Origin of the sequence: Streptomyces sp. NPDC015242, assembly GCF_043079125.1 — a bacterium.
Classification (GTDB): Bacteria; Actinomycetota; Actinomycetes; order Streptomycetales; family Streptomycetaceae; genus Streptomyces.
This window is the reverse complement of record NZ_JBIBUF010000002.1, coordinates 1,176,104-1,233,175: the sequence shown is the minus strand read 5'-3', so window position 1 is coordinate 1,233,175 and position 57,072 is coordinate 1,176,104. Positions and strand designations below refer to the sequence as shown.

General features: G+C 72.1%; 52 protein-coding genes (2 of these 52 only partly in view). 35 read left to right on the top strand and 17 right to left on the bottom strand.

Going from position 1 to position 57,072, the window contains the following annotated elements; all coding sequences use genetic code 11:
- From ACF07N_RS11110 to ACF07N_RS11095, 4 genes are all read right to left on the bottom strand, one after another.
- On the bottom strand, positions 1-130 hold the 5' end (the start) of the coding sequence (locus ACF07N_RS11110) for a hypothetical protein (protein ID WP_392110835.1). 542 nt of this gene lie to the left of the window's left edge; 130 of the gene's 672 nt are visible here — the first part of the coding sequence; it begins with the start codon at positions 128-130; the stop codon falls past the left edge of the window.
- A 134-nt stretch (positions 131-264) separates the two neighbouring features.
- The gene (locus ACF07N_RS11105; RefSeq protein ID WP_392110832.1) at positions 265-1,194 is read right to left on the bottom strand and encodes a hypothetical protein; all 930 of its coding nucleotides are present in this window, start codon (positions 1,192-1,194) and stop codon (positions 265-267) included.
- Positions 1,195-1,208: 14 nt separating this feature from the next.
- Positions 1,209-2,291, bottom strand: coding sequence for a hypothetical protein (locus ACF07N_RS11100; RefSeq protein WP_392110829.1), 1,083 nt, complete (start codon positions 2,289-2,291; stop codon positions 1,209-1,211).
- A gap of 80 nt (positions 2,292-2,371) precedes the next feature.
- Positions 2,372-4,435 carry a hypothetical protein gene (locus ACF07N_RS11095; RefSeq protein WP_392110826.1) on the bottom strand — a complete coding sequence of 688 codons (2,064 nt, stop codon included), beginning with the start codon at positions 4,433-4,435 and terminating at the stop codon, positions 2,372-2,374.
- Between the two features lie 517 nt (positions 4,436-4,952).
- On the opposite strand from ACF07N_RS11095, the gene ACF07N_RS11090 reads away from it, so the two are divergent.
- From ACF07N_RS11090 to ACF07N_RS11045, 10 genes are all read left to right on the top strand, one after another.
- Positions 4,953-5,678, top strand: a complete 726-nt coding sequence (locus ACF07N_RS11090) for a hypothetical protein (RefSeq protein WP_392110823.1) — start codon at positions 4,953-4,955, stop codon at positions 5,676-5,678.
- 17 nt (positions 5,679-5,695) lie between these two features.
- Complete coding sequence (locus ACF07N_RS11085) at positions 5,696-6,670, top strand: hypothetical protein (RefSeq protein ID WP_392110820.1); 975 nt, start codon at positions 5,696-5,698, stop codon at positions 6,668-6,670.
- Positions 6,667-7,974 carry a CpaF family protein gene (locus tag ACF07N_RS11080; RefSeq protein ID WP_094056716.1) on the top strand — a complete coding sequence of 436 codons (1,308 nt, stop codon included), beginning with the start codon at positions 6,667-6,669 and terminating at the stop codon, positions 7,972-7,974. Before ACF07N_RS11085 ends, ACF07N_RS11080 begins: the two co-directional genes overlap by 4 nt.
- Before the next feature lie 49 nt (positions 7,975-8,023).
- Positions 8,024-8,977 (top strand): type II secretion system F family protein, encoded by a 954-nt coding sequence (locus tag ACF07N_RS11075; protein ID WP_383337860.1) that lies wholly within the window; start codon positions 8,024-8,026, stop codon positions 8,975-8,977.
- Positions 8,974-9,897, top strand: a complete 924-nt coding sequence (locus ACF07N_RS11070; RefSeq protein WP_383583136.1) for a type II secretion system F family protein — start codon at positions 8,974-8,976, stop codon at positions 9,895-9,897. The genes ACF07N_RS11075 and ACF07N_RS11070 overlap by 4 nt, the downstream gene beginning before the upstream one ends.
- Positions 9,898-9,951: 54 nt before the next feature.
- Positions 9,952-10,203, top strand: a complete 252-nt coding sequence (locus ACF07N_RS11065) for a hypothetical protein (RefSeq protein WP_031107180.1) — start codon at positions 9,952-9,954, stop codon at positions 10,201-10,203.
- Positions 10,204-10,249: 46 nt separating this feature from the next.
- A complete protein-coding gene (locus ACF07N_RS11060) occupies positions 10,250-10,711 on the top strand; it encodes a TadE family protein (protein ID WP_383336792.1) in 462 nt (153 codons plus the stop codon).
- Positions 10,711-11,142, top strand: a complete 432-nt coding sequence (locus tag ACF07N_RS11055; RefSeq protein WP_392110815.1) for a TadE/TadG family type IV pilus assembly protein — start codon at positions 10,711-10,713, stop codon at positions 11,140-11,142. The genes ACF07N_RS11060 and ACF07N_RS11055 overlap by 1 nt, the downstream gene beginning before the upstream one ends.
- The gene (locus ACF07N_RS11050) at positions 11,139-11,609 is read left to right on the top strand and encodes a pilus assembly protein TadG-related protein (RefSeq protein ID WP_392110812.1); all 471 of its coding nucleotides are present in this window, start codon (positions 11,139-11,141) and stop codon (positions 11,607-11,609) included. Before ACF07N_RS11055 ends, ACF07N_RS11050 begins: the two co-directional genes overlap by 4 nt.
- A 308-nt stretch (positions 11,610-11,917) precedes the next feature.
- Complete coding sequence (locus ACF07N_RS11045) at positions 11,918-12,145, top strand: hypothetical protein (protein WP_392110809.1); 228 nt, start codon at positions 11,918-11,920, stop codon at positions 12,143-12,145.
- A 75-nt stretch (positions 12,146-12,220) separates the two neighbouring features.
- Here the strand turns inward: ACF07N_RS11045 and ACF07N_RS11040 are convergent, their stop codons facing one another.
- A complete protein-coding gene (locus ACF07N_RS11040; protein WP_392110806.1) occupies positions 12,221-12,547 on the bottom strand; it encodes a hypothetical protein in 327 nt (108 codons plus the stop codon).
- A gap of 180 nt (positions 12,548-12,727) precedes the next feature.
- On the opposite strand from ACF07N_RS11040, the gene ACF07N_RS11035 reads away from it, so the two are divergent.
- From ACF07N_RS11035 to ACF07N_RS11020, 4 genes are all read left to right on the top strand, one after another.
- Positions 12,728-15,742 (top strand): BTAD domain-containing putative transcriptional regulator, encoded by a 3,015-nt coding sequence (locus tag ACF07N_RS11035; RefSeq protein ID WP_392110803.1) that lies wholly within the window; start codon positions 12,728-12,730, stop codon positions 15,740-15,742.
- Positions 15,739-16,467 carry a prepilin peptidase gene (locus tag ACF07N_RS11030; protein ID WP_383336280.1) on the top strand — a complete coding sequence of 243 codons (729 nt, stop codon included), beginning with the start codon at positions 15,739-15,741 and terminating at the stop codon, positions 16,465-16,467. Before ACF07N_RS11035 ends, ACF07N_RS11030 begins: the two co-directional genes overlap by 4 nt.
- Positions 16,468-16,537: 70 nt before the next feature.
- The gene (gene mqnC, locus ACF07N_RS11025) at positions 16,538-17,737 is read left to right on the top strand and encodes a cyclic dehypoxanthinyl futalosine synthase (protein ID WP_383394691.1); all 1,200 of its coding nucleotides are present in this window, start codon (positions 16,538-16,540) and stop codon (positions 17,735-17,737) included.
- A gap of 17 nt (positions 17,738-17,754) precedes the next feature.
- Positions 17,755-18,417: a hypothetical protein gene (locus ACF07N_RS11020; RefSeq protein ID WP_392110799.1), complete on the top strand. Its 663-nt coding sequence runs from the start codon at positions 17,755-17,757 to the stop codon at positions 18,415-18,417.
- 10 nt (positions 18,418-18,427) lie between these two features.
- Here the strand turns inward: ACF07N_RS11020 and ACF07N_RS11015 are convergent, their stop codons facing one another.
- Positions 18,428-19,429 (bottom strand): chitinase, encoded by a 1,002-nt coding sequence (locus tag ACF07N_RS11015; RefSeq protein ID WP_392110796.1) that lies wholly within the window; start codon positions 19,427-19,429, stop codon positions 18,428-18,430.
- Positions 19,430-19,638: 209 nt separating this feature from the next.
- Here ACF07N_RS11015 and ACF07N_RS11010 point away from each other — a divergent pair, with 209 nt between their 5' ends.
- Genes ACF07N_RS11010 through ACF07N_RS10995 form a run of 4 tightly spaced genes read left to right on the top strand, consistent with a single transcriptional unit; the run spans position 19,639 to position 24,092 of the window.
- Positions 19,639-20,052, top strand: a complete 414-nt coding sequence (locus ACF07N_RS11010) for a hypothetical protein (protein WP_392110793.1) — start codon at positions 19,639-19,641, stop codon at positions 20,050-20,052.
- A gap of 13 nt (positions 20,053-20,065) precedes the next feature.
- Entirely contained in the window at positions 20,066-22,282 is a 2,217-nt protein-coding gene (locus tag ACF07N_RS11005) for a bifunctional polysaccharide deacetylase/glycosyltransferase family 2 protein (RefSeq protein ID WP_392110790.1), read from the top strand.
- A complete protein-coding gene (locus tag ACF07N_RS11000) occupies positions 22,282-23,373 on the top strand; it encodes an acyltransferase (RefSeq protein ID WP_392110788.1) in 1,092 nt (363 codons plus the stop codon). Before ACF07N_RS11005 ends, ACF07N_RS11000 begins: the two co-directional genes overlap by 1 nt.
- Positions 23,374-23,396: 23 nt before the next feature.
- Positions 23,397-24,092 carry a demethylmenaquinone methyltransferase gene (locus ACF07N_RS10995; protein WP_383334346.1) on the top strand — a complete coding sequence of 232 codons (696 nt, stop codon included), beginning with the start codon at positions 23,397-23,399 and terminating at the stop codon, positions 24,090-24,092.
- On the opposite strand, the gene ACF07N_RS10990 is transcribed toward ACF07N_RS10995, so the two are convergent.
- The gene (locus tag ACF07N_RS10990; RefSeq protein ID WP_392110785.1) at positions 24,079-24,417 is read right to left on the bottom strand and encodes a PASTA domain-containing protein; all 339 of its coding nucleotides are present in this window, start codon (positions 24,415-24,417) and stop codon (positions 24,079-24,081) included. The two genes, ACF07N_RS10995 and ACF07N_RS10990, sit on opposite strands and share 14 nt — an antisense overlap.
- A 237-nt stretch (positions 24,418-24,654) precedes the next feature.
- On the opposite strand from ACF07N_RS10990, the gene ACF07N_RS10985 reads away from it, so the two are divergent.
- Positions 24,655-25,938 (top strand): geranylgeranyl reductase family protein, encoded by a 1,284-nt coding sequence (locus ACF07N_RS10985; RefSeq protein ID WP_383334342.1) that lies wholly within the window; start codon positions 24,655-24,657, stop codon positions 25,936-25,938.
- 382 nt (positions 25,939-26,320) lie between these two features.
- On the opposite strand, the gene ACF07N_RS10980 is transcribed toward ACF07N_RS10985, so the two are convergent.
- Entirely contained in the window at positions 26,321-27,163 is an 843-nt protein-coding gene (locus ACF07N_RS10980) for a C40 family peptidase (RefSeq protein ID WP_383334340.1), read from the bottom strand.
- Between the two features lie 725 nt (positions 27,164-27,888).
- Here ACF07N_RS10980 and ACF07N_RS10975 point away from each other — a divergent pair.
- The 14 genes from ACF07N_RS10975 to nuoN are packed head-to-tail and all read left to right on the top strand — an operon-like array spanning position 27,889 to position 43,960.
- On the top strand, positions 27,889-28,248 hold the full coding sequence (locus tag ACF07N_RS10975) for an NADH-quinone oxidoreductase subunit A (protein ID WP_003992243.1): 360 nt from the start codon (positions 27,889-27,891) through the stop codon (positions 28,246-28,248).
- A gap of 13 nt (positions 28,249-28,261) precedes the next feature.
- Positions 28,262-28,816, top strand: coding sequence for an NADH-quinone oxidoreductase subunit B family protein (locus tag ACF07N_RS10970; protein WP_007383964.1), 555 nt, complete (start codon positions 28,262-28,264; stop codon positions 28,814-28,816).
- The gene (locus tag ACF07N_RS10965) at positions 28,813-29,565 is read left to right on the top strand and encodes an NADH-quinone oxidoreductase subunit C (RefSeq protein WP_392110781.1); all 753 of its coding nucleotides are present in this window, start codon (positions 28,813-28,815) and stop codon (positions 29,563-29,565) included. The genes ACF07N_RS10970 and ACF07N_RS10965 overlap by 4 nt, the downstream gene beginning before the upstream one ends.
- Positions 29,562-30,884, top strand: a complete 1,323-nt coding sequence (locus ACF07N_RS10960) for an NADH-quinone oxidoreductase subunit D (protein ID WP_094056668.1) — start codon at positions 29,562-29,564, stop codon at positions 30,882-30,884. The genes ACF07N_RS10965 and ACF07N_RS10960 overlap by 4 nt, the downstream gene beginning before the upstream one ends.
- Positions 30,881-31,741: an NADH-quinone oxidoreductase subunit NuoE gene (gene nuoE, locus ACF07N_RS10955; protein ID WP_383334335.1), complete on the top strand. Its 861-nt coding sequence runs from the start codon at positions 30,881-30,883 to the stop codon at positions 31,739-31,741. Before ACF07N_RS10960 ends, nuoE begins: the two co-directional genes overlap by 4 nt.
- Complete coding sequence (gene nuoF, locus ACF07N_RS10950; protein WP_383334333.1) at positions 31,738-33,087, top strand: NADH-quinone oxidoreductase subunit NuoF; 1,350 nt, start codon at positions 31,738-31,740, stop codon at positions 33,085-33,087. Before nuoE ends, nuoF begins: the two co-directional genes overlap by 4 nt.
- The gene (locus tag ACF07N_RS10945; protein ID WP_383334331.1) at positions 33,084-35,588 is read left to right on the top strand and encodes an NADH-quinone oxidoreductase subunit G; all 2,505 of its coding nucleotides are present in this window, start codon (positions 33,084-33,086) and stop codon (positions 35,586-35,588) included. Before nuoF ends, ACF07N_RS10945 begins: the two co-directional genes overlap by 4 nt.
- Positions 35,585-36,964, top strand: coding sequence for an NADH-quinone oxidoreductase subunit NuoH (nuoH, locus tag ACF07N_RS10940; RefSeq protein ID WP_383334329.1), 1,380 nt, complete (start codon positions 35,585-35,587; stop codon positions 36,962-36,964). Before ACF07N_RS10945 ends, nuoH begins: the two co-directional genes overlap by 4 nt.
- Positions 36,957-37,622: an NADH-quinone oxidoreductase subunit NuoI gene (gene nuoI, locus ACF07N_RS10935; protein ID WP_094056663.1), complete on the top strand. Its 666-nt coding sequence runs from the start codon at positions 36,957-36,959 to the stop codon at positions 37,620-37,622. Before nuoH ends, nuoI begins: the two co-directional genes overlap by 8 nt.
- Positions 37,619-38,461, top strand: a complete 843-nt coding sequence (locus tag ACF07N_RS10930; protein ID WP_392110775.1) for an NADH-quinone oxidoreductase subunit J — start codon at positions 37,619-37,621, stop codon at positions 38,459-38,461. Before nuoI ends, ACF07N_RS10930 begins: the two co-directional genes overlap by 4 nt.
- Positions 38,458-38,757: an NADH-quinone oxidoreductase subunit NuoK gene (gene nuoK / locus ACF07N_RS10925; protein WP_003992252.1), complete on the top strand. Its 300-nt coding sequence runs from the start codon at positions 38,458-38,460 to the stop codon at positions 38,755-38,757. The genes ACF07N_RS10930 and nuoK overlap by 4 nt, the downstream gene beginning before the upstream one ends.
- 15 nt (positions 38,758-38,772) lie before the next feature.
- Positions 38,773-40,737 (top strand): NADH-quinone oxidoreductase subunit L, encoded by a 1,965-nt coding sequence (gene nuoL / locus ACF07N_RS10920; protein WP_392110772.1) that lies wholly within the window; start codon positions 38,773-38,775, stop codon positions 40,735-40,737.
- 5 nt (positions 40,738-40,742) lie between these two features.
- Complete coding sequence (locus tag ACF07N_RS10915; protein WP_383334321.1) at positions 40,743-42,314, top strand: NADH-quinone oxidoreductase subunit M; 1,572 nt, start codon at positions 40,743-40,745, stop codon at positions 42,312-42,314.
- Entirely contained in the window at positions 42,311-43,960 is a 1,650-nt protein-coding gene (nuoN, locus tag ACF07N_RS10910) for an NADH-quinone oxidoreductase subunit NuoN (RefSeq protein WP_383580701.1), read from the top strand. The genes ACF07N_RS10915 and nuoN overlap by 4 nt, the downstream gene beginning before the upstream one ends.
- Before the next feature lie 61 nt (positions 43,961-44,021).
- On the opposite strand, the gene ACF07N_RS10905 is transcribed toward nuoN, so the two are convergent.
- Positions 44,022-44,627 carry a hypothetical protein gene (locus ACF07N_RS10905; RefSeq protein ID WP_392110769.1) on the bottom strand — a complete coding sequence of 202 codons (606 nt, stop codon included), beginning with the start codon at positions 44,625-44,627 and terminating at the stop codon, positions 44,022-44,024.
- 326 nt (positions 44,628-44,953) lie between these two features.
- Here ACF07N_RS10905 and recQ point away from each other — a divergent pair, with 326 nt between their 5' ends.
- Positions 44,954-47,065 (top strand): DNA helicase RecQ, encoded by a 2,112-nt coding sequence (gene recQ, locus ACF07N_RS10900; RefSeq protein ID WP_392110767.1) that lies wholly within the window; start codon positions 44,954-44,956, stop codon positions 47,063-47,065.
- Between the two features lie 82 nt (positions 47,066-47,147).
- Here the strand turns inward: recQ and ACF07N_RS10895 are convergent, their stop codons facing one another.
- The 8 genes from ACF07N_RS10895 to fahA form a co-directional block, all read right to left on the bottom strand.
- Positions 47,148-49,970, bottom strand: a complete 2,823-nt coding sequence (locus ACF07N_RS10895) for a fumarate reductase/succinate dehydrogenase flavoprotein subunit (protein WP_392110765.1) — start codon at positions 49,968-49,970, stop codon at positions 47,148-47,150.
- Positions 49,971-49,993: 23 nt separating this feature from the next.
- The gene (locus ACF07N_RS10890) at positions 49,994-50,794 is read right to left on the bottom strand and encodes an ABC transporter ATP-binding protein (protein WP_392110762.1); all 801 of its coding nucleotides are present in this window, start codon (positions 50,792-50,794) and stop codon (positions 49,994-49,996) included.
- On the bottom strand, positions 50,778-51,656 hold the full coding sequence (locus tag ACF07N_RS10885) for an ABC transporter permease (protein WP_392110759.1): 879 nt from the start codon (positions 51,654-51,656) through the stop codon (positions 50,778-50,780). Before ACF07N_RS10885 ends, ACF07N_RS10890 begins: the two co-directional genes overlap by 17 nt.
- Entirely contained in the window at positions 51,653-52,999 is a 1,347-nt protein-coding gene (locus ACF07N_RS10880; RefSeq protein ID WP_392111135.1) for an ABC transporter substrate-binding protein, read from the bottom strand. Before ACF07N_RS10880 ends, ACF07N_RS10885 begins: the two co-directional genes overlap by 4 nt.
- Before the next feature lie 54 nt (positions 53,000-53,053).
- On the bottom strand, positions 53,054-53,281 hold the full coding sequence (locus ACF07N_RS10875; protein WP_003992261.1) for a ferredoxin family protein: 228 nt from the start codon (positions 53,279-53,281) through the stop codon (positions 53,054-53,056).
- A 33-nt stretch (positions 53,282-53,314) separates the two neighbouring features.
- Entirely contained in the window at positions 53,315-54,103 is a 789-nt protein-coding gene (locus ACF07N_RS10870) for a GntR family transcriptional regulator (RefSeq protein WP_392110755.1), read from the bottom strand.
- A 142-nt stretch (positions 54,104-54,245) separates the two neighbouring features.
- Entirely contained in the window at positions 54,246-55,184 is a 939-nt protein-coding gene (locus tag ACF07N_RS10865; RefSeq protein ID WP_383334366.1) for a M56 family metallopeptidase, read from the bottom strand.
- Between the two features lie 230 nt (positions 55,185-55,414).
- Positions 55,415-56,626, bottom strand: a complete 1,212-nt coding sequence (fahA, locus tag ACF07N_RS10860) for a fumarylacetoacetase (protein ID WP_392110752.1) — start codon at positions 56,624-56,626, stop codon at positions 55,415-55,417.
- Positions 56,627-56,943: 317 nt separating this feature from the next.
- On the opposite strand from fahA, the gene ACF07N_RS10855 reads away from it, so the two are divergent.
- On the top strand, positions 56,944-57,072 hold the beginning of the coding sequence (locus ACF07N_RS10855) for a DegT/DnrJ/EryC1/StrS family aminotransferase (protein WP_392110749.1). It continues 1,119 nt past the right edge of the window; 129 of the gene's 1,248 nt are visible here — the first part of the coding sequence; its start codon is at positions 56,944-56,946; its stop codon lies beyond the right edge, outside the window.

The window sequence follows — 57,072 nt, the reverse complement described above, 5'->3', positions numbered from 1 at the left end:
CGGCCACCTGGTCTGCTCCTGCGATCTTGTCGTTGTCGGCCGGCTTGTCGTCCCCGCTCCCGCAGGCCGTCAACAGCAGTACCGCCGTCGCTGTCAGTGCGGCGGCGACGGGCAAGGTGCGGCGCTTCACAGTGGCTCCCCGTGAAAGACAGAAGTGCAGTACGAGCACTGACGGTACCGGTGAGGTTTTCGGTTTCACCAGCGCGAATAACCGAGTGAACAGGGCAAGCGGGTAGGTATGGGGCTCACCTTGGCGGGATCGGCTCAGTGGAGGGCCCCCTTCGGCAGTTCGATCTGCCGGTACTGGACCCAGCGCTCCAACCACACGAAGTGTCCCGCCGTTGCGAACAGGACGAAGGGCGCCGGTACTCCGATGAGGGCCACCGCCCAACTGGGCAGCAGCCAGCCCAGTTGGGAGAGGCTCAGGCAGAGCGCGAGCAAGGCCGTCGCCGTCCGGGCGAAGCTCTTCGCGTCGTCGCTCAAGGTGCGGCGCCTGTCCGTCGAGGCCGTCAGCACCGCGCCGATGCCCATGCCCACGGCCGCCCCCGCCGTCAGGCCCCAGAGCGCGCCGCCGGGAAGGAACACGGCCGGGAAGCCGGCGCGCGGGAAGGAGAAGTTGTAGCCGGTGGTCAGGCCCGCGACCAGACCGATGAAGCTGCAGCACAGGATCGCGAACGCCGTGAGCTGGTCCCGGACCGGCGTCCCGCGCTCTCGTCCCTCGCGGAACACCCCGCCCGAGCTGACGACGAACAGCGGTGGGGAGACGACCAGCAGGATCGCCGCGCCGAACAAGCCCCCCTCCTTGCCGGGAGCATCGGTCGCCGGGAAGAGCCGCGCCACCTCCCAGGCCACCGCCGCCGTCAGCACCACGTACAGCCAGTATCCGGCCACCAGCGCCCAGCCGGTGCCGACGCGAGCCCGCCTGGCCAAGGCCGACGGAGTGTGGAGCAGGCCAGCGACAGGGAGAGCGATTAGGGCCCATACGAAGATGAATGCCTCGGACGACCGGCCCTCGGCGTGGACGTTCTCGAAGACCTCCGGGGAGGCGGAGAGGCCGAATCGCTCCGGCGACGATGTCAACGCCAGTGCCAGGACCAGCGCGACGACAACCGCGGCGATACCCGTTGTGACGCGTGCCGCCTTGGCGCGGCGCATCGGTCTCTCGCTCCCCGCCTTGTCCGCCGTCGCGGTCATGTCTGCCGTTCCTCTCACGTGGGGCTTACAGTTCGGTGCCTGCTGAACCCGGCCGACACCGGCATCAGCGAGCCGTACCCCGTCGCCGCCCAGACGCTCCGTTCCGGCGGAATCTCGAAATAGGGCATAGTACGGCCGTTTTCGTCCCGGTCCGTCAGCACCTCCGGCCTGCGGCGGTCCCGTAGGGCGTCCGCGCAGGTGCGGCACACCGTCACGTCGAGACGGTCTCGGTGACCGAGTCGGTGCCAGGGCGTGCGGAGGGCGGCGCGGCCGTGCCGGGGGTCGAAGAAGCAGAGGGGCAGGCCAGGGGTGTCGTCGAGAGCGTCCTGGCCCTCGCTCGCCAGGGCCAGGGCGCCCGCCAGGTCCGGCAGGCCCCGTGCCTCGTCGAGGACCCCGCCGGCCGCGGCGTACGCGTCGAGGGCGGCTTGGAGGCCGGGCGTCGTCGTGACGTCCGCCGCAGGCGTCGCCTCGCCGAGGGCCAGGATCTCCGCCTCCGCCCGGCGGTGCAGTTCCGCCTCCTCGGCGGCCCGGGCCTTCGCGAACACCAGGTGGGGCACCGACGCGACCGGCCCGCGGCGGCGGCGCAGGGCGCGGGTCGCGAGCGTGGTGAGGGCCAGGGCCAGGGCCAGGACCAGGGCCAGAGGAATCGCCGCTGGGAGCCAACCACAGGTGCCGTCGGGCGTTTTCCCCTCATCGGTCCGTGTCCCGGGGGCTCGCAGGTGCTTCGTCGCCTCCGCGTACCGCTGCTCGCCCCTGCCCTCCGCCACCAGGTCCACGGCCTTGGCAGTGAGGTCCGCCAGGCCCGCGTTCCGTGTCTCGTCCAGGAAGCCGGCGGCGGCTACGGCCTCCCGGGCCTGGTGCGTGTCGGCGGGCCACTCGAACCCGCGCAGGGAGCCGGGGGAGTCGCCGTCCGTCGTGATGAGGACGAGTCCCCGCTGTGCGGGGAGCCGGTCGCGGACCCTGTCCGCGAGCACGACGGAGTCGCCGTCGAAGACGTCGCCCTTGGTGAGCAGCGTCAGGACGACCTTGAGGGGCAGGCCGGTGCGGCGGATCCGGTCCGCCAACTGCCGCTGCCGCGCCCTGAGGTCAGTGGGCACCGGCGGTCCCCTGAGCTTGTCGAGGGACGTCGAGTGACGTCACCAGCAGCGCCGTGAGGGCAGTGAGCACGCGCCTCACGTCAGTGGACACCGGCCGTCTCCCTCACCCTCTCGACGACCCGGGCGATGCCCCTCGGCACCGCGGTCAGTGGGCCGTCCGTGGCGTCGTAGTAGGGGAGGCGGTCGCCGCCGGACGGGGCGGGCAGCCGCAGCAGCCGGGGCGGGATGCCGAGGGGCTCGGCGATGGCGGTGTCGCGGCACAGTTCGCAGACCGGCAGCAGGCGTCGGCCGGTGGCGCTGACCCGGACGTGGGAGAGCCGTACGCCGGCTCCGTGCAGGGGGTTGACGCCGCAGCACAGGTCGGTGTCCTGGCCGGTGAGCGCGGCGCGGCCCGCCCGGGCCAGCGCGATCACGGCGACCAGGGTCGCCGGGTCCGTCCCCGGCCGGCGGGCCCGGCCGGGGTCACCGTCGAGGAGGAGCAGCGCGGCGTCGAGGCGGTCCCGGGCGAGGGGCTGCTCGCCGTGCTCGGTGAACTCCCGGACCAACGCGCTCAGCTCGGCGTACGCGGTGCGCCGCAGCCAGGACGCCGACGGTTCCGTGGGTGCCGTGAAGGGGAGTCGCTCGAACGGTTCCGTCGCCGGGCGCCGCCGGCGCAGCACGAGCGCCGTGACCCCGGCCGGCACGGCGGAGAGCAGGAGGGCCGCGAAGGCGCCCACCATCAGACCCGGCCAGAAGTCGGTGGCGAACAGCGGGGGCAGGGCGTTGTCCTCGGCGGGGCTCGGGGCCGGCGCGGGGGAGGGGCCCTCGACCGGCCGGTCCGTGCGCGGTGTCCGGTCGAGGAAGGTCATCAGCGCGTCGAGGCGTTCACCGAGGAGGTGGTCGTCGGACTCGTCCGCCCTGCTGTCCCCGAGTGTGATGTCGTCCGGCAGATCGAAGAGCAGGCGGTCTCCGTCCAGCCGCAGACCGTGGCTGACCGCGTCGATCGTGCCGTCGGCCGGGTCCGCGACGACGTACACCCCGTCCGTGCCGACCTTGGTGTGCACCGCCGCCGCGAACAGCTCCGCGTCACCGGCCGACTCGCTCCCGGACGTCTGCGGCACGAGCGCGACGTACACCGGGCCGCCGTCGTGGGAGCGCCGGAAGTCGTCGATCCGCTGGTGCAGGCGGTCGAGCGCGCGGGCGTCGAGGACGCGCGGACTCTCCGGGTCCCTGTAGACGGGGTCCTTCCGCAGGCCCGCGGCGACGCGTTCGGCCCGGGCGGACATCTCCGCCGGGGTGGGCGGCTTCGTCCCGCTGGAGGCGGTCTGGTCGAAGACGGCGGTGGCGGTGAGGGCGACCGCGACGGCGGCGAGGGCGGCCGAGGCGACGACGGGCAGCGCGGGCGGCATCCGGCGTGCCGCGCGGTCCGCCTTCCGGGCGGAGCCCGCGTAGCGGCGGCGCGCACGGTGCCCGTACGCCGCCAGCAGCAGGATCGACAAGGGCACGCCCGTGAGCAGGATCCCGGTGAGGAAGGACTGGTTGCGGCGGTCGGACGGGCCGATGTACATCGCTTCGGGCTCGTCGTCCTCGTACGTCGCACGCGCCGCCTCCGCCCGGGCGGACGCCTTCTCCGGGCCCAGGGCGACGACCTCCGTGAACCGCTCGAAGCTCAGCAGGGGGCCCGCGTCGTAGGGGAGTTCGTAGAGCTGGGCGGTCCAGGCGTCGTCGGCCGGGGCGCGCACGCCGTAGGCCGTGGCGTCCGTCACCGAGTGGTCGTCGACGAGCACGTACAGCCCGTCCCGCCCCAGCCGGTCGTGGACCGCGCCGAGCAGCGCCTTGCCGTCCCGTACGGTCTCGCCCGGCAGCACCAGGACGTAGGTCGGGACGCCGGTCCTCCGGGCGAGCCGCGTGAAGTCGGCTGCCGTGGAACGCGGTACGGCGCGCGGCAGCTGGTCGGTGACGTACACCGGGTTCTCCCGGAGACGGTCCGCGAGATAGGCCGCCTGGGTGGGCGGTTCGGCGGTCGCGGCCCGGGCGGGTGTGGCGGTCGCGAAGAAAGCCGTCAGTGCGAAGAGGGCCAGGAGGAGGCGCAGGACATGGCCGCGGCCGCTGCTCCCCGCCCTCGTCAGCCCTGCGTGCACGTGGGTCGACGTGACTGCTTCCACCGGTGAGCCCCCCGCGGTCCGATCGCTGTCCGCGCGGCACTCTACTCACGGCTTCGCGAGTGCTACAGAACGAGGTGTCCCGGCCCGTGCGCCGGCCCAACCGGGTCTCGCCCCGCGGGCGTTCGGCACTCCGGCCCGAGCCGGGCCTGGCAGGGGCCGGTCCCGGCTTCGTGAGTGAATCGTGCAGACGTGATGGCCGCCGAGTGACCAACACGACACCGGAGAACAGGGGTTGGGGGTCTTCCGGATTCGCTGCCGCACAGGTTCCGGTGTGGTGAGAGGCCGGTGCCGGCCGCGTGCGGTGGGGCAGACGTTGCAGAGGGAGAACGGGCCGCGGCCCGGGGTCGGTGAGGCCGGACGCGCCTTGAGGGGCTTATGTGCGGCTGATACGGTGCCCTGGCTTGACACTCACTTCGGCGCTGGCTATTTCGCCAGCTCAGGCACTACTTCAGCGGGCCGAGAAGTGTGAAGTGTCCCATTTTGTAGATAACTTCTTGGGTGTACGGGGAGCGGTTGCGTGAAGATCCAAGAGCGTACGGGGGCGGGCGCCGGGCGTTCCGTCGCTCCGGCTCAGCCGTCGGTCGGTGACCGTCTTCCCACACCGCCTCGCGAGCGCAAACCGGCGCTGGCCGCGCTCGCCGTGCTGCTGATCCTGGTCGGCGCGCTGGGCGCGACGATGCTCGTGCTCCAGGCCGGGGACCGGATCGAGGTCGTCAAGGTGACGAAGGAGATCCAGGCCGGTGAGTCCGTCGGGGACAACGTCACCTCGGTGATGGTCGCAGCCGACGAGAGCATCAACTACGTCAAGTGGGAGCAGCTGGGCGCGCTCAAGACCCTCAAGGCCAAGTCCACGATCTACGCGGACACGGTCGTGATGGGGCAGATGTTCGCCAAGAAGGCCAGCCTCCCCGCCGGCAAGGCCTCCGTCGGGCTCGCGCTGAAGGAGGGCCAGTACCCCTCCGACATCAAGGCCGGCGACGTCGTCTCCGCCTACCGCGTCGGCACGGCGAGCTCCGGCTCGAACAACTCCGGCAACGGCTCCGGCACGGGCGGCGGCAGCTCCTCCTCCGGCGGTGCCCTCGTCGACGACGCGCGCGTCAACACCGTCGCCGCGGACGACGACGCCACCGTGAGCACGGGCAACCTCTCGCTCACCCTCCTCGTCGACCAGGCCGACGCGGCCGCGCTCGCCACCGCGGCGGCCGCGGGCGAGGTCGCCATCGTGCACGTCCCCGGCAACTAGAAGGCGGCACCCACCCCATGGCGCTCATCGCTCTCGCCGCCGACAAGGGTTCCCCCGGCGTCACCACCGCGGCCGTCGCCCTCGCGGCGGTCTGGCCGCGGCGTGTCCTGCTCGCCGAGACGGACCCGGCGGGCGGTGACCTCGTCTACCGCAGCGCGGCCGCGCACGGCGGACCGCTCAACCCCAACACCGGCATGCTCTCCATCGCCGCGACCGCGCGCCGCGGCCTGGTGCCGGACCAGCTGTGGGACCACGTCCAGCCGCTCAGCGGCGGGCTTGAGGTGCTCGTCGGGCTCGGGATCGCCGAACAGGCCGCCGGGCTCGCCGGGTTGTGGCCCACCCTCGGGCACGCCTTCGCGTCCCTCGCCGACTCCCCGAACGCCGCCGCCGACGTCATCGCCGACTGCGGACGCATCAGCGGCGACACCCCGGCCGTCGAACTGTTCCCGCACGCCTCGCTCGTGCTGCTGCTCTCCCGCACCGAGCCGGAGTCCCTCGCGCGGGTGCGCGACCGGGCCGCCGCCCTCGCGGGCAGGCTGCACGGCGGGCCGCGCGGCGCCGCGTCCCTCGCCAACCCGGTCATCGGCGTCGTCCTGATCGCCGACACCGGCACGGCGGGCAAGCTCGCCTCGCAGGTCAACGACATGCTCGTGCACGCCCAGACCGGCGCCCGCGTGGTCGGCACCATCGCCGACGACCCGGCCGGCGCCGACCAGCTGGCCGGGCGCAGGCGCGGCCGTCTCGACAAGTCGCTGCTGATCCGCTCGGCCCGCAAGGTCGCCGCCGACATCAACCAGCAGTACGGCGCCGCCTGGGCCGCCTCCGCCCAGGCGAACCAGGCCCCGCAGGCCCAGCAGGGCCACCCCGCCCCGCACGCCCCGCACGCTCAGCAGAACCACCACGCCCCGCAGACCCACCACGCCCAGCCGGCCCAGCACGTGGCGCACCAGCATCCGGGTCAGACGCAGGGCCACGCGGGGGCCGGCACATGACCGCTGTCGACCACCAGTTGGTCAAGCGGTTCCGCCAGGACGCCGGCGACCGCATCGCCGAACAGCGCCGGCAGGACCAGCTCAACAACGTCACGCCGATGTCCACGGAGGACGAACGGCAGTACGCGCGCGCCGTCATAGCCCAGATCCTGGAGGAGTACGCCCGCGCCGAGATCAACGCGGGCCGTACGCCGCTGGACGCCGAGACCGAGGAGCAGTACGCGGCCGCCGTGCACGCCGCGCTGTTCGGCGTCGGCCGGCTCCAGCCGCTGCTGGACAACCCCGAGGTCGAGAACATCGACATCAACGGCTGCGACCAGGTCTTCGTCGGATACGCCGACGGCCGTGAGGTCAAGGGCGACCCGGTCGCCGAGACCGACGAGGAGCTCATCGAGCTGATCCAGGTCCTCGGCGCCTACTCGGGCCTGTCCTCCCGCCCGTTCGACTCGGCCAACCCGCAGCTGGACCTGCGGCTGCCCGACGGGTCGCGCCTGTCGGCCGTCATGGACGTGGCGCGGCGCCCGGCGCTCTCCATCCGCCGCGCGCGCATGGGCAAGGTGTTCATCTCCGACCTCGTCGGCAACGGCACGCTGACCCCCGAGGTCGCCCACTTCCTGGCCTGTGCGGTCCGCGCCCGCAAGAACATCATGATCGCCGGCGCCACCAACGCCGGAAAGACCACCCTGCTGCGCGCCCTCGCCAACGAGATCCCGCCGCACGAGCGCCTCATCACCGTCGAACGGGCCCTGGAGCTCGGCCTCGACACCTTCCCCGACCTGCACCCCAACGTCGTCGCCTTCGAGGAGCGCCTGCCCAACTCCGAAGGGCAGGGCGCCATCTCGATGGCGGAGCTGGTGCGCCGGTCGCTGCGCATGAACCCCTCCCGGGTCATCGTCGGTGAGGTCCTCGGCGACGAGATCGTCACCATGCTCAACGCGATGTCCCAGGGCAACGACGGCTCGCTGTCGACGATCCACGCCAACAGCTCCAGCGAGGTGTTCAACCGCATCTCCACCTACGCGCTGCAGGCCTCCGAGCGGCTGCCCATCGAGGCGAGCCAGATGCTGATCGCCGGTGCCGTGAACTTCGTCGTCTTCATCCAGCGGCGCAACAACTTCGGCAACGGCGGCCGCCTCCAGCGCATGGTCACCTCCGTGCGCGAGGTCAACGGCGTCGACGGGCGGGTCCTGTCCAGCGAGGTGTTCGCGGAGACTCCCGACGGCCGGGTCGTGCCGCACGCCCCCCTCGCCTGCCTGGAGGAACTGATGGCACACGGCTACCGGCCGACCGGGACCTGGGGGTGAGCCGGCGATGACGACCACGACCCTCGCCGCGCTCGGCTCGCTCGGCTCCATGGGAGGCCTGTTCTCCACCGAGGTCCTGTACTCGATCGGCAGCGGCGTCGCCGTCGGCGGCGGGCTCGCCCTGCTGCTCGTCGCCGTACGCGGACTGCCCGCCAAGCCCGACCACGAGAAGCAGAAGGCCGCCCAGCGGGCGAGCGAACTGATCCGCTTCGCCGGGCAGCGCGGCTCCCTCGCCGCGATCGTCGGCCTCGTCGTGCTGCTGCTGACCCGCTGGGCGGTCGCCGGCATCGCCGCCGGTGTCCTCGTCTTCTTCTGGGACCGCCTCTTCGGCGGCGCCGGGGAGGAGCGGGCCGCCATGCGCCGCGTGGAGGCCCTGGCCTCCTGGACGGAGTCCCTGCGCGACACCATCGCCGGCGCCGTCGGCCTGGAGCAGGCCATCCCGGCCTCCGCCCGCGCCGCCGCCCCCGTGCTGCGCCCGCACCTCGACGCCCTCGTCGACCGGCTGCGCGCCCGCACCCCGCTGCCCGAGGCGCTCCAGCAGCTCGCCGACGAGATCGACGACGCCTCCGCCGACATCATCGTCGCGGCCCTGATCCTCAACGCCCGGCTGCGCGGGCCCGGTCTGCGCCAGGTGCTGGGCGCCCTCGCCAAGTCCGCGCGCGAAGAGGTCGACATGCGCCAGCGCGTGATGGCACAGCGCGCCTCGACCCGGCGGTCGGTGCAGATCGTCGTCGCGGTCTCCATCGCCTTCGTCCTCGGCCTGTCCATCTTCAACCGCGACTTCGTCGAGCCGTACGGCACGGCGGTCGGGCAGCTCGTCCTCGCCTGCGTCTGCGGCCTGTTCGCGCTCGGCTTCTGGTGGCTGCGCAAGCTGTCCACGATCGAGACGCCGGAGCGCTTCCTCGTCCGCGACCAGGCGGGGGTCCAGTTCGTCCGGCCCAGGACGCCGTCCCAGCAGCAGCCGCAGCAGACGCTGCCGCAGGAAGAGGGGGCACGCCGGTGAACCTCACGATGCCGCTCGTCGTCGGCGCCGTCATCGGCCTCGGCCTCTACGCCCTCGTCCGCGCCCTCATGCCCGCCAAGCGCAGCGCGATCTCCCAGGTCGCGCGGATCGACGCGATGCGGGCGCGCGGCTCGGCCTACGCATCGGCGCGGGTCGAGCGCGAGACGGGCCGCCTGGGCGGGCTGCGGACCGAAGTGGGCCTGCGGGTCAGCGAGTTCTACCTGCAGCAGGGCTGGGAGCAGCGCTCGCTGCGCGCGGACCTCGCGGTCCTGGAGCGCAGCTGGGAGAAGTTCCTGGCGACCAAGGTGCTGCTCGGGGTGGCGGGCCTGTTCTTCGGCCCGTTCCTCTTCGCCGTCGTCTGGACCCTCGGGGTCGGCCGCAGCCCGATCATCCCGGTCTGGCTGGCCCTCCTGTTCGCGGTCGTCTTCTTCTTCCTGCCCGACCTGGAGGTACGGCGCGACGCCGCCGAGAAGCGGCGCGACCTCAGGCGGGTGATCGGCGCGTACCTCGACCTGGTGTCGATGAGCCTGGCCGGCGGACGCGGTCTGCCCGAGGCCCTGATGGCGGCCGCCGAGGTCTCCGACGGGTGGGCCAACCAGCGCATCAGGAACGCCCTGGCCGACGCCCGGATCACCGGCGTCAGCCAGTGGCAGGCGCTCGGCGCGCTCGGCGAGGAGATCGGCGTGGAGGAGCTCAAGGACCTCTCCGCCTCCCTGGCCCTGGTCGCGGACGACGGCGCGAAGGTGCGCGAGTCCCTCGCCTCCCGCGCCGAGACCATGCGGCACCGCGAACTCGCCGAGATCGAGGGCAGCGCGGGCGAGAAGTCCCAGTCGATGCTCGTGGCGCAGCTGCTGCTGTGCGCGGGGTTCCTGGTGTTCCTGATCTTTCCGGCGGCGATGCGGGTGTTCCAGGTGCAGTGAGCCGGCCTCCCAACTGAAGAACCTCCCGAACGGATCTCGAAAGGACACAACGTCATGAACGGACGCACCTTCCACACCGGCATCCCCGCCGTGGACTTCCTTGTCACCTTCCTCCAGGCCCGCACCGAGCGGGCCCGCTCCGGCGAGCTGGACCGCGGCGCGTCCGCGGTCGAGTGGGTCATCATCTCCGCGGTCGTCGTGGCGATCGTCGGCGTCGTGGCCGCCATCATCAACGCCGCCCTGAGTGAGGGCGCCAACAAGGTCGGCGACTGCATCAAGGGCGCGGACGCGGGCAAGACCTGCTGACCTGCTCAGGGACGACGGGGAGCACGGGGAACACGGGGATCACGGAATGCCGGCAGCGCTGGGCAGACGGATACGCCGCAGGGCCGGGGCCGCACGGAGACGGGCGGCCGCCCGCGGCGACTCGGGCATGACCGCGATCGAGTTCGTGCTGCTCACCCCGGTGCTGTTCTTCATGATCTTCGCGACCGTGCAGTTCGCCCTGTACTTCTTCGCCGACCACGTGGCCCAGGCGGCGGCCCAGGCGGGTGCGCGCAAGGCACGCGCCACCGCCGACGAACAGCCGGGCGGCTGGCGGGGCGAGGCGCGGGACGTGGTCGACAGCTACATCCGGCAGCTGGGCCCGCAGCTGGTCCTGTCGCCGGACGTGACGATGCTGCAGCCGGAGCAGAACACGGTGGGCGTGGAGATCGAGGCGCGCGTGCCCACGGTCTTCCCCGGCCTGGACCTGACGGTGCACGCGCGGTCGGCCGGGCCCGTGGAGCGGTTCGTACAGGAGGAGGGGAACTGATGCCGGGCATCTCCTTCCGTCCGGACGGCCGCCGGGGGCCGGACGACAGCGGCCTGTCCACCGTCGAGGTCGTGATCCTCGCGCCGGTGATGATCCTGTTCATCCTCGTGCTGGTGGCCTTCGGCCAGCTGGTGGAGGGCCGCGGAGCCCTCGACGGCGCGGCCCGGGACGCGGCCCGCGCGGGGTCGATCCAGAAGAACCACGCCCTGGCCATGGCCGAGGCGAAGAAGGCGGCGGAGGCCGATCTGGCCGATGTCTGCTCGGGGCCCGTCTCGGTCGTCCAGAAGAGCCGGGGCTTCGAGCCGGACACCATCTTCACCGTCGAGGTGAGCTGCCAGGTGCGGGGCCTGGCCATGCTCGGGCTCGACGTCCCGACGCGTCTCACGGCCAGCTTCAGCTCCCCGCTCGACCCGTTCCGGAGGTCGGCGTGAGACACGTGCCGCGGGCCGTGCGCTCCTGGTGGGCCGCGCGCCGGACGCAGCTGGACGACCGGGGCTCGGGAGCCGGCGCGGTCATCATCTTCGCGCTGGTCTTCCTCTCCCTGTCCGCGTTCGTCATCGACGGCGGCCTGTCCATCTCCAAGCGGGAACGGGCCGCCGACATCGCCGAACAGGCCGCCCGCTACGCCGCCCAGGACATCGACCGGGAGGCGCTCTACGAGAACGAGGGCGGCCCGGCCCCGATCAACTTCGCGAACTGTGACGCCCGGGTGAAGGCCTTCGCCCTCGAGATGGGCATGACGGGCGCGGACATCGCGGCGACCCACTGCGTCGCGGCGAACGCCGACGCGGTCGAGGTCGAGGTGCAGCTCACGTACTCCCCGGTGTTCACGGGGATGTTCTACGGCGGCGACGTGACCGTGCGCGGGCAGGCCGTGGCGGAGAACCAGGTCGGCTGACGGCCACGGGCGGAACCTTCCAGGGATCTGCACACCGTTCACCGCGAGGTCGTGGAAACACCGGCCGGAGACGGATCCCGGCTCATTTCCCCCGCCGCACATCACCGGTGTGTACCGCGATGCGGCGGATGGTGTGAAGAGAACGGGACGGCCGGTGACCGAACACCCACACACATGAATACGGGCGCCCATTCCCGGCGCACCGGCCGAACTCCGGGCTGGCCGCCCGTTATTGCCGCGTGCTTTGATCGGTCGCGCTTGAGCACACCGCAATCTCCGAGATTTTGAGACGAAGGGAACCGCCTCCCATGGCCTTCACCCCGCAGATCGAGACCGCCCCGATGTCCGACGCCGAGCTGGACGGCATCGCCGGCGGCCAGGCGGGTGTCGCCGCGGGCGCCGGCGCCGCCGCCGGTCTCTACGTCGAGACCACGGCCGCCGGCCTCACCGCCGGTGTCGGTGGCGGCGTGGGCCTCGCGGTCTCCCCGCAGGGCATCGCGGCGGACCTGCACCTCAACGCCGCCGTCGCTTCCTGACGCACGCGCCGCGACGCACGGAAAAGGCCCCGGTCGGTCGGAACCGGGGCCTTTTCCCGTCTCCCGGGACAGCGGCTACTTCGCCTTCCGCTTGTCCTCGGTCTTCATCGCGTCGTTCACCTTCTTGGTGAGTTCGTCATCGAGTTTCTTGAACTCGCGCACCACGGCGTCGGACATACTCGCCAGGGCGTCCAGCTGCTGCGTGATGTCCTCGCGCCCGTCCTCCCAGTTGGACTCGAAATCCCCGAGCGCGTCATTGACGCTGCCGTCGCCGATGTCGTCCTGGTAGGACTCGAAAAGCTTCTTGGTGTGGTTCAACCGGGTCTTGAGAGAACGCAGCCGGCGCCCGAACCCCTCCAACTCGGTCAGCGGAAGCGCGAGATCGCTCTTGCCATGGCCCATACGGCACTCCCCCCACGTCCAGCACGTCCTGCACCCTGATCGCCCCAGCACCGTATCCCGGCCCTGATGTGCCTCCCAACGGCAAGTCCATAAGATCTCTGTAGGCTCAGCACACCCACACCCCACAGCTCGGCCTCACGCAGTCCACGTACGTCCCCTCACGACCCCAGGACACCCGCCATGCCGCGACGCCGCACCCCAAGCTCGTCAAGCCCGACGGGAGACACGACGGGAACGACGGCTCCGAGGAACCGGACGCCGCAGCCGGTGCGGATCCGGCGGCGGTCGTTCGGGGACTTCGTCAAGGCCTTCCTCGCGTTCGTCGCCCTGGCCGTGCTGCTCGTCGGCGTGCCGCTCGCGCTCGCCACGCAGATCGGCTGGCCGCTGCCGAACGGTGTGCCGAGCCTCGACTGGCTGCAGCAAGAGATCACCGTCCACACCTTCCTCAACATCCTCACCGTCGTCGTGTGGCTGGCGTGGGCGCAGTTCACCGCCTGCGTGCTCGTGGAGATGAAGGCCGCGCTGTCGGGCGTCGGCGTGCCGGGACGCGTACCGGGGGCCGGGCCCAGCCAGTTGCTCGCGCGGCAGCTCGTCGCCGCGCTGCTGCTCGTCGGGGCGACCGCCGCCAGCCTCACGCCGGGCCTGTCCCAGCTCGGACAGGGGTACGACGCGAACCAGAAGCCGGCCGTGGCCGCGGCCCAGGCCACGCCGGGACTCTTCGCCCAGCAGCAGGAGCAGGCCGCCGGTGCCGCCGCCGCCCTCGCCGAGCAGGCCGCGCACGCCGCCGCCCACGCCGACACAGGCTCCGGCACCGCCCGGCAGGGCGACACGAAGTACTACCGGATCCAGCCGCCCGAGGGGCGCCACCACGACTCGCTGTGGGAGATAGCCGAACGCCACCTCGGTGACGGGCGCCGCTACAAGGAGATCTTCGAGCTCAACAAGGACCGGGTGCAGCCGGACGGTTCCAGGCTCTCCGAGGCCAGCCTCATCCGGCCCGGCTGGATCATGGAGATGCCGGGCGACGCGCGCGGTGGCGAACTCGTCGAGATGCCCGACGAGGCGCCGAGCGTCTCGCCCGACGTGCAGCAGCAGATCGCCGACTACGCGCGGACCGGCGACCACGCCCAGGGCGGCGGCGGATCCGGCGCCCGGGACGGCGGGGCCACGGCAGGCCGGGACGGCGCCCGGGGCGGCGGGCACGAGCACGCCGGCTCCGGCGCCGCCCAGGTGTCCGTGCCCGGGCAGCGACCCGCCACCCCCGAGACCGGCCGCGAGCAGGCCACGGGTGCCGAGGCGGAGAGCGCCTTCGGTCTCCCCGAGGCGCTTCTGGCCGCCCCCCTCCTCGCCGCGGGCCTCCTCGGCGCCCTGGGGCGGCGGCGCCGGCAGGCGCTGTGGCAGTCGGCGTTCGGCTCCGTCGCCGGACGGCGCGGCATGGAACCGCCCACGCCGGGTGGGGACGCGCAGGACGTCCAGGACGCGCTGCTCGTCGGCGCCGACCCGGAGGGCGTCCGGCTGCTCGACCGGTCGCTGCGGGGGCTCGCCGCCTCCCTGGCCGAGGAGTCGCGGCCGCTGCCGGTCGTGTACGCGGCCTGGCTCAGCAACGGCGACCTGCACCTCCAGCTCGCCCAGCCCTCGGGCAAGCCGCCCGCGCCCTGGCAGCAGGGACAGGACCAGACGTTCTGGATGCTGGCCCGCACCGACGCCGAGGGGTACGGCGACGCCGACACGGCCGCGCCCTACCCGGGGCTGGTCAGCCTCGGCACCATGGACGACTCGCGGCTGCTGCTCAACCTGGAGGCCGTGCCCGGCATCGTGTCGCTGAGCGGGCGGGAGGCCGACCGGGCCGCCGTCTTCGCCTCCGTGGCCGCCGAGTTGGCCACCAACGGCTGGTCCGACCGCATGACCATCACCCTCGTCGGCTTCGGCGAGGACCTCACGCCGCTCGCTCCCAGCCGCGTCCGGCACCTGGAGGACGTCGAGGCGCTCGTCGAGACCATGGAGGCCGAGACGCGGCAGCGGCGCGGCGCGCTCGGCGCGGCCGGGCACGACTCGGTGCTCACCGGGCGCACCGGGCCCGCCCAGCACACCCGTTGGGCCCCGCACCTGGTCTTGCTCGCCGCCCAGCCGTCCGCCGAGGACGCCGTCAAGCTCGCCGAACTCGCCGCCGACGCCGCCCGGCTGGGCATCGGCTACCTCGTCGGCACCGACACCGGCGATCTGCCCGGCGCCGCCTGGGAGATGGAGATCACCGGCGAGGGCAAGCTGCTCGCGCCGCTCCTCGGCCTGGAGCTGGAGGCCCAGGTGCTGCCCGCCGCCCAGCAGCGTGCCGTCGTGGAGCTGTTCGTCGAGGCCGACCCGGAGAGCCGGCCCGAGGGCGACCCGGCGCAGCGGCCGCCGTTCCTCGTCGACATCAGCGAGCAGGGCCGCCCGGCCGTGTACGCCCGGCTCGTCGGGCCGTACGAGATCATCGGCCTGGACACCCCGGACGGGGAGCGCAGCGCCCTGCTGCACGAGGCGCTGGCGCTGCTGCTCCTGCACCGCGAGGGCGTGCACCCGCGGGTGCTGTCCTCGGCGCTGTGGCCGCGCGGGGTCACCGACGACGTGCGCGACGCGCTGCTGGACCGGCTGCGCGACTGGCTGGGCACCGACCCCGACGGCACGCCCCGCCTGGGCACCGACGGCAGCGGGCGGCTCACACTCGCCAAGTCCGTCGTCTCCGACCTGGACGTGCTGCGGTCGCTGTACTACGAGGCCACGCAGGGCAGGGGCGTCGGCAGCCGGGCCGTGCGCGGGCGGCTGCTCACCGACGCGCTCGTGCTGGTGCGCGGGCCGCTGCTGGCCGACCGGCCCGAGGGCCGGTACCGGTGGCTCACACACGAGATCGTCGACGCGCAACTGCCGCTCCTGGTCGCGGACACCGGGCTCGCGCTCAGCGCGTTCCACATGGAGAAGGACCGCGCGGAGAAGGCCATCGAGGCACTGAACGCGGCCCTGCGCACCGCCCCGGCGGACGAGCGTCTGTGGCACGAGCTGCTGCGCGCGACGCACGCCACCGGCGACACCGGCCGGCTGACGGCCCTCGCCACCGACCTCATCGGCCGCAGCGGTGCCCGCGGGCTGCCGCCGCGCACGGAGGCGCTGCTCGACGAGCTGCTGCCGACGTGGCGTGACGCGATCGCCGCGGCGGGATGAGCACCGGGCTGCTGGTCCTGGCCGCCGCGCTGTGGGGCGCGGCGGCGGGAGCGTCGCTGCCGCGCGCGGCCTACCGCTTCTCGGCGCCCTCGGGGGAGCCGTGGCGCCGGGCGTGCCCCGGCGGGCACGCGGTCCGCGGCTGGCTGGGCCGGGCCGCCTGCCGGGACTGCGAGAACCCCGGGTACGGGCCGCGCGCGATCCCCCTGGTCCTCGCCACGGCGGCCGTCTGCGCCGCCCTCGCCGCCGCGACCGGCACCCGGCCGGAGATCGGGGTGTGGCTGCTGCTCGCCCCGGCCGGTGTCCTGCTCACCGTGGTCGACTTCCGGGTCCGGCGCCTGCCCGACCCCCTCACCCTCCCCTTCGCCGCGGCCGCCCTCGCCCTGCTCGGCCTCACCGCCCTGGTGCCCGAGCACGCGGGGGAGTGGACCACCGCCCTCCTCGGCTCCCTGGCCCTCGGCGGCGGCTACTTCGTCCTCTTCCTCGTCAACCCCGCGGGCATGGGCTTCGGCGACGTCAAGCTCGCCCTCGGCGCGGGCGCCGTCCTCGGCTGGTACGGCTGGTCCACGGTGATGCTCGGCACCTTCGCCGGCTTCCTCCTCGGCGCCCTCTACGGGGCCGCCCTGGTCCTGACCCGCCGGGCCACCCGCAAAACGGCCATCCCCTTCGGCCCGTTCCTGATCACGGGCGCGCTCCTGGGCCTGCTGGTGGGCGCGTACACGGCCTGACGTCCAGCCCCCCGAACCCCTGGCGTACGCTGGGCTGGTCCGTCCACAACCCTTACGAAAGGGACGCCCGGTGACCGAGAAGGCCGACCTTCAGCCCATCCTCGACCGTGCTGCCGCCGGTGGGCGGATCACCCCGGACGAGGCGCTCGTGCTGTACCGGGACGCCCCGCTGCACGCCCTGGGAGCCGCCGCCGACGCCGTGCGCCGGCGCCGGTACGCGGGGACCGAGCACATCGCGACGTACATCATCGAGCGCAACATCAACTACACGAACGTCTGCGTGACGGCCTGCCGGTTCTGCGCCTTCTACGCCGCGCCGAAGGACACCGCCAAGGGCTGGACCCGCGACCTCGACGACATCCTGCGCCGCTGCGCCGAGACGGTCGAGCTGGGCGGCACCCAGATCATGTTCCAGGGCGGGCACCACCCGGACTACGGCGTCGAGTACTACGAGAAGCACTTCAAGGCCATCAAGGAGGCCTTCCCGCAGCTGGTCATCCACTCGCTGGGCGCGTCCGAGGTCGAGCACATGGCCCGGATCTCCAAGGTCAGCGTCGAGGAGGCCATCCAGCGCATCCACGCCGCTGGCCTGGACTCCTTCGCCGGCGCGGGCGCCGAGCTGCTGCCGGAGCGGCCCCGCAAGGCCATCGCCCCGCTGAAGGAGTCCGGCGAGCGCTGGCTGGAGATCATGGAGATCGCGCACAACCTGGGCGTGGAGTCCACCTCCACGATGCTGATGGGCACCGGCGAGACCAACGCCGAGCGGATCGAGCACCTGCGCATGATCCGGGACGTGCAGGACCGCACGGGCGGCTTCCGCGCCTTCATCCCGTACACGTACCAGCCCGAGAACAACCACCTGAAGGGCCGCACGCAGGCGACTCTCTTCGAGTACCTGCGGATGATCGCCGTCGCCCGGCTGTTCATGGACAACATCGCCCACATCCAGGGCTCGTGGCTCACCACGGGCAAGGAGGTCGGCCAGCTCTCCCTGCACTACGGCGCCGACGACCTCGGCTCGATCATGCTGGAGGAGAACGTGGTCTCGTCGGCCGGCGCCAAGCACCGGTCGAACCGGATGGAGATCATCGACCTCATCCGCAAGGCGGGCCGCGTCCCGGCCCAGCGGTCCACCACCTACGAGCACCTCGTCGTGCACGACGACCCGGCGAACGACCCGGTCGACGACCGCGTGGTCTCGCACATCTCGTCCACGGCCATCGAGGGCGGCACGGCTCACCCCGAGCTGAAGCTGCTCGCGTCCAACTGAGCCCGGCCGGCCCCGCCGTGCTGACGATTCACACCGCCCCGCTGGTCCTTCCTGCGGGCGCGGACCCCGTCGTGGACGGAGCGGTCGCGGTCGACGGCGACCGGATCACGGCCGTCGGCCCGTACGAGGACGTCGCCGACGAGGCGCCCGGCGCGCGCGTACGCCGCTGGCCGGGCGTGCTCACGCCCGGCCTGCGCCAGTGGCACCCGCTGTGGCTGCTGCGCGAGTGCTACCACCCCGACCCGCGCGAGGCCGGCGAGCTGGGCGAGGAACCCCTGTGGGGCGAACGGCTGGCCGCCCTCGGCGAGCTGGGTGAGACCCGCTGGGCGGGCAGCGTACGGCGCGGTGTGCAGCGGATGCTGCGCCACGGCACCACCGCGGTCGCCTCACCCGGGGCCCGCTTCCGCGACCCGCTGGTGGCCATGGCCGTGGCGCGGTCCGGCCTGACCGTCGTCGGGACCACGGACGCCCCCGGCGCACTGCTCGGCGAGCGGCCGGACCTCGACCCGTTCGCCGAGGGCCACGACCTGCGGGGCACGGTCCAGGGCCCGCTGGCCATCGGCGGCCGGGCCGACCTGGCCGTGTTCGACGTGCCCGACGAGACGGCGCTGCGCGCACGCGGCGCGGTCACGTGCGTGGCGACGGTGCTGGGCGGCCGGCTGGTGTACCGGGCCCGCTGAGGCCGCCGGCTCAGCCGGCGAAGGCCTCGCCGAACGCCCCCGCGCTCTGTGCCACACCACTGCAGTCCGTCGCCGCCTCGCCGGTGTCCGTGCCGGCCGGGCACCGCCGGTCCCGGGCCGTCGACCACATCGACACCCAGGCGATGCCCTTCTCCTCGGCGAAGGCGCGCACTTGGGCCGCGTCGGCGAGCGTGAAGGTCTCGCCCTCGACGTCGTTGACGCCGATCATCGAGGTGAGCGCCATGCCCCGCCAGGCCTCGGTGTCCGAGGTGCCGAAGACCTCGCGCAGCTGCGTGTGCGCGGCCTTCGCGGCGGTGAGCGCGTAGCCGCCCATGTCGCCGCCGAACGACGGGCCGTAGTTCATGGTCATGAGGTTGACGGTGGAGACCTGCACGCCGTGGTCGTTGGCCGAGGCGAGCAGCGCCAGGCCGTCCTCGTCCAGGCCCGAGGGCATCACCGGGAGCGTGAACGAGACCTGGAGATCCTCCCGTTCCTGTTGCAGCCGTGCGATCGCCCGCGAACGCAGCGCGACGGACGCGGAGTCGGACAGGTCGTCGCCCTCGATGTCGAAGTCGGCCAGGGTGGCGCCGGCCGCGTCCAGGGCCTTGCCGTAGGCCGCCGCCAATGCGGTGACGCTGCCGCAGTTCGCCGCGAGCTCCTTCCCCGAGGCGCCGCCGAAGGAGACCCGGACCCGGGCGCCGTCCTCCTTGAGCGCCGCGACGCGGGAGGCGACCGCCGCGTCACCGAGTGCGTGGCTGCCGTTCCAGCGCGGGGTGCAGCCGTCGCCCTCGGCTATGACGAAGGCCAGGTTGTACGTCGTCGGCGAGCCGGCCGTGTCGGTGCCGGCGGCCTCGGTGGCGCTGACGTACGGGGCGTACGACGTGCCGGGCGCCGCGGGCGCCGCGGTCGCCGAGGAGGCCGCGCGGGCCGGGCCGTCCTGGCCCGAACAGCCCGTCGCGGCGAGGGCGATCAGACAGCCGACCGCGGCGGCCGGTCTCCGCATACTCCTCATGCGGGGCGCTCCCGTTCTCGTGAGATCTCAGGGGTCAGGGCTCAGTACGTTTCCCAGCCGCAAACGTCTCACGAAGGTGGGGGCACATGACGCGTTCCGGGGGCGTTCCCGAGAACTCTCAGGGAAAGGACAGCCAGGGTCAATTCTCAGAGCAGGTTCACAAGAAAACCCGAGTTCAGGGCACATGAAGCCGCCCTAGTGTCCGGGGAATGCATTCCGAGCCCGCCATCGAGAACCGCGGCCCGCGTGGTCGCCGCCGCAAACACGGCAACGGGTCCCCCGACGGGCCCGTGTTCGTCGACACCTCCGGGCGCCGCGCCCGGCTGCTGCGCCGGATCGGCCTGGTCCTCGGGGCCGTCTGCCTCGGCTACGCGGCCGTGCTGGGCGCGGCCTTCCTGGGCTGGGGCACCTCGCTGACGCCGTCGCGGGTGCTGCCGTTCGCGGGTGCGGGGTCCGGCGGCGGCCCCGGCGCTCCGGGCGGCCCGGGCGCCCCGACGGCCCCGCCCGGCACGGGAACCGGCACCGCCGTCCCCTCCCCGCCGCCGTCCGCGTCGGTCTCCGCGCCGCCGTCCGTGTCCGTCCCCCCGCCGGTGTCCGCGTCCGCCGCCGCGGTCTCCGGCTGAGCGGGGCCGCCGTATGACCACGACCACCCCCCAGCGCGGCCGCCGCCGGGCCCCCACCCGGATGGAGCGGGCCGCCGGCCGGGCCGCCGCGCTGCAACGGCCGCGCGTCGTCCTCGCCCTGCTGCTCCTGCTCGCGCTGGTCTGCGTGATGCTCCTGGACGGCTATCTGCGCGCCGAGGTCGGCGGCGACCAGCGCGTACGCACCGGGGCAAGCTCCAGCGACGTACCCGACGAGGTCCTGGACGGCGGGCCGATCCTCACCTTCCGCGGCGGACAGGCCACGACCGTCTCGGTCCCGGACAAGACCATCGCGCTCACCTTCGACGACGGACCCGACCCGACCTGGACGCCCCAGGTGCTGGCGATCCTGGAGAAGTACGACGTGCCCGCCACGTTCTTCCTGGTCGGCTCGATGGTGTCGCGCCACCCGGGCATCGTGGCGGACATGGTCGACCAGGGCCACGAGGTGGGGATCCACACCTTCACGCACGTCGACCTGTCGTACCAGAGCGACGCCCGCGTCCGGCGCGAGATGGAGCAGACCCAGCTCGCCCTCGCGGGCGCGGCCGGCATCACGACCACCCTGTTCCGGGCGCCCTACTCCTCGCAGACCGGCGCCATCGACAACTACAGCTGGCCCGTCTACGAAAGGCTCGGCCAGGACGGCTACACCAGCGTCTTCGTCGACACCGACAGCGACGACTGGAAACGGCCGGGCGTCACGAAGATCGTCCAGTGGGCGACGCCGGAGAAGGACGAGGGCGCCTCGGTGCTCTTCCACGACGCGGGCGGCGAACGCTCCCAGACCATCGCCGCGCTGCCGCGGTACATCGAGAAGATGCGGGCGAAGGGCTACACCTTCACCACCGTCAGCGGCGTCCTGGAAAAGCAGCAGCAGGCGCCGGCCGGAGCGCCGCAGACTCAGGGGTCCCGGCTCCAGGCCGCCCACCGCGAGGCCACCGGCACGATCCTCTACGAGGGCAAGGCGCTGGTCGGCGCCGTCGCGGTCGCCGAGGTCGCCGTGCCGGCGCTGTCCGTGGGCCTCATGGTGGTCGGCGTGGCCGTCCTGGGCCGCTTCGGGCTGATGCTGGTCCTCGCCCGCCGCCACCACCGGCTGCGCAACCGGCGCCGCTTGAGCTGGGGACCGACGGTCACGCGGCCGGTGAGCGTGATCGTCCCCGCGTACAACGAGAAGGAGTGCATCGCCAACACTCTCGACTCGCTGGCGCGCAGCACCCACCCGATCGAGATCATCGTCGTGGACGACGGTTCGACGGACGGCACGGCCGAGATCGCCGAGTCGCTCGGCATGCCCAACGTCCGGGTGATCCGCCAGGCCAACGCGGGCAAGCCGGCCGCGCTCAACCACGGTGTGCGCAGCGCCCGTCACGACATCGTCGTGATGATGGACGGCGACACCGTCTTCGAGCCGGACACCGTACGGCAGCTGGTGCAGCCCTTCGCCGATCCGCAGGTCGGCGCGGTCGCGGGCAACGCCAAGGTCGGCAACCGCGCCACCGTCATCGGCGCCTGGCAGCACATCGAGTACGTGATGGGCTTCAACCTCGACCGGCGCATGTACGACCTGCTGCGCTGCATGCCCACCATCCCCGGCGCGATCGGGGCGTTCCGCCGCGAGGCGGTGCTCCAGGCGGGCGGCATGAGCGAGGACACCCTCGCCGAGGACACCGACATCACCATCGCGCTGCACCGCGCGGGCTGGCGGGTCGTCTACCAGGAGCACGCCCGCGCCTGGACCGAGGCGCCCGGCTCGCTGAAGCAACTGTGGTCGCAGCGCTACCGCTGGTCCTACGGCACCATGCAGGCCCTGTGGAAGCACCGCAAGTCCCTCACCGACAAGGGGCCTTCGGGCCGATTCGGGCGGGTCGGGATGCCGCTGGTGGTGCTGTTCCAGATCGTCACGCCGGTCTTCGCCCCGCTCATCGACGTGTTCACCCTCTACGCGATGATCTTCGTCGACCTCAGGGCGTCCCTGCTGGCGTGGGCGGCGGTGCTCGGTGTCCAACTGCTGTGCGCCGCCTATGCCTTCCGCCTCGACCGGGAGAAGTACCGGTACCTGCTGATGATGCCGCTGCAGCAGCTGGCCTACCGGCAGATGATGTACCTCGTCCTGATCCACTCCTGCGTCACCGCCCTGACCGGCGGCCGGCTGCGCTGGCAGAAGCTGAAGCGGACGGGCGAGGTCGGCACCCCGGCGGGGACCGGCTGATGGGGACCCACCGCAAGGGCGCCGTGGCCGCGGACCGGACCCGCACCACGGCGCCCGCCGGCCGCGACCGCTGCTTCGACACGCTCCGCGCGGTGGCCCTGGTCCGGGTCGTGGCCTATCACACCTTCGAGTGGGCCTGGGCCGGACTGGTCTTCCCGTCCATGGGAGTGATGTTCGGCCTGGCCGGCACCCTGATGGCCCGGTCCCTGCGGCGCCCCGCGCCCGGCGTGATCGCGAGCCGGGTGCGCCGGCTGCTGCCGCCCTTCTGGTTCTGGGGCCTGTGCGTGACCGGCGCGATGCTGGCGCACGGCTGGACGCCGGGGTGGGACGTCGTCTACTGGGCCGTGCCGCTCGGCGACCCGCCGGGCAGCGCCTGGGGCGCACAGGCCTGGGAGGTGGTCTGGTACCTGCGCACCTACCTGTGGTTCGTCCTGCTCTCCCCGTTGCTGCTGCGCCTGTTCCGGCGCGCGCCCGTCCCGGTGCTGCTGGCCTCGCTCGCCCCGGTCGTCGTGCTCACGTACGGCCGACGGCCGCCGGACGGCCGGCTCGGCAGCGCCCTCACCGACCTGGCGACCTTCCTGTGCTGCTGGCTCCTCGGCTTCGCGCACCACGAGGGCGTCCTGGCCCGGCTGAGACCCGCGGCGGTGCTGCCGCTCGCGTCGGCCGCCCTGGCGTGCGGCGCCTGGTACGCCTTCGCGCACCAGGCGCAGTACGGCGGCACCTACGACCTGGACGGGAACCCGCTCGCGCAGGCCTTGTGGTCGGCCGGGTTCGTGACGCTGCTGCTGTACGCCAGGGCCCGTGCCGGGACCGGCTTCGCGGCCCTGGCCCGGCACCGGCGCCTCGACCGGCTGGTGACGGTCGTCAACGCCCGGGCGCTGACGATCTACCTGTGGCACGAGATCGCCCTGATCCTGGCCGTGCCGCTGATCGACCGGTTGTGGGACGTGCCCGCCTTCGAGGCGCATCTGCCGCTGGACAGCCAGTGGTTCCTGTTCGGCACGGCCTGGGTGCTGATCGCGGTGTTCGTGCTGCTGTGCGGGTGGGTCGAGGACGTGGCGGCACGGCGCGCACCCCGGCTCCTGCCGTGAGCGCGTACTGCAACAATGGCCCGGTGACCCGCGCATCCCTGGACAAGCAGCCGCACGAAGTCGCCTCGATGTTCGACGACGTGGCGGAACGGTACGACCTGACCAACGACGTGCTGTCCCTCGGCCAGGACCGGCGATGGCGCAAGGAGGTCGCCAAGGCGGTCGACGCGCGCCCGGCGCAGAAGATCCTCGACCTGGCGGCGGGCACGGGCACCTCCTCGCTGCCCTTCGCCCGCACCGGCGCCTACGTCGTCCCCTGCGACTTCTCCCAGGGCATGCTCCAGGTCGGCAAGCAGCGGCAGCCCTGGCTGCCCTACACCGCCGGGGACGCGACGCGGCTGCCGTTCAAGGACGACAGTTTCGACGCCGTGACGATCTCCTTCGGGCTGCGCAACGTGCAGGACACGGACGCCGCGCTGCGCGAGATGCACCGGGTGACCCGGCCCGGCGGGCGCATCGTGATCTGCGAGTTCTCGCACCCCACGTGGGCGCCGTTCCGCACGGTCTACACCGAGTACCTGATGCGTGCCCTGCCGCCGGTCGCCCGGGCCGTCTCCTCCAACCCCGACGCCTACGTCTACCTCGCCGAGTCCATCCGTGCCTGGCCCGACCAGCCCGCCCTGGGCCGGCGGCTGGGCGGGGCCGGCTGGTCACGGGTGGCCTGGCGCAACCTGAGCGGCGGGATCGTCGCCTTGCACCGGGGCTTCAAGGAGAGCTGAGTGACCGGCGGTTCCAGCGGTCGCTGAGCACCATGGACGAATCGCCCGGCTCGTCCAGCTCGCGTCGCAGTCCGCCCCGGGGCGGCCGCGGGACGCGAGGTTCGTGCACGCCCCCGCCGCCCTCGCCCGGACCGAGGTCGAACCAGACGTAGACCATCGAGTCCCGTGGCACCTCGGCGCCGGGCTGCGGATACTGGCGCACGACGTAGTCGACCACGGCGAGGTGGAGGTCGGGCCGGTCCGGCGCGCTGAGGAACAGTCCTCGGGTCCGGGCCGCCTCGCGTGCGTCGACGGCCATCAGACCGACCAGACGCGGTACACGCACTCCGGGTGTTTTGCGGGACATGTGCACAGATGTCACCCCCAGCGGTACCCGCAGGGTAACTCCGGCCTCGCGGCGACCGGAAGCGGCAGGTGTCTTTCTGTGACAGTCCACTACGCGGAGTGACAGGGCGCGTCGCGTCGGGGACGGCCCTTCGGCCGGGTGATCAGGCGCGCTGAATAGACTGCCCGTGTCCTGTGCCGGTCGGCACGCAGATTCGAACCTTGGGGAGATCCCGCCGTGACCGAGCCCCTCTCCGAAAACACCGCCGATGTCATCGTCGTCGGCGCGGGGCCAGCCGGCTCCACGACCGCGTACCACCTCGCCAAGGCCGGACTCGACGTACTGCTCCTGGAGAAGACCGAGTTCCCGCGCGAGAAGGTCTGCGGTGACGGCCTCACCCCGCGCGCGGTCAAGCAGCTCGTGGCGATGGGCATCGACATCTCGGAAGAGGCCGGCTGGCTGCGCAACAAGGGCCTCAGGATCATCGGCGGGGGAGTGCGCCTCCAGCTCGACTGGCCGGATCTCGCCTCCTTCCCCGACTACGGCCTGGTCCGCAAGCGCGACGACTTCGACGAGCAGCTGGCCCGGCAGGCCCAGAAGGCCGGTGCCCGGCTGTTCGAGAAGTGCAACGTGGGCGCGCCGATCACCGACGACCGCACGGGCCGCATCACCGGCGTCCACGCCAAGCTCGGTGAGGACAAGCGCGAGGTCACCTTCCACGCGCCGCTGGTCGTCGCCGCCGACGGCAACTCCACGCGGCTCTCCCTCGCGATGGGCCTGCACCGCCGGGAGGACCGCCCGATGGGAGTGGCGGTCCGCACGTACTTCACCAGCCCCCGCCACGACGACGACTACCTGGAGTCCTGGCTCGAACTGTGGGACCGCCGCGGCCCCCAGGACCGCCTGCTGCCCGGCTACGGCTGGATCTTCGGCATGGGCGACGGCACCTCCAACGTCGGCCTGGGCGTGCTCAACACCTCCGAGTCCTTCAAGGAGCTGGACTGGCGCGAGGTGCTGAAGGCCTGGTGCGCCTCCATGCCGGAGGACTGGGGCTACACCCCGGACAACATGACCGGGCCCATCCGCGGCGCCGCCCTCCCCATGGCCTTCAACCGCCAGCCGCACTACACCAAGGGCCTGCTGCTGGTCGGCGACGCCGGCGGCCTGGTGAACCCCTTCAACGGCGAGGGCATCGCCTACGCCATGGAGTCGGGCCAGATCGCCGCCGACGTCATCGTCCAGGCGCACGCGCGCTCCACCCCGGCCGGCCGGGAGCTGGCGCTCCAGCGCTACCCGCGCGTCCTGAAGGACACCTACGGCGGTTACTACACGCTCGGCCGCGCCTTCGTGAAGCTCATCGGCAACCCGAAGGTCATGCAGATCGCCGCCCAGCGCGGCCTGACGCACCCGCTGCTGATGAAGTTCACGCTGAAGCTCCTGGCGAACCTGACCGACCCGACGGGCGGCGACGCGATGGACCGGATCATCAACGGGCTGAGCAGGGTCGCGCCGAAGGCCTGACCGGCCGCCGGGCCGTCCGGCCGCTGAGGGCCGTGATCTCACCGGGCCGGCGCGCGGACCACTGGGCGCGCCGGCCCGCCGTCCGTCGCGGGCGTGGGCCCGCCGGCCGCCAACACCCCGTGTTGCGGGGACATTTCGGACATGGGGTGCGCAGGCGTCCCGATCCACCCCGGCTGCGGGGGCCGGGGGCCTGTGCGGCGCATGGGCGGGCCGCGACGCCGGCCGGGATCACCGGGCGCCCGCGGCCGCGGCGAAGCGCCCAGGGAGGCCCTGGAGGGCCGTACGGGGTCATCAAGGTGTCCCGGGCAGGCCGGGAGGGCCGTTGCCCCCGAGCGGCAACGGCCCTCTTGTCCCTTATGCGTGCATCAGTGCGGACGCGGCGTCAGAGAACGCGCACCGCGCCCGAGGCCGGGTAGCCCGACAGGTCCTGGATGACGACACCCTTGGACGGGTTGGCCGCGTCCAGGTACTGGCCGTTCCCGATGTAGACGCCCACGTGGTACGCGGAGCCCTTGCCGCCCCAGTACAGGATGTCGCCGACCTGGATGCTGGAGAGCGGCACGTCCGTGCCGGCCATCGACTGGTCCTGCGAGACGCGCGGCAGTTGCACACCCACCTGCTTGTACGCGGCCTGCACCAGGGAGGAGCAGTCCCAGGCGTTGGGACCGGTGGCGCCCATGACGTAGGCGTCGCCCAGCTGTGCCTTGAGGAAGGCGATGACGGTGGCGACGCTGCCGCTGGCGGGCGCCGAGACCGACGCCGACGCGGACGCGGAGGCGGTCGTGGTGGAGAGGGTGGCGCGCTCGGCGCTGCGCTCGGCACGCTCGGCGGCGGCCTTGCGGGCGGCCTCGGCGGCCTCCTTCTTGGCCTCGGCCTTCTTCTTGGCCTCGGCGAGGTCCTTCTTGGCCTCCGCGGCGGCCTTGGCGGCGGCGGCGTCGCGCTCTGCGCGCAGCTCGTAGTTCGCGGCCGCCTGCTGCGTGGCGGCCGCGGACTGGGCGACCTGAGCCGACATGTCGGCCGTCAGGGTGGGCAGTTCGATGGTCTGCGTCACCGGCTCGGCGGCGTTCGCCGAGGCCGACGCACCCGCCGCCGCGATGCTGAGAACGCCACCGGCGACTCCGGCACGCATGGCGATCGTCGAGGTCGCGCTGCGGCGGGGCTTCCGGTGGCTGCGTATGTGAGCGGTGTGGGACATGGGAACAACCGGTACCAGGGGCTCCTTCATATCTTCAAGAAACGTGTCCTGCGCCACAGTTGTTCAATCGAAGCCCCAAAACCCCCGAACGGCCCTCTTTATTGACGCCGTAACGGACATTGCGGGCTCCCTGTCACCGGGCTGTGATCACGGCGTTTGATCAATACGCCCGAATTGCCCCGCGCTTACCACCGGTTGGGGTGATTGGCCAAGCCCCGTTCTCAGGGACCTCTCATCGATGTGGCGGAGGTCACGGAACGGTTGCCCCGGAGGTCGCGTCCCCGGCGCGCGGATCACGGCCGGATCACGGCCCCGCGAAGATCGTGAACGTTTGCACGCGTCCACACCCCGCCCTGCACGCCCCCTCGGGTGTGAACGCGCCATTATCAAGAGATCGAGTCCACCGCCAATTTGCATGCACGCGAACTCTCTTGATATTGAGACGCACCCTCCGAGCTGCGCCGACAAGCCAAAATGTCACCTCTGGTGATCACTCGGACGCTTCGCGTGTGAAGATCACCGCTCATCCGACTTCATGATCGATCGTCAGGTGGTGGAGATCACAAAGCTTGTGCAATACCCCGTGTCGCAGATCACAGAGCGTCGGGCATAAGATGCACGCGGTTGGGCTTGTGACCTGCTTCACATGTTCCCGATCTTCGCCGGGGCGTGCGGGGTTCGCGGGACTGATGGGGCGGCTGTGAGTCCAACGCCAACCGCCAGCAGTCAGTGCCGACTGAGAGGAGCGAGGAGCGGTGAACGCTTATGCGCCCATCCTCGTACTGGGAGCCCTCGGGGCAGGCTTTGCGATCTTCTCCGTGGTCATGGCCACGTTGATCGGGCCCAAGCGGTACAACCGGGCCAAGCTCGAGGCCTACGAGTGCGGTATCGAGCCGACCCCGACGCCGGCCGGTGGCGGGCGCTTCCCCATCAAGTACTACCTGACGGCGATGCTCTTCATCGTCTTCGACATCGAGATCGTCTTCCTCTACCCCTGGGCCGTCACCTTCGACGCCCTGGGGATCTTCGGGCTCGTGGAGATGCTGCTCTTCGTGCTCACCGTCTTCGTCGCGTACGCGTACGTATGGCGGCGCGGCGGCCTGGAATGGGACTGAGGGGCCACTAGTCATGGGACTCGAAGAAAAGCTGCCGAGCGGCTTCCTGCTGACCACCGTCGAGCAGGCCGCGGGCTGGGTGCGCAAGGCGTCGGTCTTCCCCGCCACGTTCGGCCTCGCCTGCTGCGCCATCGAGATGATGACCACCGGCGCCGGCCGCTACGACCTGGCGCGCTTCGGCATGGAGGTCTTCCGGGGCTCGCCCCGCCAGGCGGACCTCATGATCGTCGCCGGCCGGGTCAGCCAGAAGATGGCGCCGGTGCTGCGGCAGGTCTACGACCAGATGCCGAACCCCAAGTGGGTGATCTCCATGGGGGTCTGCGCCTCCTCCGGCGGCATGTTCAACAACTACGCGATCGTCCAGGGCGTCGACCACATCGTGCCGGTCGACATCTACCTCCCCGGCTGCCCGCCACGGCCGGAGATGCTGATGGACGCCATCCTCAAGCTCCACCAGAAGATCCAGTCCTCCAAGCTCGGCGTGAACGCCGAGGAGGCCGCCCGCGAGGCGGAGGAGGCGGCGCTCAAGGCCCTGCCCACGATCGAGATGAAGGGGCTGCTGCGATGAGCGACGCGAACGGCGCGGGTGGCGCGGGTGGCGCCAACCCCGAGAAGGACCTCAGCGCGTCGAACCTCCCGGGCCAGCGCGGCCAGGGCGGCGAGGAGATCCGCGTCCAGCGCGGCATGTTCGGCGCGAACAACGGCGGCGACACCTCCGGCTACGGCGGCCTGGTCCGCTCGGTCCGCCTCCCGGGACCGGCGACCCGACCCTACGGCGGCTGGTTCGACGAGGTCGCCGACGAACTGGAGGGTGCCCTGGAGGAACAGGGCCTGCTCCCGGAGAACGCCATCGAGAAGACGGTCGTCGACCGCGACGAGCTGACCTTCCACATCGAGCGCGAGCACCTGGTCCGCGTCGCCCGCACCCTGCGCGACGACCCGGCCCTGCGCTTCGAGCTGTGCACCGGCGTCAGCGGCGTGCACTATCCGCACGACAAGGGCCGCGAGCTGCACGCCGTCTACCACCTGCGCTCGATCACCCACAACCGGGTGATCCGCCTTGAGGTCAGCGCCCCCGACAGCGACCCGCACATCCCGTCCCTGTTCGAGGTCTATCCGACCAACGACTGGCACGAGCGCGAGACGTACGACTTCTTCGGGATCGTCTTCGACGGCCACCCGGCCCTGACGCGGATCATGATGCCGGACGACTGGCAGGGCTTCCCGCAGCGCAAGGACTACCCCCTCGGCGGCATCCCCGTCGAGTACAAGGGCGCCCAGATCCCGGCTCCGGACCAGCGGAGGTCGTACTCATGAGCACTTCGCACGCCTCCCCCCGGGAGACCACCGAAGGCACCGTCTACACCGTCACCGGCGGCGACTGGGACGAGGTCGTCCAGTCCGCGGCCCGCGCCGACGACGAGCGCATCGTCGTCAACATGGGCCCGCAGCACCCGTCCACGCACGGCGTGCTCCGCCTGATCCTGGAGATCGAGGGCGAGACCGTCACCGAGGCCCGCTGCGGAATCGGTTATCTGCACACCGGCATCGAGAAGAACCTCGAGTACCGCACGTGGACGCAGGGCACCACGTTCGTGACGCGCATGGACTACCTGACGCCGTTCTTCAACGAGACGGCGTACTGCCTCGGCGTCGAGAAGCTCCTCGGCATCGAGGACCAGATCCCGGACCGCGCCTCGATCATCCGGGTGCTCCTGATGGAGCTGAACCGGCTCTCCTCGCACCTGGTGTGCATCGCCACCGGCGGCATGGAACTCGGCGCCACCACGATCATGATCTACGGATTCCGTGATCGTGAACTCATTCTCGACATCTACGAGCTGATCACCGGCCTGCGGATGAACCACGCGTACATCCGCCCCGGCGGACTCGCCCAGGACCTGCCGCCCGGCGCGGTGGACCAGATCCGCGAGTTCGTGAAGAAGATGAAGAAGAACCTCCCGGAGTACGACAAGCTCGCCACCGGGAACCCCATCTTCAAGGCCCGCATGCAGGACATCGGCTACCTCGACCTGGCCGGCTGCATGGCCCTCGGCGCCACCGGCCCGATCCTGCGCTCCACCGGCCTGCCGCACGACCTGCGCAAGGCCCAGCCGTACTGCGGCTACGAGACGTACGACTTCGACGTCCCGACCGCCGACACCTGCGACGCCTACGGCCGCTTCCTGATCCGTCTGGAGGAGATGCGCCAGTCGCTCAGGATCGTCGAGCAGTGCCTGGACCGGCTCCAGCCCGGCCCGGTCATGGTCGCCGACAAGAAGATCGCCTGGCCCGCCCAGCTCGCCCTGGGCCCCGACGGGCTCGGCAACTCCCTCGACCACATCAAGAAGATCATGGGCACCTCCATGGAGGCCCTGATCCACCACTTCAAGCTGGTCACCGAGGGCTTCCGCGTTCCGCCCGGACAGGCCTACGCGGCGGTCGAGTCGCCCAAGGGCGAGCTCGGGGTGCACGTCGTGTCCGACGGCGGCACCCGCCCCTACCGGGTCCACTTCCGCGACCCGTCCTTCACCAACCTGCAGGCGATGGCGGCGATGTGCGAAGGCGGCCAGGTCGCCGACGTCATCGTCGCCGTCGCGTCCATCGACCCCGTGATGGGAGGCGTCGACCGGTGACCACATCGTCTTCCGAGCGGGGCGTCGGCCTGGGCATGCCCGAACTGCCCCCACCCGCCTACCCGGACGACGTCCGGGCCCGGCTGGAGACCGACGCGCGCGAGATCATCGCCCGCTACCCGGACTCCCGCTCCGCCCTCCTGCCGCTGCTGCACCTGGTGCAGTCGGAGGAGGGCCACGTCACGCGCACCGGCATGCGGTTCTGCGCGGACGTGCTCGGCCTGACCACCGCCGAGGTCACCGCCGTCGCGACCTTCTACACCATGTACCGGCGCAGGCCGAGCGGTGACTACCAGGTGGGCGTGTGCACCAACACCCTGTGCGCGGTGATGGGCGGCGACGCGATCTTCGAGGAGCTCCAGGAGCACCTCGGCGTGGGCAACGGCGAGACCACCGACGACGGCAAGGTCACGCTGGAGCACATCGAGTGCAACGCGGCCTGCGACTTCGCCCCGGTCGTGATGGTCAACTGGGAGTTCTTCGACAACCAGACCCCCGCCAGCGCCAAGCGCCTCGTCGACGACCTGCGCGCCGGACGCCCGGTCACGCCCACGCGCGGGGCGCCGCTGTGCACCTTCAAGGACACCGCGCGGATCCTGGCCGGCTTCCCCGACGAACGGGACGGCGCCGTGGAGTCCGGGGGCAGCGCCGGGCCCGCCTCCCTGGTCGGCCTGAAGCTCGCCAAGGGGGAGGCGTCCCCCGCGCGCGTGGTGCACCCGCGCGGTGAGGCCGCCCGCACCGGGGCGCCGCACGAGCCGTCACCGACGGAGCACCTGAGCTCGCACGACGCGCCGCAGGACACATCGGCCTCCGACCCGGCCCACCCGGCCGGGCCCACCGCCGAGGAGGGGGAGTGATGACCTTGGCAGCCGAGCTGAAGGACATGAGCCCGGAGAAGCTGCTCGCACCGGTGCTGTCGGCCTTCTGGGACGAGGACAGGTCCTGGACGCTGGACGTGTACCGGCGGCACGACGGCTACGAGGGGCTGCGCAAGGCGCTCGCCATGTCGCCGGACGACGTGATCGCGTACGTCAAGGAGTCCGGCCTGCGCGGGCGCGGCGGCGCAGGCTTCCCGACGGGCATGAAGTGGCAGTTCATCCCCCAGGGGGACGGCAAGCCGCACTATCTCGTTGTCAACGCCGACGAGTCGGAGCCGGGGACGTGCAAGGACATCCCGCTCCTCTTCGCGAACCCGCACAGCCTCATCGAGGGCATGATCATCGCGTGCTACGCCATCCGGTCGTCGCACGCCTTCATCTACCTGCGGGGTGAGGTCGTCCCCGTGCTGCGGCGGTTGCACTCGGCCGTACGCGAGGCGTACGAGGCGGGCCTCCTCGGCGAGAACATCCTCGACAGCGGACTCGACCTCGACATCACCGTGCACGCGGGCGCGGGCGCGTACATCTGCGGTGAGGAGACCGCACTGCTCGACTCGCTCGAAGGCCGCCGTGGCCAACCGCGGCTCCGTCCCCCCTTCCCCGCCGTCGCGGGCCTCTACGCGTGCCCGACTGTGGTGAACAACGTCGAATCGATCGCGTCGGTTCCCGCGATCATGAACCGGGGCAAGGACTGGTTCCGGTCGATGGGGAGCGAGAAGTCGCCCGGCTTCACCCTCTACTCCCTCTCCGGCCACGTCGCCAGCCCCGGCCAGTACGAGGCGCCGCTCGGGATCACGCTCCGCCAGCTGCTCGACATGAGCGGCGGAATGCGCCCCGGGCACCGCCTGAAGTTCTGGACGCCGGGCGGCTCCTCGACCCCGATGTTCACCGACGAGCACCTCGACGTCCCCCTCGACTACGAGGGAGTGGGCGCCGCGGGTTCCATGCTCGGCACGAAAGCGCTCCAGTGCTTCGACGAGACGACCTGCGTGGTCCGCGCCGTCACGCGCTGGACGGAGTTCTACGCCCACGAGTCCTGCGGCAAGTGCACGCCCTGCCGCGAGGGGACCTACTGGCTCGTGCAGCTGCTGCGCGACATCGAGGCCGGCAAGGGACAGATGTCCGACCTCGACAAGCTGAACGACATCGCCGACAACATCAACGGCAAGTCCTTCTGCGCCCTCGGCGACGGCGCCGCCTCGCCGATCTTCTCCTCGCTCAAGTACTTCCGCGAGGAGTACGAGCAGCACATCACGGGCCGGGGCTGCCCCTTCGACCCGGCCAAGTCGACGGCCTGGGCCGACCGCACGGAGGTGAACGCATGACCGTGACCACCAGCTCTCCCTCCGGCGGGGGAGAGGCGGCGGTCCCGCCGGAGGACCTCGTGTCGCTGACGATCGACGGCGCCGAGATCAGCGTGCCCAAGGGCACCCTGGTCATCCGGGCCGCCGAACAGCTCGGCATCGAGATCCCCCGGTTCTGCGACCACCCCCTCCTGGACCCGGCCGGCGCCTGCCGACAGTGCATCGTCGAGGTCGAGGGCCAGCGCAAGCCGATGGCCTCCTGCACCATCACCTGCACCGACGGCATGGTCGTCAAGACCCACCTCAGCTCGCCGGTCGCGGAGAAGGCCCAGAAGGGTGTGATGGAGCTCCTGCTCATCAACCACCCGCTGGACTGCCCGGTCTGCGACAAGGGCGGCGAGTGCCCGCTGCAGAACCAGGCCATGTCGCACGGCGACGCCGAGTCCCGTTTCGACGGCCGCAAGCGGACCTACGAGAAGCCCGTCCCGATCTCGACGCAGGTGCTGCTCGACCGCGAGCGGTGCGTGCTGTGCGCCCGCTGCACCCGGTTCTCCAACCAGGTCGCCGGCGACCCGATGATCGAGCTGATCGAGCGGGGCGCGCTCCAGCAGGTCGGCACCGGCGAGGGCGACCCGTTCGAGTCGTACTTCTCCGGCAACACCATCCAGATCTGCCCCGTGGGAGCGCTGACCTCGGCGGCGTACCGGTTCCGCTCCCGCCCCTTCGACCTGGTCTCCTCCCCGTCGGTGTGCGAGCACTGCTCCGGGGGCTGCGCCACCCGCACCGACCACCGGCGCGGCAAGGTCATGCGGCGGCTCGCGGCGAACGACCCCGAGGTCAACGAGGAGTGGATCTGCGACAAGGGGCGGTTCGCGTTCCGCTACGCCCAGCAGCGTGACCGGCTCGAAACGCCCCTGGTGCGCAACGCCGAGGGCGAGCTGGAACCGGCCTCCTGGCCGGAGGCCCTGCAGATCGCCGCCCAGGGGCTGCTCGCCTCGCGGGGCCGCACCGGCGTGCTGACCGGCGGCCGCCTCACCGTCGAGGACGCCTACGCGTACAGCAAGTTCGCGCGCGTGGCGCTCGACACCAACGACATCGACTTCCGCGCGCGCGTGCACAGCAGCGAGGAGGCCGACTTCCTCGCCGCCCGGATCGCCGGGCGCGGCCGGGACCTCGACGGCACGGGCGTCACCTACACCGCGCTGGAGAAGGCCCCGGCCGTCCTGCTGGTCGGGTTCGAGGCGGAGGAGGAGGCGCCCGGCGTCTTCCTGCGACTGCGCAAGGCCTGGCGCAAGCACGGGCAGAAGACCTTCTCGCTCGCCACCCACACCACCCGGGGTCTGGAGAAGGCCGGCGGCACCCTGCTGCCGGCGGCTCCCGGCACCGAGACCGAGTGGCTGGACGCGCTCGCGAGCGGTGTCGGCCTGGAGGGTGACGGCGCGCTGGCCGCCGAGGCGCTGCGCGCCGAGGGCGCGGTGATCGTGGTCGGCGAGCGGCTGGCCGCCGTGGCCGGTGGCCTGACCGCCGCCGTCCGCACCGCCGCCGCGACCGGAGCCCGGCTGGTGTGGATCCCGCGCCGGGCCGGGGAGCGCGGCGCGGTCGAGGCGGGAGCGCTGCCGTCGCTGCTGCCGGGCGGGCGCCCGGCCACCGACCCGCGCGCGCGGGACGAGGTCGCCGCCGTCTGGGGCGTCGCCGGCCTGCCGCACCGCTACGGCCGCGACACCGGCCAGATCGTGGAGGCCGCCGCGACCGGTGAACTCCAGGCCCTGCTGGTGGCGGGCGTGGAGATCGCCGACCTGCCCGACCCGGCACGCGCGCGTGCCGCGCTCGACGAGGTCGGCTTCCTGGTCTCGCTCGAACTGCGGCCCAGCGAGGTCTCCCGCAAGGCCGACGTGGTGCTGCCCGTGGCGGCGGTCGCCGAGAAGGCCGGCACCTTCCTCAACTGGGAAGGCAGGGTCCGCTTCTTCGAGGCGGCGCTCAAGCCCGACCAGATGACCCGCCGCCTCGCGCCCAGCGACGCGCGCGTGCTGCAGATGCTCGCCGACGCCATGGACGTCCACCTCGGACTGCCCGATCTGCGCACCGTGCGCGCGGAGATCGACCGGCTCGGCGCCTGGGACGGCCCGCGGGCCACCGAGCCCCTGGAGACCGCGGCGGCGCTGCCCCGCCCGGCCGCCGGGGAGGCCGTGCTCGCCGGGCACCGGCTCCTGCTCGACCAGGGCGTCCTGCAGCAGGGCGACGAGGCCCTCGCCGGAACACGGCACGCCGCACACGCGCGCGTGTCGGCCGCCACGGCCGCCGAGGCGGGCGTCAAGGACGGCGACCTCCTCGCGGTCACCGGTCCCGAGGGCGACGTCGCCCTGCCGCTGCGGATCAGCGACATGCCCGACCGGGTGGTGTGGCTGCCGCTGAACTCCACCGGCGGGGGCGTCGCCTCAGACACCGGGGCGCGGCCCGGCTCCCTCGTCCGCATCGGCCCGGCGACCCTCGCCGGCGAGGCCCCCAAGGAGGTGGAGGCATGAGCCCGTCGTCCCTCGCTGCTGAAGACCTCTCGATGTTCGGCACCGACCCCTGGTGGCTGGTCGTCATCAAGGCGGTGTTCTGCTTCGCCTTCCTGATGGTGACCGTGCTGATCTCCATCGTCATGGAGCGCAAGGTCGTCGCCTGGATGCAGCTGCGCATCGGCCCGAACCGGCACGGCCCCTGGGGCATGCTCCAGTCGCTCGCCGACGGCATCAAGCTGATGCTGAAGGAGGATGTGATCGTCAAGCGCGCGGACAAGGCGGTGTACGTCCTCGCGCCGATCGTGGCGGCCGTGCCGGCCTTCATGGCGATCGCGGTGATCCCCTTCGGCCCGGCAGGCAACGAGATCTCGATCTTCGGCCAGCGCACCACGATGCAGCTCACCGACCTGCCGATCGCGATGCTCTACATCCTCGCGGTCGCCTCGGTCGGCATCTACGGCATCGTCCTGGCGGGCTGGAGCTCCGGCTCGACCTACCCGCTGCTGGGCGGCCTGCGCTCCTGCGCGCAGATGATCTCCTACGAGATCGCGATGGGCGCCGCCTTCGCCTCCGTGTTCCTCTACTCCGGTTCGATGTCGACGTCGACGATCGTCGAGGGGCAGACCGACCGCTGGTACATCCTGCTGCTGCCGGTCTCCTTCCTCCTCTACATCGTCACCATGGTCGGCGAGACCAACCGCGCCCCCTTCGACATGCCGGAGTCCGAGGGCGACCTGGTCGGCGGCTTCAACACCGAGTACTCGTCGATCAAGTTCGCGATGTTCATGCTCGCCGAGTACGTCAACATGGTCACCGTCTCGGCCGTAGCCACCACGCTCTTCCTGGGCGGCTGGCGGGCTCCCTGGCCCGTCAGCACCTTCTGGGAGGGCGCCAACCACGGCTGGTGGCCGCTGCTGTGGTTCACCGTCAAGGTCCAGCTGCTGCTGTTCATGTTCATCTGGATCCGCGGCACCCTCCCGCGCGTCCGCTACGACCAGCTGATGAAGCTCGGCTGGAAGGTCCTCATCCCGGTCTCGCTGGTCTGGCTGATGCTCGTCGCCAGCGTCCGGGCCCTGCGCAACGAGGGGTACGACTTCGCCGACATCGCCCTCTACGTCGGCGGCGCCGTGCTCGCCCTGCTGCTGCTCTCCTTCGTGGCCGACATGTTCCGCGAGAAGACCAAGCAGGCCGAGCAGCCGGCCGAGGCCCCGGCCGCCTTCGACCCGATGGCGGGCGGCTTCCCCGTACCGCCCCTGCCCGGGCAGGAACTCCCGCCGGTCCCGCGACGGCCCTCGCGCCGTGAGCGGGAGCTGATTGTCAGTGGCGGGCCCGATACTCACAGTGACGGATCTCTGGGCGGATCTACGGAGGGAAAGGAGGCGTCCGATGGCTGAGGAAATCGAGCGTTCGCAGGCCGAGGAACCGAAGGACACCAAGCCCGGTTTCATGAACCCGGTGGCCGGCTTCGGCGTGACCTTCAAGGCCATGTTCAAGAAGCGGCTGACCGAGCAGTACCCCGAGCAGCCGAAGACCACGGCCCCGCGCTTCCACGGACGGCACCAGCTCAACCGCCACCCGGACGGCCTGGAGAAGTGCGTCGGCTGTGAACTGTGCGCCTGGGCCTGCCCCGCCGACGCGATCTACGTCGAGGGCGCGGACAACACGGACGAGGAGCGCTACTCGCCCGGCGAGCGGTACGGCCGCGTCTACCAGATCAACTACGCCCGCTGCATCCTGTGCGGCCTGTGCATCGAGGCCTGCCCCACGCGCGCGCTGACCATGACCAACGAGTTCGAGCTGGCCGACTCCAGCCGCGCCAACCTCATCTACACAAAGGAGCAGCTGCTCGCGGGCCTGGAGGAGGGCATGGTCGACACCCCCCACGCCATCTACCCGGGCACGGACGAACAGGACTACTACCGGGGCCTGGTGACGGAGGCCGCGCCCGGCACCGAGCGGCAGGTCGCCCACTCCAAGGGCGAAGTCGTGCAGGAGGCCGACTCGACCTTCGGCGGGACGGAACCGGCGTCGGAGAAGGTGATCGGCCGATGACCGCCCAGCTCGCCGCCTACTCCACCTCCACCGGAGAGGCCGTCCAGTTCTGGATCCTCGGCACGGTCGCGGTGATTGGCGCCCTGTGCACCATCCTGATGAGGCGGGCCGTGCACAGCGCGCTCTGTCTCGCCGGGACCATGATCATCCTGGCGGTGTTCTACCTCGCCAACGGCGCCTACTTCCTGGGCGTCGTGCAGATCGTCGTCTACACCGGCGCGATCATGATGCTGTTCCTGTTCGTGGTGATGCTCGTCGGCGTCACCGCGGCGGACTCCCTGAAGGAGACCATCAAGGGCCAGCGCTGGCTGGCCCTGCTGTGCGGACTCGGGTTCGGCGTGCTGCTGATCGGCGGGATCGGCAACGCCTCCCTGACGGAGTTCAACGGCATCGGCCAGGCGAACGCCGGGGGCAACGTGGAGGGCATCGCCGCCCTCATCTTCACCAAGTACGTCTTCGCGTTCGAGATCACCGGCGCCCTGCTCATCACGGCCGCCGTCGGCGCCATGGTGCTCACCCACCGCGAGCGCACCGAGCGCGCCAAGACGCAGCGCGAACTCGCCGAGGAGCGCGTGCGCGAGGGCAAGTACCTGCCGCCGCTGCCGGCGCCCGGCGTCTACGCCCGGCACAACGCGGTCGACATCGCGGGCCTGCTGCCCGACGGCACCCCCTCCGACCTCACCGTCAGCAAGACGCTGCGCGAGCGGGGACAGGTCCGGGACGTGTCGCAGGAGGCGCTCAACGACCTCAGGGCCCTGGAGCAGCGGGCCGAGGAGCGCCTGGAGCGGAAGGCCGTCGAACCGGCCACGTTCAAGCGGCCCGAGGAGGCATCGAAGTGAACCCGGTCAACTACCTCTATCTCGCGGCCCTGCTCTTCACGATCGGCGCCACCGGCGTGCTGATCAGGCGCAACGCGATCGTGGTGTTCATGTGCATCGAGCTGATGCTCAACGCCTGCAACCTCGCGTTCGTCGCCTTCTCCCGGATGCACGGCAACCTCGACGGGCAGATCATCGCCTTCTTCACGATGGTCGTCGCCGCCGCGGAGGTCGTGGTGGGGCTCGCGATCATCGTGTCCCTGTTCCGTGCCCGCCACTCGGCCTCGGTCGACGACGCCAGCCTGATGAAGCTGTAAGGGGTCGGGAGAAAAGTGGAGAACCTGATTGCGCTGCTGGTGGCGGCGCCCCTGCTCGGAGCGGCGGTCCTGCTGTGCGGCGGACGCCGGCTGGACGCCGTCGGCCACTGGCTCGGCACGCTGCTCGCGGCCGTCTCCTTCGTGCTCGGCCTGGTGCTGTTCAGCGACATGCTCGCCCAGGACGCCGACCAGCGCCTGATGAGCCAGCACCTGTTCAGCTGGATCCCGGTCGAGGGCTTCCAGGCGGACGTCGCCTTCCGGCTCGACCAGCTGTCCATGACGTTCGTGCTGCTGATCACGGGCGTGGGGACGCTGATCCACCTGTACTCCGTCGGGTACATGGAGCACGACGAGCGGCGCCGCCGCTTCTTCGGCTACCTGAACCTGTTCCTCGCGGCGATGCTGATCCTCGTCCTCGCCGACAACTACCTGCTGCTGTACGTCGGCTGGGAGGGCGTCGGTCTCGCCTCCTACCTGCTGATCGGCTTCTGGCAGCACAAGCCCAGCGCCGCCACGGCCGCGAAGAAGGCCTTCCTGGTCAACCGCGTCGGCGACATGGGCCTGTCCATCGCGATCATGCTGATGTTCCTGTGGTTCGGCACCTTCGCCTTCGGGCCGGTGCTCGGCGGCCACGGAGAGGCCGGGCTCGCCGGCGCGGCCGGTGAGGACAAGCTGACCGCGATCGCCCTGATGCTGCTGCTCGCCGCCTGCGGCAAGTCCGCCCAGGTGCCGCTGCAGTCCTGGCTCGGGGACGCGATGGAGGGCCCGACCCCGGTCTCGGCCCTCATCCACGCGGCGACGATGGTGACGGCGGGCGTCTACCTGATCGTCCGCTCCGCCGCCGTCTTCAACGGCGCCCCGGACGCACAGCTGGTCGTCACGATCGTCGGCGCGGTCACGCTGCTGTTCGGTGCGATCGTCGGTTGCGCCAAGGACGACATCAAGAAGGCCCTGGCCGGCTCGACCATGTCGCAGATCGGCTACATGATCCTCGCCGCGGGCCTCGGCCCCATCGGCTACGTCTTCGCGATCATGCACCTGGTGACGCACGGCTTCTTCAAGGCCGGTCTCTTCCTCGGCGCCGGTTCGGTGATGCACGGCATGAACGACGAGGTCGACATGCGCAGGTACGGCGGCCTGCGGAAGTACATGCCGGTCACCTTCATCACCTTCGGCCTCGGATATCTCGCGATCATCGGCTTCCCGGGCCTGTCCGGCTTCTTCTCCAAGGACAAGATCATCGAGGCGGCGTTCGCCAAGGGCGGCACCGAGGGCTGGATCCTCGGCGCGTGCGCCCTGCTCGGCGCGGCCATCACCGCGTTCTACATGACGCGCGTGATGCTGATGACGTTCTTCGGGGAGGAGCGCTGGCGCCACGCCCCGACGCCGTCCCCGGCCCAGCCGGACGTGGAGCCCGCGGCGGAGACGCGCGGCGAGTACACCCCGCCGCACCCGCACGAGTCGCCCAAGGTCATGACGATCCCCATGATCGTGCTGGCCGTCGGGTCGGTCTTCGGCGGCGCGTTCTTCAGCATCGGCGACCGGTTCGTGCACTGGCTGGAGCCGATCACCGGGCACGACCACGGCCACCCGCCGGTCAGCGCCCTCACGGTCACGCTGTCCACGGTCGCCGTCATGGTCATCGGCGTCGCCCTCGCCTGGGCGCAGTACGGCCGCCGCCCGGTCCCGGCCGTCGCCCCGCGAGGCTCGCTGCTCACCCGGGCCGCCCGCCGCGACCTGCTCCAGGACGACTTCAACCACGTCGTCCTGGTCCGCGGCGGCGAGCACCTGACGCGGTCCCTGGTCTACGTCGACCACACCCTGGTCGACGGCGTCGTCAACGGCACGGCGGCCTCGGTCGGCGGCCTCTCCGGGCGGATGCGCAGGCTGCAGAACGGCTTCGCCCGCTCCTACGCGGTCTCGATGTTCGGCGGCGCGGCGGTCATCGTCGCCGCGACCCTGCTGATGAGGGCGGTCTGATACCGATGTCCTTTCCCCTGCTGACAGCGACAGCGGCGCTCCCGGCGATCGGGGCGATCGCCACGGCCGCCGTACCGGCCGCGCGGCGCACCGCCGCCAAGTGGCTGGCGCTGCTCTTCTCGCTCGCCACGCTCGTGCTGGCGATCGTCGTCCTGGTCCGCTTCGACCCGGGCGGCGAGCGCTACCAGCTCACCGAGTCCCACGCCTGGATCGCCGACTTCGGCGTCCGTTACGAACTGGGCGTGGACGGCATCGGCGTGGCGCTGATCGGGCTCACCGCCCTGCTCATCCCGTTCATCATCCTCGCGGGCTGGCACGACGCCGACCCGCTGGAGACGGGCAGCAGCCGCTGGCGGCCGACGCAGGGCTTCTTCGCCCTGATCCTGGCCGTCGAGGCGATGGTGATCCTCTCCTTCGAGGCCACCGACGTCTTCCTCTTCTACATCTTCTTCGAAGCCATGCTCATCCCGATGTACTTCCTCATCGGCGGCTTCGGGGACCGTGCCCACGAGCACGGCGAGAAGACGGCGGCGACGCAACGCTCGTACGCCGCGGTGAAGTTCCTCCTCTACAACCTGGCCGGCGGCCTGATCATGCTGGCCGCGGTGATCGGCCTGTACGTGGTCGCCGGGAACTTCTCGCTCCAGGAGATCGCCGAGGCCCGCGCCAACGGCACGCTCGACATGGCGACCAGCACCGAACGCTGGCTGTTCCTCGGCTTCTTCTTCGCCTTCGCGGTGAAGGCGCCGCTGTGGCCGCTGCACACCTGGCTGCCCAACGCGATGCAGGAGTCGACGGCCCCGGTCGCGGTCCTCATCACGGCGGTCGTCGACAAGGTCGGCACCTTCGCGATGCTCCGCTTCTGCCTCCAGCTCTTCCCGGAGGCCAGCAAGTGGGCCACGCCCGCGATCCTCGTCCTCGCCCTGATCAGCATCATCTACGGGGCGCTGCTCGCGGTCGGCCAGCGCGACATCAAGCGGCTGGTGGCCTACGCGTCGATCTCCCACTTCGGCTTCATCATCATGGGCATCTTCGCGATGACGAGCCAGGGCCAGTCCGGCGCGACGCTCTACATGATCAACCACGGCATCTCGACGGCCGCGCTGATGCTGGTCGCGGGCTTCCTTATCTCCCGGCGCGGCTCGCGGCTCATCGCCGACTACGGCGGGGTGCAGAAGGTCGCCCCGGTGCTCGCCGGCACGTTCCTGATCGGCAGCCTGGCGACGCTGTCCCTGCCGGGACTGGCGCCGTTCGTCAGTGAGTTCCTGGTCCTGGTCGGCACGTTCACGCGCTACCCGGTGATCGGCATCATCGCCACCTTCGGCATCGTCCTCGCCGCGCTCTACACGCTCGTCCTGTACCAGCGGACGATGACGGGCCCGGTGAAGCCGGAGGTGTCCGCGATGCCGGACCTCAGGGTCCGCGAGCTCGTCGTGGTCGCCCCGCTGGTCGCACTGCTGATCTTCCTGGGCGTCTACCCGAAGCCCGTCACGGACATCGTCAACCCCGCGGTGGAGCAGACCATGTCCGACGTACAGAAGAAGGACCCCCAGCCCGAGGTGGAGGCGGCCAAGTGAGCGCATCAGCCGTCCACAGCCTGTGGACAACCGCGGCCGAGCCGATCACCAAGATCGACGCGCCCGAGTTCGAGTACGGCCAGCTGGCACCCACCCTGATCGTCGTGGGAGCGGCGATCGTCGGGATCCTGGTCGAGGCGTTCGTACCGCGCAAAGCCCGCTATCACGTCCAGATGTTCGTCTCCGTCGTCGCCCTGGCGGCCGCCTTCGCCGCGGTCGTCGCCCTCGCGGCGGACGGATACGGCACGACGAAGGCGCGTATCGCGGCGATGGGCGCGATCGCCGTCGACGGACCGGCCCTGTTCCTGCAGGGCACGATCCTGCTGGCGGCCCTGGTCGGCCTGTTCACCTTCGCCGAGCGGCGCCTGGACCCGGCCGCGCACGGCAACCGGGTCGACTCCTTCGCGGCGCAGGCCGCGTCCGTGCCGGGCAGCGAGAGCGAGAAGGCCGCGGTCAGGGCCGGGTTCACCACCACCGAGGTGTTCCCGCTGCTGATGTTCGCCGTGGCCGGCATGCTGATCTTCCCGGCGGCCAACGACCTGCTGACGCTGTTCGTGGCCCTGGAGGTCTTCTCCCTGCCGCTGTACCTGCTGTGCGCCCTGGCCCGCCGCAAGCGGCTCATGTCGCAGGAGGCGGCCGTCAAGTACTTCCTGCTCGGCGCCTTCGCCTCCGCGTTCACCCTGTTCGGCATCGCGCTGCTGTACGGCTACGCGGGCTCCATGTCGTACGCGAGGATCGCGCAGGTCGTCGAGGGCACCGTCCAGGACGTCGATCCGGCGCTCGCCGCCACCATGGGCAACGACGCGCTGCTCCTGGTCGGCGCCGCGCTGCTGGTGATGGGCCTGCTGTTCAAGGTGGGCGCGGTGCCGTTCCACATGTGGACGCCGGACGTCTACCAGGGCGCGCCGACCCCGGTGACCGGTTTCATGGCGGCGGCGACCAAGGTGGCTGCCTTCGGCGCGCTGCTGCGGGTGCTGTACGTCGTCCTGCCGGGTCTGCGCTGGGACTGGCGGCCGGTGATGTGGGCCGTGGCGATCGTCACCATGCTGGGCGGTGCGATCGTCGCGATCACGCAGACCGACATCAAGCGGCTGCTGGCGTACTCGTCGATCGCGCACGCCGGGTTCATCCTCGCCGGTGTCATCGCGACCACGCCCGACGGTGTCTCGTCCGTCCTCTTCTACCTGGCCGCGTACTCCTTCGTGACGATCGGCGCCTTCGCGGTGGTCACGCTGGTGCGCGACGCGGGCGGTGAGGCGACGCACCTGTCCAAGTGGGCGGGTCTCGGCCGCCGTTCGCCGCTGGTGGCGGCGGTGTTCGCGGTGTTCCTGCTGGCCTTCGCGGGCATTCCGCTGACGTCCGGCTTCGCCGGGAAGTTCGCCGTGTTCAAGGCGGCGGCGGAGGGCGGGGCCGCCCCGCTGGTCGTCATCGGTGTGATCTCGTCGGCGATCGCGGCGTTCTTCTACATCCGCGTCATCGTGCTGATGTTCTTCAGCGAGCCGCGGCCGGAGGGCCCGACGGTGGCCGTGCCGTCGCCGCTGACCATGACGGCGATCGGCGTCGGGGTGGCGGTCACGCTGGTGCTCGGTGTGGCGCCGCAGTACTTCCTGGACCTGGCGGGGCAGGCGGGCGTGTTCGTGCGCTGAGCCTCCCAGCGAGCGCGGGACCCGGTCTCCTCAGGGGGCCGGGTCCCTTCGCGTGTGCGGGTCAGGGGCACTGCACCCTGCGGTTCCAGGGGTGGAAGACGCCCCTGGGGTTGTCCTTGAAGATCCAGGCGTGCAGCGTGTAGACGACGCCCAGGCCGGGGATCTCCTCCGGGCCGTCGAAGTGGCGGTCGCCGAACATGACCGGCCGGTCCCGGTCCGTCTCCACGTTCTGGTCGGCGTCCCGGACGATCCACTCCACGGCTCCGGCGCGCAGCTCGCCGTGCCGGTCCTTGTGATAGACGACCGCGGCCGGTTTCACCGGATCGGTGGAGTTGATCAGCCGCTGCTTGACGTAGTGGTAGCCCATGGCGCCCTCGCCGGGCCGGGCGGCGCAGGGGCCGGCGGGGAGGTAGCCGTCCCGCAGGGCGCGCTTCACGTGCTGGTAGTGGCGCGTGGCGGCGTAGGTCTGGATCAGTTCCGGTTCCGAGTCGTGGCCGTGGCCCTGGCCGTGCCGGGTGCCGTGGCCGGTGTCGTGCCCGGTGCTGTGGGCGGGGGCGGCGGTGAGGGTGAGGGCGGTGGCCAGGGCGAGGGCGCCGACGGCTCTGCGGGGCGTGAAGGATGCCTTGAAGGGCGCGAAGGGTGCCTTGGGGGGCGTGAGGGGGGACATGTCGAGTGCTCCTTGCGGAGAGGACCGCCCGGGGCGGGCGCTCGTCAGGGGGGCGCGGGGGCGCCAGCCGGGGAGGGGACGGACGGAGGGTCATGCGACGCAGGCCGCATCCGGGCCGCGTGAGCAGCTTCACCCGGCGGGTGGGGGCGTGCCAGACGGGCCTGTCCAATGGGCTGAGTCGAACCCGAGTGCGGTCCGCCCCCTCCATCGGGCGGGACCTGTGGACAACTCCGGGGCTGTCGGTGCGGGCGCCTATGGTGGACGCAGTGGTCGAGGCGCGACGCACGGGGGACGCAACGATGGGCGCGACGGGCGGGACGGGTGTGATGACGGAACGAGGCACGGTGACCGGCGCCGGGGCGGACGCGGAGACGGGTGGTGGGGTCGCGGCCGGGTTCGGTGGCGGGGCCGGCGCCCTGGGCGACGGCCCCGCCGGGCCGCTCGGTGCCGACGCGAGCGAGGCGCTCACCGCGCTGCACCGCGTCTTCGGCTACGGCGCCTTCCGCGGCGAGCAGGAAGCGGTCATCGAGCACGTGGTCGCCGGCGGCGACGCCGTCGTGCTCATGCCCACCGGCGGCGGCAAGTCGCTGTGCTACCAGATTCCGTCCCTGGTCCGCCCCGGTACGGGCGTGGTCGTCTCCCCGCTGATCGCCCTGATGCAGGACCAGGTGGACGCGCTGCGGGCGCTGGGCGTGCGGGCCGGTTTCATGAACTCCACGCAGGACTTCGACGAGCGCCGGATGGTGGAGGCCGAGTTCCTCGCCGGCGAGCTGGACCTGCTGTACCTGGCGCCGGAGCGGCTGCGGCTGGAGAGCACGCTCGGTCTGCTCTCCCGGGGCAAGATCTCCCTCTTCGCGATCGACGAGGCGCATTGCGTCTCCCAGTGGGGCCACGACTTCCGCCCCGACTACCTGGCGCTGTCGCTGCTCGGCGAGCGCTGGCCGGACGTACCGCGGATCGCGCTCACGGCGACGGCCACGCACGCGACGCACCGGGAGATCACCGAGCGGCTGAACATGCCGTCGGCCCGCCACTTCGTGGCCAGCTTCGACCGGCCCAACATCCAGTACCGGATCGTGCCCAAGGCCGACCCGAAGAAGCAGCTGCTGGCCTTCCTCCGGGAGGAGCACGCGGGCGACGCGGGCATCGTCTACTGCCTGTCGCGCAACTCGGTGGAGAAGACCGCCGAGTTCCTCAGCCGCAACGGCATCGAGGCGGTGCCCTACCACGCCGGGCTGGACGCGGGGACGCGCGCGGCCCACCAGTCCCGCTTCCTGCGGGAGGACGGCCTGGTCGTGGTGGCGACCATCGCCTTCGGCATGGGCATCGACAAGCCGGACGTCCGCTTCGTCGCCCACCTCGACCTGCCCAAGTCGGTCGAGGGGTACTACCAGGAGACGGGCCGGGCCGGCCGCGACGGACTGCCGTCCACGGCCTGGATGGCCTACGGGCTCAACGACGTCATCCAGCAGCGCAAGCTGATCCAGTCCGGTGAGGGCGACGAGGCCTTCCGGCGGCGGGCCCAGGCCCATCTCGACGCGATGCTGGCGCTGTGCGAGACCGCTCAGTGCCGCCGGGGCCAGCTCCTCGCCTACTTCGGCCAGGACCCGGACCCGGCCGGCTGCGGCAACTGCGACACCTGCCTGACCCCGCCGGAGACCTGGGACGGCACGGTCGCGGCGCAGAAGGTCCTGTCGACGGTGGTGCGGCTGCAGCGGGAGCGCGGCCAGAAGTTCGGCGCGGTGCAGATCGTCGACATCCTGCTCGGCAAGCGCACCGCCAAGGTCATCCAGTTCGACCACGACCAGCTGTCGGTCTTCGGCATCGGTGAGGAGCTGACCGAGGGCGAGTGGAGAGGCGTCATACGGCAGTTGCTCGCCCAGGGACTGCTCGCGGTGGAGGGCGACTACGGCACGCTGGTGCTGACCGAGGCCAGCGGGGAGGTGCTCAGGCGGGAGCGGGAGGTGCCGCTGCGCAAGGAGCCGAAGAAGCCGGCGACCTCCCGGTCCGGGTCGTCGTCCGCGGCCTCCGGGCGGGGCGAGCGCAAGGGCAGGACCGTCGCCGCCGAGCTGCCGGAGGAGTTGCTGCCGGCGTTCGAGGCCCTGCGCGCCTGGCGGGCCGAGCAGGCCCGCGAGCAGGGCGTCCCGGCGTACGTCATCTTCCACGACGCGACACTGCGGGAGATCGCCCTGGCGTGGCCGGCGTCGGTGAGCGAGCTCGGCGGGATCAGCGGCGTGGGCGAGAAGAAGCTCGCGACCTACGGCGAAGGGGTGCTGGAGGTGCTCGGGTCGCTGGGCGGGCCGCCCGGCGCGACCCCGGCGGCCGGCTCACCCCCGGCGGCCGGCCAGGCACCGGGCCGGTCCTCCGGCCAGGGCACCGACGAGCCGTACGACTGGCCGGAGAGGGACGCGGAGCCGGAGCCCGACGACTGGACATAGGGCCGGGCTCCGGCCGGGCCGGGCGGCTCCCGCCTCGGGCCGGGGCCGGCCGGGTGGGATCGGCCGGGGAGCGTCACTCCGGTCACAGGGCCCGCGCCGCGTACGCCCTGACGTCCGCGTCGGAGTCCGTCGTCGCCGTGGCCAGTGCCGCTCTCGCCTCGACCGAGGACCGGTGCCTGGTCAGGGCCAGGACGGCGGCTTTGCGGACGTCGGCGTTGGAGTCCGCGAGGGCCTTGGCGAGCGCGGGCACGGCCACCTCGGCGCCGGCGACGGACAGCGCCGTCGCGGCCCCGGCCCGCACTTGCCAGGCCGGCTCGGACAGGGCGGCCACGGCGCGTTCGGCGAGGGGCGCCGGGCAGCCGGTCGTGCCCAGCGCTCCGTAGGCCGCCGCGCGTACGAGGGCGTCGGGGTCGTCGAGCAGCCCGGTGAGGGCCTGCGCGACCGGGCCGGCCCCCGAAGCGGCCCCGGGAGCGTCGCCCCCGCCCGGTGGCGCTGCGGCACCCAGCCGGTCCGCTCCCACCGTGGCCAGCCCCTTGGCGATCGCCACGCGGACCTCGCGGGACGGATCGGCGACCGACGCGCCCGCCAGCGCGTCGGCGGCGTCGACCGACACCAGGGCACGCACCGCCTCGATCCGGACGGCGATGTCGGAGTCGGTCAGGCAGGCCGTGAACAGCTCGCTGTCCCCGAGGCGCAGGGCGCGCAGGACGTCCAGCGCGGCGGCCCGGACCACCGGGTCGGGCTCGGTCAGAGCGGCGGCGAGACCGTCGCGCAGACCCGGCTCGGGCGGGAGCGTCTCGACGAGTTCGCGCAACGAAGCGGCCGCGGCCGCGCGGACCTCCGCGGCGGAGTCCCGCAGGGCCGCGGCGAGGGCGGGACCCGTCCCCGGCGGCAGGGTCTCGGTGAGCACGGCGACCGCCTCGCGCCGGACGGCGGGCTCCGGGTCCCCCAGGTACGGCCGCAGGGCATCGAGTTCGGGTTCCTCGTCGGCGAGGGCGACGAGTTCGAGCAGCCGGGCGGAGGAGCGCCGGCCCGAGGGAGCGGCGGGCGCGGTGCCCGGCGCGGCAGCCGGCTCCGGTGCCGCGGCCCCCGTCCGGGCCGCGACCGGAGCCACGTCGCGCGACCCGGCTGTCGCCACGTCCTCGGCGTGGACCTCGCCGATGGGGCGGGGCGCGCCGCCGACCGGATCGAAACCGTCGACCGGAACGAGATAGGGGGCCACGGGACGAGCCGTGAACTCCATCGCACCAGAGGGGGACTTGTGCAGATCGAGGTGGTGGAACCAGGACGCGTCGTCCCGCCGGGGGTGGTCGAGCCGGTCGTGGTACAAGCCCCAGCGGGACTCCGTGCGGGCCAGGGAGGAACGTGCGGCCATCTCCGCGCAGTCGCGGATGAAGGTGACCTCGGCGCAGCGCATCAGCTCGTGCGGGGTGCGGGCGCCCATCGTGGCGATGTCCGCGCGCATCCGCTCGAACGCCTCCAGGGCCAGCGACAGCCGGGCACCGGACTTGGGAGGGGCGACGTAGTCGTTCACGAAGCGGCGCAGCTTGTACTCGACCTGGGGCTGCGGCGGGCCGTCGGGGTTGCGCAGCGGGCGGTAGATCAGCTCGTGCGCCTCGCGCAGCTGGTCGGCCGGCAGTTCCCCCGTGTAGGCCGTGTACCGGGACGCGTCGGCGCCCGCGAGGTCGCCGAAGACGAACGCGCCGATCATGTAGTTGTGCGGCACGCAGGCCAGGTCGCCGGCCGCGTACAGGCGGGGCACGGTGGTGCGGGCGTGGTCGTCCACGCGGACGCCGGAGGCGGAGTGGCCGCCGCACAGGCCGATCTCGGAGATGTGCATCTCGACGTCGTGGGTGCGGTAGTCGTGGCCGCGGCCGGAGTGGAAGGTGCCGCGGGTGGGGCGTTCGGTGGAGTGGAGGATCGTCTCCAGCGCCGAGACGGACTCCTCCGGCAGGTGGCTCAGCTTGAGGTAGACCGGTCCCCGGTCGGACGCCACCTCCGCCGCGAACTCGGCCATCATCTGGCCCGACCAGTAGTCGGAGTCGACGAAGCGCTCGCCGTGCCGGTTGACCTGGTAACCGCCGAAGGGGTTGGCGACATAGGCGCAGGCGGGACCGTTGTAGTCCTTGATGAGCGGGTTGATCTGGAAGCACTCGATGCCGGTGAGTTCGGCGCCGGCGTGGTAGGCCATGGCGTAGCCGTCGCCGGCGTTGGTGGGGTTCTCGTAGGTGCCGTAGAGGTAGCCGGAGGCGGGCAGGCCGAGGCGGCCGCAGGCGCCGGTGGCGAGGATGACCGCGCCCGCGCGGACCTGGACGAACCGCCCGGTGCGGGTGTGGAAGCCGGCCGCACCGACGGCGCGCCCGTCCGCCGTGAGCACCCGCACCGGCATCACCCTGTTCTCGATGCGGATCCGCTCCCGCATCTCCCGCCGCCGCAGCTGCCGGTAGAGGACCTTCTTGACGTCCTTGCCCTCGGGCATGGGCAGGACGTAGGAGCCGGAGCGGTGCACCTGGCGGACGGCGTAGTCACCGTGCTCGTCCTTCTCGAACTTCACGCCGTAGGACTCCAGCCGCTGCACCATCGCGAAGCCCCGGGTGGCGGTCTGGCGGACGGTGGACTGGTCGACGATGCCGTCGTTGGCGCGGGTGATCTCGGCGACGTAGTCGTCCGGTTCGGCACGGCCCGGGACGACCGCGTTGTTGACGCCGTCCATGCCCATGGCGAGCGCGCCGGAGTGCCGGACGTGGGCCTTCTCCAGCAGCAGGACGTTCGCGCCGTGCTCGGCGGCGGTCAGGGCCGCCATGGTGCCGGCAGTGCCGCCGCCGACGACCAGGACGTCACAGGTCAGCTCCTCGGCGTCGGCGAGGGCCGGGAGGGCGAGGGCGGGGGCCGCTGGGGAGTTCACGGAGGGGGTCACCGGAGTGCCTTTCACGTACCGAGCGAGGTGAGGACGTCGCGCCGCAGGGCCAGGCGCGCGGGGTCGTCGTGCGCGCCCCGGTCGCGGGGACGGGGCACGTTCCGGACGGCGGCGAGGCCACCGGCGGCGAGCAGGGCCACGCGGTCGCCGAGGAACAGCGCCTCGTCCACGTCGTGGGTGACGAAGACGACCGTCGCGCCCGTGCCCCGGAGGACGTCCACCAGGAGGTCCTGCATGCCGGCGCGGGTCTGCGCGTCGAGCGCGCCGAACGGCTCGTCCATCAGGACGGCACGCGGGCGGCCGGCCAGGGCGCGGGCCAGCTGGGCGCGCTGGCGCTGCCCGCCGGAGACCCGGTGCGGCAACTGCCCCGCTTGCGCGCCGAGTCCGACCCGTTCCAGCCAGGCCCGGGCCTGGGCCCGGCGTTCGGCGCGGGGGACGTGCCGCACGGCGAGGGGCAGTTCGACGTTGGCGCGCAGGGTGCGCCAGGGAAGCAACGCGTCCTCCTGGAAGACCAGGGCGCGGTCGGCGGCGGGGCCGGTCAGCGGGCGGCCGTCCTCGGTGACCTCACCGGCCAGCGGTGCGAGCAGGCCCGCCAGCGTGCGCAGCAGGGTCGACTTGCCGCAGCCGGACGGGCCGACGACGGTGAGGATCTCACCGGGGGAGACCTCCAGGTCGACGCCGTCCAGGGCGGGGGCGCCGGGGCGGCCGAGACGCGCGCCGGCCAGGGCGAGCCGGACGCCGCGCACACCCGCGGCGGTGACGGTGCCCGTCCCGGGCGAGGCGCCCGGGACGGTCTCAGACGAGGTGCTCATCGCGTGCCTCCTCGGATCGGTACCCTCCGGGCCGGGCGCCGGGTACGGCCGCTGCGGGCTGCCCGGGCCGGGCAGGCCGGGCGGGCCGGGCAGCGGGGTCGTACGTGGTGCGGGGCAGCCAGCGGGTGAGGCGGCGGCCCAGCAGCTCCACGGCGGTGGAGGTGAGCCAGCCGAGCACGCCGATGGTGGCCATGCCGACGAAGACGCCCGGGTAGTCGACGACGGTGTAGTCCTGCCAGGTGCGGTAGCCGACGCCGTACTGGCCGGAGATCATCTCGGCGGAGATCACGCAGATCCACGAGACGCCGATGCCCACGGACAGGCCGCCGAAGACGCCGGGGAGCGCACCCGGAAGCACGACCGAGCCGAGGATCCGCCACCGCCCGCCGCCCAGGGTGAGCACCGCCTCCTCCCACACGGGCGTCAGCGCGCGCACGGCGTGCCGGGTGGAGACCAGCACGGGGAAGAAGGCGGCGGTGCAGGTGATGAAGACGATGCCCTGCTCGTTGGAGGGGAACAGCAGGATGGCGACGGGGACCAGGGCGATGGCCGGGACCGGCCGGATCACCTCCAGCACCGGGCCGAGCAGGTCCTCGGCGAGGCGCGAGCGCGCCACGAGCACGCCCGTCGCCACGCCCAGGACGGCGGCCAGCAGGAAGCCGGTGAGGATCCGGGTGAGGCTGTCGGTGAGGTCCGTCCAGTAGTCCGGCCCGGACAGCCGGGCGGCGAAGGCGCGGGCCACGTCACTGACCGTGGGGAACTGCGAGAACCGCAGCCACAGGTCGACGTCCAGGCTGGTCAGCGCCTGCCACAGGCCGAGGGCGGCGGCGAGCGAGACCAGGCGGAGCGCGTACCGCCTCATGAGACCCGCTCCAGGGCGTCGGCGTAGGAGACGATCCGCGCGCCGGCGTGCCCGGCCAGGTACGCCCGCGCGGTGTCGGGGGCGACGAACGGCAGCAGGTCGCCGCCGTCGGCCACCCAGACGGCCCGGTCGGCGAACCAGAGCGTTCCGGTGGTGGTGTCGGGGACGTAGGCGGCGCGCAGCGTGTCGCGGTGCCCGGCCACGTAGCGCAGCAGAGCGGAGGGAGAGGTGAAGGTGACGGTCTTGGCGGCGCCCTCGGGCCAGGCCTCGCTCCGGGCCGGTGCGGGCTTCGCGGCGAGACGCTCGGCGTACGCCTTCGGCCCGAGGGCCTTCCTCACGTACCGGTCGTCGACGAAGGAGTCGACGTCCACGTCGCCGGTCAGCTCGGCCGACTTCAGGACGGGCACGTCCTGCTTCAGGGCGGCCACCAGCTGTGGCCTGATCGCCGGGTCGAAGGTGGCGATGCCGTGCGCGCCGTTGTAGAGGTAGACGACCTCCGCGGGCAGGCCGGTGGCCTTCGCGACCGTCTCGGCGGCGTCCACCGGGTGCTCGTTCAGGTAGTCGGTCGCCTCCGCCTGCGCCTTCAGGAACGCCTCCAGCACCGCCGGGCGCCGCTCGGCGAAGTCCTGCCGGGCGGTGACGCCGTGGAAGGTCGGCAGGTTCAGCCGGGCCCCGTCGTAGAGCGCCTTGGCCTTGCCCTGGTGGGCGAGCAGGCCCGGCCAGGCGACGAACTGCGACAGCGCGTCCGTGCTGCCCGCCGCGAGGGCGGAGGCGCCGACGGCGGGCTGCTGGTTGAGCTTCTCGATGTCGTCGGCCGGGTCGATGCCGGCGCGCTGCAAGGCCCGTACGAGTGTGCCGTCGGCGGCCGATCCGACGCTGGTGGAGACCTTCTTGCCCTTCAGGTCCTTCAGGGAGGCCAGCCGGGAACCGGGCGCGGTGACGATGGTGTTGAGGCCGCCGCGCAGGTTGTAGCCGGTGACCGACACCAGCCGGGTGGGGCGGTCGAGCTGCTTGCCGCGGGCCGCGTTGATGAGCAGCGGGAAGTCGCCCATCGAACCGATGTCGATCTTCCCGGCGGTCATCTGGGCGGTGATCGGGGCGCCGGTGGCGTAGTCCTGCCAGCTCACCTTGTAGCGGACGCCGTCGTTCAGGGCGTCGAGCTGCTTCTCGAAGGAACCGAGGGAGCGGAGCAGGGTGCCCGCGGTGACGGTGTTGATCGTCCGGGACTGGTAGCCGACGGTGACGGTGACCGTGGACCCGCCGCCGGCCTCGGCGTCACCGCCGCAGGCGCTGAGCGGGAGCAGCAGGACGAGCGCGGAGACGGCGACCGCCGTACGGTTCACGGTGGTTCGGGACACACTGGGCACGCTGGTTCGGGACATGACGGTTCGGGCCTCTCACCGGAGCAGATAGGGCATGTTGACGGTGACGGCGCCGGTGGGGCAGCGCGCCGCGCACGGGCCGCAGTACCAGCACTCGTCGACATGCATGTAGGCCTTGCCGTTGCGCTCGTCGATGGCGAGGGAGTCCAGCGGGCACATGTCCACGCAGAGCGTGCAGCCGTCGATGCACTTCGACTCGTCGATGGTCACGGGCACGTCGGCCCGCTGGGGCGCCAAGGGCATGGCTGTCTCCAGGAGTGTGCGCGAGCGGGGGGATCAGGCGGACCGGTGCAGCAGGCCGCTCATGGTGATGCGGTCGCCGCGGAACCGGATGAACTCCAGGTCGACCGGCCGGCCGTCCGCGAGGTGGGTGAGGCGTTCGAGCATGAGGACGGCGGCGCCGCGCGGGGCCTCCAGCACCGCGGCGGAGTGGGTGTCCGCGCTGACCGCCTCCAGGGTGATCTCGGCGTGGCCGAGACGCCGGCCGGTGACGGCTTCCAGCAGGCGGAAGACGTCGTTGTTCTCCAGGTCGGCGCCGAGCAGTCCGGTGCCGATGTCGAGCGGGATGTAGGTGAGGTCGAGGGACAGGGGCAGCCCGTTCAGGCGCCGCAGGCGTTCGATGTAGAGGACGTCGGTGCCGGGGGCGAGGCCGAGGCGTGCGGCCACCGGAGCCGGTGCCGGGGCGGGGCCCATGGTGCGGACCTCGTTGGTGACGTGCCCGTGTTCGCGCAGGGTCTCCGCGAGCCCCATCAGGCGGTCGAGGCCGTGGGGGTACTTGTGGGCCACGACCACCGTGCCGACGCCCGGCTGGCGTTCCACCAGCCCTTCGGCCCGCAGGAGGTCGAGGGCTTCGCGGACCGTGTTGCGGCTGGCGCCGTAGTCGGCCCCGAGGGTCGACTCGTGGGGCAGGACGCCGTCGGCGAAGTCGCCGGTGAGCAGTTGCCGGCGGAGCAGGTCGGCCAGTTGCCGGGCCCGGTCGGCGCGCAGCCGGCGCCGCGCGCGGTGGGCGGCGACGGTGGTCGCGGCGCCCTGCCCGGCGTGGTCCCGGATGCGGTCGGTCGGCATGGATCGGACCATACCTATCCGATAGGAAAAGTGGTGTTGCGGGAATGTTGCGCCACCGGGCAGGTGCCCGGAACCGCCGCTGAGCTGGGCTTTCACCGGTCCCGTGGGTGGATCCGCCACCGCCGCCGGGCCACCGCCGCTGCTACGACAGCGCCGACAGGCCGGGGGCGAACGCGATCAGCAGCGGCACCAGCGGGACGAGGGCGGCCGTGGTGGTCGTCAGGGCGCGGTGCCTGCGGCCGAGGCGGGGCGGCGGTTCGAGGAGCCGGTCGACCCGCTCGCCGAGCAGGCGGTGGCTGGAGGCGCAGGACAGCACCCCGCGGTGCTGGTTGAGCTCGATCAGGGCCAGCGCGGTGGTCAGGTGGCCGCAGCGCCGGGAGGCGGTGTCGTCGGCGGCCAGTTCGACCAGGCGGTGGGTCTGGTCGCAGAAGTGGGCGAACAGCGGGACGCGCGGGAAGCCGGTGGCCAGGGCGGTGGACAGGTGCAGCAGCCAGTCGTGGCGGGCCCGGGCGTGGCCGCGCTCGTGGGTGAGGACGGCGTCCAGCTGGTGGCCGGTGAGGCGGTGCAGGGCGCCCGTGGTGACGATCAGCTGGGCCGGGCTGCCGGGCATCCACCAGGCGTCCGGGTACTCGTCCTCCAGGACCAGCAGGGGGCCCTTCGCGGCGGGCAGCCCGGCCGGCAGGTCGGGCGCGCGCTCGCGCAGGTGGGCCCGGGCCTGGGCACGCCGCCGGCGCGCCTCGACGAGTTCACGGGCGAGCATCGCGGTCGTCCAGGCGGCACCGCAGGCCAGCAGCACGGTCAGTGCGGCGGCCCAGGGCGGCGCGGTGGACAGGTCGTACGCGGCGGTGACCGCCGGCGGTGCCGGGGCGAACAGCTGGGCGCGGACCGTGCCGAACACGGCGGCGGCGCCCAGCGCGAGGGCCGTCACGCAGCACAGCAGCACGGTGGCCACCAGGCACTGCCACACCCACAGGGCGACCACCGGTTCCCGCTCCGGCCACGTGGCCCGCGTCAGCGCGCGGGGCACGGGGAAGGCGGCCGTCACGGCGACAACGCTCAGCAGGAGCAGGCAGACGGTCATGGCCACGGGCTCCGGTTCCTCGTCGGAAGAGGGGCGGCTACGGGTCGTGCGGGGGGAGGGCGGTCGCCCTGCGCGCGTGCCGCCCAGTATGACGGGCCCGGGCGGTGTGCGTCAGGAGCCGGACGCCGGCGGACGGGCCGCGAGGAGCGATCACGAACCGGCCCGGGCCGTGCGCCGGGGCACCCGGGCCGGTTCGGGCCGTCCATGGGGCAAGTCCGGGGCGGCCGGGCTCAGTCCGGGACCACCCGCCCCGTCACCTCACCGAGCCCCACGCGCACGCCGTCGGGTCCTGGGGCCCAGGCCGAGAGGGTCACGACGTCGCCGTCCTCCAGGAACGTCCGCTTGCCGTCGGGCAGTTCCAGCGGGTCACGGCCGTTCCAGGTCAGTTCCAGCAGCGAGCCGCGCTCGCGTTCCGTCGGGCCGCTCACCGTGCCGGAGCCGTACAGGTCGCCGGTGCGCAGGGACGCGCCGTTGACGGTCATGTGGGCCAGCTGCTGGGCGGCCGTCCAGTACATGGTGGAGAAGGGCGGCTCGGAGACGACGTGGCCGTTGACGGCGACGCTGATCCGCAGGTCGTAGCCGCCGGGTTCCTCGTCGCTGTCGTCCAGGTACGGCAGCAGCCGGTGCGTCCGGGCCGGAGGCGCCACGAGGGCCTCCTCCAGGGCGTCCAGCGGGGTGATCCACGCCGACACGGAGGTGGCGAAGGACTTGCCGAGGAACGGGCCGAGCGGCACGTACTCCCAGGCCTGGAGGTCGCGCGCGGACCAGTCGTTCAGCAGGCACAGACCGAAGACGTGCTCGCGGAAGTCGCCGAGCGCCACCGGCCGGCCCATGCGGGAGGGCACGCCGACGACGAAGCCGACCTCGGCCTCGATGTCCAGCCGGACGGACGGGCCGAAGACCGGAGCGGCCTCGGAGGGCGCCTTGCGCTGGCCCGAGGGGCGTACGACGTCGGTGCCGGAGACGACGACCGTGCCGGAGCGGCCGTGGTAGCCGATCGGCAGGTGCTTCCAGTTGGGGGTGAGGGAGTCCTCCGCGTCGGGCCGGAAGATCTGCCCGACGTTCCGCGCGTGGTTCTCGGAGGCGTAGAAGTCGACGTAGTCCGCCACCTCGAAGGGCAGGTGCAGGATCACCGAGGACAGGGGGTGGAACAGCTTCTCGACGGTCTCGCGGTGAGACGGCACGGTCACCCAGGCCGTCAGCGCCCGGCGGACGTCCGACCAGGCCGTGCGGCCCGCCGCCAGCAGCGGGTTGAGGCTCGGCTGCGCGAGCAGGGAGGCGTACGGGGAGCCGAGCGCGTGGGCCGCCGCGCCCGCGTCCAGCACGTGGTCGCCGAGCCGGACGCCCACGGTCCGGTGGGCGGAGCCGGGCAGGGAGAACACGCCGTACGGCAGGTTGTGCGGACCGAAGGGGTCGCCCTCGGGGACATCGAAGGGGGGCATCGGGTGCTGCCTCGCTTTCGGGTGCGCCATGTCGTCGCCACGTGTCCGTGGTCGTGCCACACGTTACGGGTGACACCCGGGTCCTGGGCAGGGTCCTGGGAGGCGGAGAGGAACAACGGGGCAGGTGGGCCCGGGTGTGACGGGACCGGACCGTCGGCCGTGCCCCGCGCGGCGGACGGGACCGCACATGTGTACGTGCCGGAAGTTATCCACAGGACGCGACGCAATCTTGACGGAGCGGTGCGAACGGGGCGACTCTGGGCGGGTGCCGGAAGGCCTCGGGGAGGGGGCGTTCCGACGGCACACCAGGGGGGCGGATGGCCATTGGGGAGGCCGGTCCGGGCTCGGTGCGGCATGGTCCACGGCTCAAGCGGCTGGAAGAGACCATGCGCCGGCGGCTCGGCCGGGAATGCGTGTACGTACCGTCGTGCCGCTTCGGGCTGTAC

Bases quoted from the DNA above. Each gene is read 5' to 3' on its own strand.
- ACF07N_RS11030 (WP_383336280.1), top strand. From the start codon at position 15,739: ATGAGCACCGGGCTGCTGGTCCTGGCCGCCGCGCTGTGGGGCGCGGCG.
- ACF07N_RS10905 (WP_392110769.1), bottom strand. From the start codon at position 44,627: ATGTCCCCCCTCACGCCCCCCAAGGCACCCTTCGCGCCCTTCAAGGCA.
- recQ (WP_392110767.1), top strand. From the start codon at position 44,954: ATGACGGAACGAGGCACGGTGACCGGCGCCGGGGCGGACGCGGAGACG.
- ACF07N_RS10965 (WP_392110781.1), top strand. From the start codon at position 28,813: ATGAGCGACGCGAACGGCGCGGGTGGCGCGGGTGGCGCCAACCCCGAG.
- ACF07N_RS11060 (WP_383336792.1), top strand. From the start codon at position 10,250: ATGCCGGCAGCGCTGGGCAGACGGATACGCCGCAGGGCCGGGGCCGCA.
- ACF07N_RS10970 (WP_007383964.1), top strand. From the start codon at position 28,262: ATGGGACTCGAAGAAAAGCTGCCGAGCGGCTTCCTGCTGACCACCGTC.
- ACF07N_RS11015 (WP_392110796.1), bottom strand. From the start codon at position 19,429: ATGAGGAGTATGCGGAGACCGGCCGCCGCGGTCGGCTGTCTGATCGCC.
- ACF07N_RS11005 (WP_392110790.1), top strand. From the start codon at position 20,066: ATGACCACGACCACCCCCCAGCGCGGCCGCCGCCGGGCCCCCACCCGG.
- ACF07N_RS11040 (WP_392110806.1), bottom strand. From the start codon at position 12,547: ATGGGCCATGGCAAGAGCGATCTCGCGCTTCCGCTGACCGAGTTGGAG.
- ACF07N_RS11035 (WP_392110803.1), top strand. From the start codon at position 12,728: ATGCCGCGACGCCGCACCCCAAGCTCGTCAAGCCCGACGGGAGACACG.
- ACF07N_RS10885 (WP_392110759.1), bottom strand. From the start codon at position 51,656: ATGAGGCGGTACGCGCTCCGCCTGGTCTCGCTCGCCGCCGCCCTCGGC.
- nuoH (WP_383334329.1), top strand. From the start codon at position 35,585: ATGAGCCCGTCGTCCCTCGCTGCTGAAGACCTCTCGATGTTCGGCACC.
- ACF07N_RS11045 (WP_392110809.1), top strand. From the start codon at position 11,918: ATGGCCTTCACCCCGCAGATCGAGACCGCCCCGATGTCCGACGCCGAG.
- ACF07N_RS11010 (WP_392110793.1), top strand. From the start codon at position 19,639: ATGCATTCCGAGCCCGCCATCGAGAACCGCGGCCCGCGTGGTCGCCGC.
- ACF07N_RS11085 (WP_392110820.1), top strand. From the start codon at position 5,696: ATGGCGCTCATCGCTCTCGCCGCCGACAAGGGTTCCCCCGGCGTCACC.
- ACF07N_RS10960 (WP_094056668.1), top strand. From the start codon at position 29,562: ATGAGCACTTCGCACGCCTCCCCCCGGGAGACCACCGAAGGCACCGTC.
- ACF07N_RS10865 (WP_383334366.1), bottom strand. From the start codon at position 55,184: ATGACCGTCTGCCTGCTCCTGCTGAGCGTTGTCGCCGTGACGGCCGCC.
- ACF07N_RS11000 (WP_392110788.1), top strand. From the start codon at position 22,282: ATGGGGACCCACCGCAAGGGCGCCGTGGCCGCGGACCGGACCCGCACC.
- ACF07N_RS10890 (WP_392110762.1), bottom strand. From the start codon at position 50,794: ATGAGCACCTCGTCTGAGACCGTCCCGGGCGCCTCGCCCGGGACGGGC.
- ACF07N_RS10915 (WP_383334321.1), top strand. From the start codon at position 40,743: ATGTCCTTTCCCCTGCTGACAGCGACAGCGGCGCTCCCGGCGATCGGG.
- ACF07N_RS11075 (WP_383337860.1), top strand. From the start codon at position 8,024: ATGGGAGGCCTGTTCTCCACCGAGGTCCTGTACTCGATCGGCAGCGGC.
- ACF07N_RS10930 (WP_392110775.1), top strand. From the start codon at position 37,619: ATGACCGCCCAGCTCGCCGCCTACTCCACCTCCACCGGAGAGGCCGTC.
- ACF07N_RS11055 (WP_392110815.1), top strand. From the start codon at position 10,711: ATGCCGGGCATCTCCTTCCGTCCGGACGGCCGCCGGGGGCCGGACGAC.
- fahA (WP_392110752.1), bottom strand. From the start codon at position 56,626: ATGCCCCCCTTCGATGTCCCCGAGGGCGACCCCTTCGGTCCGCACAAC.
- ACF07N_RS10870 (WP_392110755.1), bottom strand. From the start codon at position 54,103: ATGCCGACCGACCGCATCCGGGACCACGCCGGGCAGGGCGCCGCGACC.
- ACF07N_RS11080 (WP_094056716.1), top strand. From the start codon at position 6,667: ATGACCGCTGTCGACCACCAGTTGGTCAAGCGGTTCCGCCAGGACGCC.
- ACF07N_RS10875 (WP_003992261.1), bottom strand. From the start codon at position 53,281: ATGCCCTTGGCGCCCCAGCGGGCCGACGTGCCCGTGACCATCGACGAG.
- ACF07N_RS11105 (WP_392110832.1), bottom strand. From the start codon at position 1,194: ATGACCGCGACGGCGGACAAGGCGGGGAGCGAGAGACCGATGCGCCGC.
- ACF07N_RS11065 (WP_031107180.1), top strand. From the start codon at position 9,952: ATGAACGGACGCACCTTCCACACCGGCATCCCCGCCGTGGACTTCCTT.
- ACF07N_RS10980 (WP_383334340.1), bottom strand. From the start codon at position 27,163: ATGAAGGAGCCCCTGGTACCGGTTGTTCCCATGTCCCACACCGCTCAC.
- ACF07N_RS10945 (WP_383334331.1), top strand. From the start codon at position 33,084: ATGACCGTGACCACCAGCTCTCCCTCCGGCGGGGGAGAGGCGGCGGTC.
- nuoI (WP_094056663.1), top strand. From the start codon at position 36,957: ATGGCTGAGGAAATCGAGCGTTCGCAGGCCGAGGAACCGAAGGACACC.